The sequence below is a fragment of the Pseudonocardia sp. genome, assembly GCF_050246655.1.
Classification (GTDB): Bacteria; Actinomycetota; Actinomycetes; order Mycobacteriales; family Pseudonocardiaceae; genus Pseudonocardia.
The window spans coordinates 1-45351 of sequence record NZ_JBFWVQ010000046.1 but is presented as its reverse complement, the minus strand read 5'-3'; the positions used below and the strand labels follow the sequence as shown (position 1 = coordinate 45351).

The following is a 45351-nucleotide window of genomic DNA, read 5'->3' as shown; positions in this document are numbered from 1 at the left end:
AGGCCGGTGCCCGCGTCCGCTCCGTCCAGGGCCGGTGGGGCCGCGAGCTGCGGGCCCGCACGGGCGAGGCCGTCTCCGTGTTCGTCGGGGTGGACGGGCCCCGGTGGATGGTCTACGGCGTCGCCACCGGGCCGGCCCAGAACGCCCGGATGCTCGACCGCGAGCTGCGCCGCCTGCTGACGGCCACGGTGGTCGTCCGGGGTCCGGCGCCGTATCCGGTGCGGACGGTGCTGCCGCTCGAACTGCCCGATCAGATGCAGGCCGAGCGGGACGCCCGCGCGGAGCGCGAGCGGATCGCCGCGGAGGCACTGGAGGCGCAGGAAGCCCAGCAGGCGCAGGCCGCCGAGCACGCCGCGGTCGAGGCTGCTGTTCGCGAGGCTGCGGCAGAACGTGCGGCGGCCGAGCGGGCTGCGGCGGAGCGGGCTGCGGCGAAGCGGGCTGCGGCGGAGCGGGCTGCGGCGGAGCGGGCCGCAGCGCAGGAGCGGGTCCTGGCCGAGCGGGCGGCGGCCGAGCGTGCGGCGCGGCGGCGGGCCGCGGCGGAGCGGGCCGCCACTCGACGTGCCGCCGCCGAGCACGCGTACGCCGAGGCCGGGCGCAACCTCGGCCGCCGTGCCGGCGACGCGGGGCCCGCCGCGGCGCTGCCGGGCCCGGGCGACCGCTTCGGTGTCCCGGACCAGCCGGCCGTCCCGCCCCGCAGTCCCGTCCCGCCCCACAGTCTCGCAGTGTCGCAGGATCCCGGTCCCGGCAGCGCCGGGGAGCTCGCGGCGACGACCTTCCTGCCCGCGGTCGTCGGTCCCGCCCCCGACGCCCCGACCGAGCGGTTCCCCGCGCTCCCGCCCGCCCGGCCGGTCGCGTGGCCGCGCACCGGCTCGGCAGGCACCGGCACGCCAGGCACCGGCACGGCACGCAACGGCACGGCATCGGTCGACGCCCGCGCGGGCGAGGTCGGCCGGAGCCGGTTCGCGGCGGTCGGGTGGCCAGAGCCCGAGGACGGTTCCGACCGCTCGGCGGCGGGTCGCGACCCGTTCGATCCCCGGCCGGGAGATCGGTTCGGCGACATCGGCGGAGGGCAGGTCCCGCAGCGCGGCGGTCCGGTCGACGATCTCGATCCGCGTTCCTCGTGGGCCACGGCGTCGGCCACGGACGGCCCGGACCGGGCCTCGGAGCACCACGGGTACGCCGATCCCGACCCGGACCCCACCGAGGAGGTCCGGTACGCGCAGGAGAACCGTGCCGCGGACGGGCCGTCGCGCCCGGTGGGGCGCGCGGGTCAGCGTGCGGCGAGCCGGTCGCACGAGCACGCGGACGGCGGCGTCCCGCTCGAGGACCTCCTGCCCGGCGACGGGACCGCGGAGCGTGGCAGCACCGACGGGACGGCCGACCCGCTCCACCGCCGCGAGGCACCGCAGGCCCGGACCGGCCGACGGGCGGCGCGGCGGGCCGCCGAGCTCGCCGAGTTCGCCGAGCGCGCCGAACTCGCCGCCGAGAATGCGTGGTCGGCCGCGCGGCCGACATTCTCACCCCCCTCCTCGCCCTCCGCCCCGTCCACGACGCCCGCCGGTGACCTCTCCGCGACGAACGACCGTCCACAGGCGGGTGCGCCAGCCACGGGCCGCCGAGCGGCGCGCCGGGCGACCGAGCGCCGCGCGGAGTACGCCGACGACACGGGTCTCCGGTCGGAGGCCGCCGTCGCGTACCCGTCGACGTCCGGCGAGGAGGCCCCGGGGCGGCGCGAGCGCCGGGCGGCACATCGGCGCCCGGCGACGGGGGACGCGCCGCTCGGCGCGGACGAGGGCCGCGACCGGGCAGCCGGATGGGCCGAGGAAGCCCATGGCGACGACTTCGGCGGTCCGGGCGAACCCGCGACATCGCGGTTCGTGGCCGTCCCCCGAAGCGACGGGAACGGTTCGTCGTCCGGACGGCACCGGGACCCCCTCGGTGGCGCGAACGGCGGGCCGCACGCGGAGCACCGGGCCCCCCACCGGGTCGACCGCTGGGCCCACGGCGATGCCGACCCGCACGGCGGGGGGAACGGGACCCACCGCGCCCGCCACGACGGCCTCCGCGCCCCGGCGAACGGCACCCGGCGGGCGGGTGTCGCCCTGCCCCGCCCCGAGGCCTCCTACGCGGACACCGCGAGCCCGGGCATCCCCGATGGCGGCAGCGGCAACAACGGCGGCAACAACGGCGGCGACAGCGGCGTCCACAACGACGAGGACGCCTGGCCGGACGCGCCGCCGCGCCGCCCCGGGGAGCCGGCTCTCGCGTTCCTCGACAGCCCGCTGGGCCGCGCCGCGAACCCGAAGGGGCGCCACCGCCGTCCGGAGTGACGCGGCCGGCGTCAGCCGGCCGGGACCGGTGTCGGATCGACCGTCCGCCCGCCGCTGGGCAGCCCGGGCGGGCACGCGCTGCGGGCGCGCAGCCAGCCGAGGACGGCGGCCCGCCCGAGAACCGCGGGATCGGCGCCCACCGCGGCCAGCCGGGTGGTGACCAGCCGGGCGCGGGGCAGCTGCCCGCACCACGTTTCGGCGACGGCGAGCGGGTGCACCGGGTCGTCGGCCGCCGCAACGACGCCCGCGGGTACCCCGATCCGGGCGAGCTCCGTGCCATCCGGCCCGGGTTCGGCGGCAGCGACGTCGAGCGCGTCCGCGAGCCCGGTGCCGTGGCCGGACCAGGCGCGGGCCAGCTCGTCGGCGAGCCAGGCCGGGGCGCCTGCGCGGGCCACGCTGATCGCCCCGTCGAGACCCGACGCCCGTACCTGCGCGGCCGTCGCTCGGGCCGCCAGCGCGGCCGGTGCGTCCCCGGGCTCCCCGGTCCAAGCGGGCAGCGCGAGCAGCAGCCCCGCGACCGGGCCGGTGGCACCGGACCACCCCGACCCCTCCCGATGATCCGAAGCTGCGCCCACCCGCTGCGCCGCCCACCGGGCGGCCACGAGCGCCCCGAGCGACACCCCTCCGACGAGCAGCGCCTCCCCCCGTGCGGTGGCCCGCGCCGCGGCGGCGTCGAGCGCCGCGCGGTAGCCCACCACCACCTCGTGCCCGGGCCGGGGTGCCGGGGCGACGAGCCGGATGCCGACTGCGTGCAGAGGTCCGGCGAAGGCGCGGCGGACGAAGTCGCCGTCCGACCCGGACCCGGGCAGGACGACGGCGCTCACGGCCGCGGAGAGCACGCTCCCGGGATCCCCGCCGACACCACCCCCGGTGCCGCCCACCGGCTTCGGCATGGACGAGTTCCTCGCTCGACACGTGCGAACGTTTCGCTGAGGTTACCCTGATGTACGGCGATGCCGACGACGGCGACGCCCGGGACGAAGTGCCGGAGAGAGCGATGGGCAAGGACGGCGTCTTCCGACGCATGGTGCGCAGGTTGACCAGCGACGTCGAGGCCCTCGACGCCGACGATCTCACCTCCGACGCCGAGGCGTCCGGGGCTCGGCGGGCGAGCGAGTGCACCTGCGGTGAGGAGGTCACGTTCTTCGGTAGGCTCCGCAGCGTCGAGTTCTGCGCGCAGGCGGCCGACGAGGACGGCAAGGCATCGCTGGAGGCCGAGCTGTTCGACGGCACCGAGGGGGTCACGCTCATTTGGCTGGGACGCCGCCGGATCCCGGGTATCGAGCCCGGACGGACGTTGCGGGTGCGCGGCCGCCTGGCGCTCCGGGACGGCCGGAAGGTCCTCTACAACCCGTACTACGAGATCCTGCAGGCCCAGATCTGAACGCGGACGCCGCGGGGGAGACGCCGACCACGCGCTTCCCCGTGACAGCGCCGCAGGAGCACGTACGCGAGCGTGCGTTCCCGCCGCTCATCGAGCAGATGGGCGGCGTGCCGGGCATCATCGCCTCGACGATCCCGGTGCTGGTCTTCGTGGTCACCAACGTGGCGTTCGACCTCCGGGCCGCCATCATCGCCGCGCTGGCGTCGGGTGTCCTCGTCGCGGTCTGGCGGCTGGCGCGCCGCGAAGCGCTGCAGCCCGCCGTCTCGGGCCTGCTGGGGGTGGGGCTGTGCGCCTTCATCGCCTACCGCACCGGTGAGGCGCGGGGGTTCTACCTCCCCGGCCTGATCTACAGCGCGGTGGTCGGCGCGGCGTTCCTGGCGTCGACCGTCGTGCGCTGGCCGCTCGCGGGCGTGATCTGGCATGCGATCAACGGCGACGGGCAGGGCTGGCGGCGCGATCCGCGCCTGCTGCGCGCGTACACGTTCGCGACGCTGCTCTGGGCGCTGGTGTTCGTCGCCCGCGTCGTCGTGCAGGGCTGGCTCTACAACGCCCAGGAGGACGACTGGCTGGGCGTGGCCCGCCTGGCGATGGGGTTCCCGCTCGTGGCGATTGCCCTGCTCGGCACCGTCTGGGCGGTACGGCGCGCTCAGCGGACGTCGCAGACGGCCTGAGTCGCTGCCGGGGCCTCAGTGGCCTCAGTGCCCGAGGGCTGCCCGGATGTCCTCCTCCACGGCCGTCGTGGCCACGAACAGCAGCTCGTCGGCCGGCTCGAAGGCGTCGTCCGGGCTGGGCACGATGACGCGTCCGCCGCGCAGGATCGTGACCAGCGCGGAGTCCGCCGGGAGCTTCAGGGTGCGGACGGGCCGCCCGGCGAGCGGGGTGTCCTCGGGCAGGGTGACCTCGACGAGGTTGGCCTGACCCTGCCGCAGGGTGAGCAGCCGGACGAGGTCGCCGACGGCCACCGCCTCCTCGACGAGCGCGGCGAGCAGCCGCGGCGTGGAGACGGCGACGTCGACGCCCCAGTTGTCGGTGAACAGCCACTCGTTGCGGGGATCGTTGACCCGCGCGACGACGCGGCGCACCGCGAACTCCGTCTTGGCGAGCAGCGACACCACGAGGTTGACCTTGTCGTCACCGGTGGCGGCGATGACGACGTCGCAGCTCTCGAGGTCGGCGTCCTCCAGCGAGCTGAGCTCGCAGGCGTCCGCGTGCACCCACTCGGCGGCCTCGACGGTCTCGGGGGCGATCTGCGACAGCTCCCGTTCGATCAGCATGACCTGGTGTTTCGGTACGAGCTCCAGGGCGATCGAGCGCCCCACGGCGCCCGCTCCGGCGATGGCGACCCGCATCTGCTCAGCTCTCCTGGGGTGGGGCGGCCGCGGCCGCCGTGACATCGCTGACCGTGCCGGACAGGGCGGCCACGTAGACGGTGTCCTCAGCCTGGACGGCGGTGTCGGGTCGGGGGAGCACGCCGGTGCCGAACCGGACGATGAACGCGACGCGGCTGCCGGTGGCGGCCTCCAGCTCGCGGACGGGGCGGCCGACCCAGTCCTCGTGCACGGGCAGCGGCAGGATCGCGACGGTGCCGGAGGGCTCGCGCCACGCCGTCGCGACCCCGTCGGGCAGCAGCATCCGCAGGAAGCGGTCCGTGCTCCAGGGCACGGTGGCGACGGTGGGGATGCCGAGACGCTCATAGACGGCGGCGCGCTTGGCGTCGTAGATACGGGCGACCACCCGTTCGACGCCGTAGCTCTCGCGGGCCACCCGGGCGGCGATGATGTTGGAGTTGTCGCCGCTGGAGACGGCCGCGAACGCGTGCGCCCGCTCCACGCCCGCCTCGGCGAGGACGTCGCGGTGGTAGCCCTCGCCGACGACCTGCCGCCCGCGGAACTCCGGGCCGAGCCTGCGGAACGCCTGCGCGTTGCGGTCGATGACGGCCACCTCGTGCCCGAGCCGTTCGAGCCCGGACGCGAGCGAGGAGCCGACCCGTCCGCACCCCATGATCACGACGTACACTCGCGATCCTCCCTCTGTCGTCCGCACGCTATCCCGGGATCGGTCACACCTCGAACCGGTACCCCATCCCGGGTTCGGTGACCAGATGCCGCGGGTGTGACGGCTCGGGTTCCAGCTTGCGGCGCAGCTGGGCGAGGTAGACGCGCAGGTAGTGGGTCTCGGTGGAGTAGGCGGGGCCCCAGACCTCGCGCAGCAGGTCCCGGCGGCTGACGAGCCTGCCGCGGCGGCGGACGAGGGCCTCGAGGACCTGCCACTCGGTCGGGGTGAGGTGCACGTCGTGCCCGCCGCGGCGGACCTGCTTGGCCGCGAGGTCGACGACGAAGTCGCCCGCGTCGACCACCGCGTCGCCCTCGACCGTGGCGGTGGCGGCCCGCCGGACCGCTGCGCGCAGCCGGGCGAGCAGCTCGGCGGTGCCGAACGGCTTGGTGACGTAGTCGTCGGCGCCCGCGTCGAGGGCCGCGACCTTGTCGGGGGAGTCGGTGCGCGCGGACAGCACGATCACCGGCACCGTCGACCAGCCCCGCAGCCGCCGGATGACCTCGGCGCCGTCGAGGTCGGGCAGCCCGAGGTCGAGCACCACGACGTCGGGATGCCGCTCGGCGGCGGCCTGCAGCGCACCCGCGCCGCTCGCGGCCGTGTCGACGCGGTAGCCGCCCGCGCGCAGCGTGATCCGCAGCGCCCGCAGGATCTGCGGGTCGTCGTCGACGACGAGGACGGACGTCGGATCGGGCAGGCTCACGGCCGCACCCCCGCGTGCGCCGCGGGGAGCGACACCACCACCGTGAGCCCGCCGCCCGGCGTGTCCTCGGCCCGCAGGGTGCCGCCCATCGCCTCGGTGAAGCCGCGGGCGACGGAGAGCCCCAGCCCGACCCCCGCCGTCGGATTGCGGTCGCCGACGCCTCCGAGCTGCTGGAACGGGGCGAAGAGCCGGTCGACGGCGTCCGGTGGCACGCCGGGCCCGCGGTCGACGACCCGCAGCTCGACGCGGTCGGCGTGCGCGCTGGCCCGCACCGCGACCGGCGCGCCGCCACCGTGGTGCAGCGCGTTGCCGACGAGGTTCGCGACCACCCGTTCCAGCAGTCCCGGATCGGCGAGCACGTCGTGGGCGGGGACGTCGTCCAGCTCCAGCGCGACGCGCCCGGCCCCCTCGGTGGCGGTCAGGGCACGTGCGACCACCTCGTCGTAGCCGACGGCGCGCAGCCGCGGCTGCACCGCCCCCGCGGCGAGGCGGGAGGAGTCGAGGAGGTTGTCGACGAGCGCGGTGAGCCGGTCCGCGGACTCCTCGACGGTGGCGGCCAGGTCGACCCGGTCGGCGTCCGACAGCGGGAGGTCCGGATCCCGCAGGCTCCCTGCAGCGGTCTTGATGGAGGTCAGCGGGGTGCGCAGGTCGTGGCCCACCGCGGAGAGCAGCGAGCTGCGCAGCGCGCTCGCCTCGGCCTGGCGCCGCGCGGCCGCGGCCTCGGCGGCGGCGCGCTGGCTGCGCAGGGCGAGCAGGGCCTGCCCGGCGATGGCGTCGAGCAGCCGCCGGTCCGCGGCCGGCAGCGTCCGCCCGCGGCCGACGAGGTGCACGTCCGGCTCGATCTCGACGTCGACGTCGGCGTCCTCGGGCCGGTCGCACGCGTTCGGCCCGGTGCCCGCGACCCGGATCCAGCGGCCGTCGACGCGTTCCAGCAGGGCGACGCCGCCCAGGGCGAAGGCCTCGCGGACCCGTTCCAGCAGCCGGGGGAGCGGGTCCGCGCTCGCGAGCACGATGCGCGACACGGACGCGAGCAGCGCCGCCTCCGTGCCTGCGCGGGCGGCCTGCTCCGCGCGCCGCGCCGCGCCGTCCACCACCAGCGCCACCAGCACCGCGACCAGGACCATCACGACCAGCGTGACGAGGTTCTCCCGCTCGGAGATCGTGAACGTGTACCGCGGCGGAGTGAGGAAGAAGTTGAGCAGCACCCCGCCCGCCACGGCGCCGAGCAGGGCGGGGCCGAGCCCCCCGACCAACGCGACGATCACGATCGCCAGCAGGACCAGCACGACGTCCGTGGACAGGCCGAACCAGCTCCCGGCGACGGCACCGACCGCGGTGGCGAGCCCCGGCAGCACGACGGCCAGCACCCAGCCCAGACCCACCCGCAGCCGGGAGAGCCCCGGGCGGCGCCCCGGCCGGTAGCCGCGCCGGGCCTCGCCGTGGGTGACGAGGTGGACGTCGATCGTGCCCGAGTCCTGCACCACCCGCGAGCCGATGCCCTCGACGAGCAGCCGTGCCGGCCGCGAGCGCCGCGACGTGCCGAGGACGAGCTGGGTGGCGTTGGTGCCGCGGGCGAAGTCCAGCAGCGCCGCCGGCACGTCGTCGCCGACGACGGTGTGGAACGACGCCCCGACGTCGTCGGCGAGCCTGCGCAGCCGCGACAGCGCCGCGGGCGGGGCCCCGGCCACGCCGTCGCCGCGCAGCACGTGCACGCACAGCAGGTCCGCCGAGCCGAAGCGCTGGGCGATGCGCGCCGCGCGGCGCAGGACGGTCTCGCTCTCCGGGCCGCCCGTCACGGCCACGACGACACGTTCCCGGGTCTCCCACACGTCCGTGATCCGCCGGTCCGCCCGGTAGCGCTGCAGCGCCACGTCGACCTGGTCGGCCACCCACAGCAGCGCCAGCTCGCGCAGGGCCACGAGGTTCTCCGGGCGGAAGTAGTGCGCGAGCGCGGCGTCGACCTTCTCGGGGCGGTAGATGTTGCCGTGCGCCATCCGTCGCCGCAGCGCCTCCGGGGTGATGTCCACCAGCTCGACCTGCTCGGCCCTGCGCACCACCTCGTCGGGGACCGTCTCGCGCTGGCGCACACCGGTGATCCGCTCGATGACGTCGTTGAGCGACTCCAGGTGCTGCACGTTGACCGTCGACAGCACGTGGATGCCGGCGTCGAGCAGCTCCTCGACGTCCTGCCAGCGCTTGGGATTGCGCGAGCCCGGGGCGTTGGTGTGGGCGAGCTCGTCGACGAGGACGACCTGGGGGTGCCGGGCGAGCACCGCGTCGACGTCCATCTCGCTCAGCTCGGTGCCGCGGTGGACGACCGTGCGGCGCGGGACGACCTCGAGACCGTCGAGCATCTCGGCGGTCCGTGCGCGGCCGTGGGTCTCGACGACGCCCACGACCACGTCCGTGCCGCGCCCGGCACGGCGCCTGCCCTCGCCGAGCATGGCGAACGTCTTGCCGACGCCCGGTGCGGCGCCGAGGTAGATGCGCAGCTCGCCGCGCCTGGTCATGGATGCATCATCGCCCCGTCCCTCCCCGTCCGCCCCCGCGAACGGCCGCGGCCGCCCCCGTCCCTCCCCGCGAACGGCACGGACGGGACATAGGTCTTCCCGTTCGTGCCGTTCGCTCACCGCCGGGCGTCATCGCAGCGCCGCCGCGAGCGCCAGGTTCAGCTCGGTGACGTTCACCCCGGGCTCGCCGAGCACCCCGAGCGAGCGGCCGTCGGTGTGCGCGGCCACCAGGGCCCGCACCTCGTCGGGCGACAGGCCCGTCACCCGGGCCACCCGGGCGACCTGCAGCCGCGCGTAGGCGGGGCTGATGTCGGGATCCACCCCCGACGCCGACGCCGTCACGGCGTCCGGGGGGACGGCGGCGGGATCCACGCCCTCGCGGGCGGCGATCGCGGCCCGGCGCTGCTCGACCGCGTCGAGCAGGTCGGGGTTGAAGCCGCTCCTGTTGCTCGCGCCGGACGTCGACGGGTCGCCGGGGCCGAGGACGCCGCTCGCGGTGGCCGACGGTCGGGTGTGGAACCACGGGTCGGGCGCGCCGTCCGGCGCGACCGGATCGATCCCGATCAGCGACGATCCGGCGGACGTGCCGTCCGGGCCCGTCACGACCGAGCCCTCCGCGGAGGCGGACAGCCCCGGGAGGTGCGCGACGGCCCACACCGCGAGCGGGTAGCCGACGCCGAGCAGCAGCGTCATGACGAGGAGCACGCGGGCTGCGACGCCCGCCTGGCGGGAGAGGAGCTCGACCATGATCAGATCCCTGGGACGAGGCGGACGAGCAGGTCGATGAGCGCGATGCCGACGAACGGCGTCACGATCCCGCCCAGCCCATAGACGAGCAGGTTGCGCCGCAGCAGGGCGGCCGCGCTGGAGGGCCGGTACCGCACCCCGCGCAGCGCGAGGGGGACGAGCGCCACGATGACCAGCGCGTTGAAGACGACCGCGGAGAGGATCGCCGACTCCGGCGTGGCCAGCCCCATGACGTTCAGGGCGCCGAGCTGCGGATAGACGAGCATGAACATCGCCGGGACGATCGCGAAGTACTTGGCGACGTCGTTGGCCACCGAGAACGTGGTGAGCGCCCCGCGCGTGATGAGCAGCTGCTTGCCGATCTCGACGATCTCGATGAGCTTCGTCGGGTCGGAGTCGAGGTCGACCATGTTGCCGGCCTCCTTGGCCGCGGCCGTCCCCGTGTTCATCGTGACCCCGACGTCGGCCTGGGCGAGCGCGGGTGCGTCGTTGGTGCCGTCGCCCGTCATGGCGACCAGGCGGCCCCCGTCCTGCTCGCGACGTATCAGCACCATCTTGTCCTCGGGGGTGGCCTCGGCGAGGAAGTCGTCGACGCCCGCCTCGGCGGCGATGGCCTTCGCCGTCCTCGGGTTGTCCCCGGTGATCATGACGGTGCGGATGCCCATGGCGCGCAGCTCGGCGAACCGCTGCGCCATGAGCGGCTTGACGACGTCGGACAGGCGCACGACGCCGAGCACCTCCGCGGGTTCCCCGTCGCGGCGCTCGGCGACGACGAGCGGGGTGCCGCCCTGCTCGCCGATGTCGTCGCACACCGCCTGCACCGTCGAGAACGACGTTGTGCTGATGGAATCGCCCTGTTGATCTGCAGAAGGTCGTTCTCGACGGGAGGCCCAGGCGAGTACGGCGCCCGCCGCGCCCTTGCGGATCTCGCGTCCGCCGATGTCGAGCCCGGACATCCGGGTCTGCGCGCTGAACGGGACGAACTGCGCGACCGCCTCGTCCGCGGTGGCGCCGGCGGGCAGGCTGTGCTCGGCCGCGCACAGCTCGACGATGCTGCGCCCCTCCGGGGTCTGGTCGGCCAGGCTGGACAGCCGCGCGGCCTCGGCCAGCCTCCTCGCGTCGACGCCGCCCACGGGCAGCAGCTCCGTGGCGCGGCGGTTGCCGAAGGTGATCGTGCCGGTCTTGTCGAGCAGCAGCGTGTCGACGTCGCCCGCGGCCTCGACGGCGCGGCCGGACTTCGCGAGCACGTTGCGCTGCACCAGCCGGTCCATGCCGGCGATGCCGATCGCCGAGAGCAGCGCTCCGATCGTGGTCGGGATGAGGCACACCAGCAGTGCCGTGAGCACGATCAGGGACTGCTCGGCCCCGGAGTAGGCGGCCATCGGCTGCAGCGCCACGACCGCCAGCAGGAAGATGATCGTCAGCGTCGCGAGCAGGATCGTCAGGGCGATCTCGTTGGGCGTCTTCTGCCGCTCCGCGCCCTCGACCAGGGCGATCATCCGGTCGACGAACGACTCGCCCGGTTTCGTCGTGATCTCGACGACGATCCGGTCCGACAGCACCGTGGTGCCGCCGGTGACGGCGGAGCGGTCGCCGCCGGACTCGCGCACCACCGGCGCCGACTCGCCGGTGATGGCCGACTCGTCCACCGTCGCGATGCCCTCGACGATCTCGCCGTCGCCCGGGATCACCTCGCCGGCCTCGACGACCACCCGGTCGCCGATCCGCAGGTCGGTGCCGGGGACCTCCTCGGTCCGGTCGCCGACGAGCCGGTGGGCGACCGCCTCCTTGCGGGAGCGGCGCAGCGTGTCGGCCTGGGCCTTGCCGCGACCCTCCGCGACGGCCTCGGCGAGGTTCGCGAAGAGCACCGTGAGCCACAGCCACACCGCGATCGACACCGCGAAGACGCTGGGGTCGACGATCGCGAGCACGGTGACCAGCACCGACCCGACCCAGACGACGAACATGACGGGGTTGCGCGCCTGCGTGCGCGGGTCGAGCTTGCGCAGCGCCTCGGGGAACGACATCACGAGCTGGCCGGGGCTGAACGCACCGGCCGCGACGCTGCGGCCCGTGCGCTCGGCGTGCAGGCGCTGTGCCTCGTCCGGCGTGCGCCCCTGGCGGGGGGTGGTGACGGTCATGCCAGTGCCTCCGTGATGGGCCCCAGCCCGAGGGCCGGGAAGAAGGTGAGGGCGGCGACCAGGAGTACGGTGCCGCCGACGAGGACCCCGAAGAGCACGCCGTCGGTCGGCAGCGTCCCCGCGCCGGGCTCGACGCGCTTCTGTGCGGCCAGGGAGCCCGCCAGCGCCAGCACCGCGAGGATCGGGACGAACCGGCCGAGGAGCATCGCCAGGCCCAGGGCGGACTGGAAGAAGGGACTGGTGACGGTCAGGCCGCCGAACGCGCTGCCGTTGTTGTTGGCCGCCGACGCGAAGGCGTACATGACCTCCGAGAGCCCGTGCGGGCCGTCGTTGGTCAGGGCCGCGTCCAGCTCGCCGGGCAGGGCCATCGCCGCACCGGTGCCCAGCAGCACCAGCGTGGGCATCGCGAGGATGGCGATCGCCGCGGCCGTGACCTGCACCCGGCCGAGCTTCTTGCCCAGGTACTCCGGTGTGCGCCCGACCATCAACCCGGCGAGGAACACGGCGACGACCGCCAGCACGAGGATCCCGTAGAGGCCCGCGCCGACCCCGCCGGGCGCGACCTCGCCGAGCAGGATGTTCAGCAGCGTGACGCCGCCCCCGAGGCCGGTGTAGCTGTCGTGCATCGAGTTCACCGCACCGGTCGAGGTGCCCGTGGTCGACACCGCGAACAGCGTGGAGCCGGGGATGCCGAACCGGACCTCCTTGCCCTCCATCGCGGCCCCCGCCGCGATCGCGGCCGGACCGTTGGGATGGCTCTCGGCCCACCAGGCCACGGCCAGCAGGCCGGCCCAGATGGCGCCCATGACGGCGACGAGCACGTGCCCCTGCCGCGGGTTGCCGACCATCGTGCCGAACGTGCGGGTGAGGCACACCGGGATGACGAGCAGCAGGAAGATCTCCAGCAGGTTCGTCCAGGCCGTGGGGTTCTCGAACGGGTGCGCCGAGTTGGCGTTGTAGATCCCGCCGCCGTTGGTGCCGAGCTCCTTGATCGCCTCCTGGGACGCCGTGGGCGCCAGGGCGATCGTGTAGCCGTTGCCGTCGACGGTCGTGACGTCGACCCCGGCGCGCAGGCTCATCACGACCCCGCCGGCGACCAGTACGATCGCGGCGACGAACGAGATCGGCAGCAGGATCCGCACGACGCTGCGGGTGAGGTCCACCCAGAGGTTGCCGATCCGGTCCGTCGACGTCCGGACGAAACCGCGGACGAGCGCCACCGCCACCGCCATGCCGACGGCGGCCGAGACGAAGTTCTGCACGGTCAGCCCGGCCATGGCGACTGCGTGCCCCATGGTCTTCTCCGGCACGTACGACTGCCAGTTCGTGTTGGTCACGAAGGAGATCGCCGTGTTGAACGCGATTCCCGGGTCGACCGCGCCCCGGTCCAGCGAGAACGGCAGCAGGAACTGCAGGCGCTGCAGCAGGTAGAGCAGCACGATCGACAGGAACGAGAAGGCGAGCACGCCCGCCGCGTAGACGGTCCAGCGCTGCTCGGCGTCGGGATCGACGCGGAACACGCGGTAGAGGACCCGCTCGGCGCGCCAGTGGCTGCGGTCGCTGTAGACGCGGGCCATGTAGTCGCCGAACGGCACGTAGACGGCCCCGAGCAGCAGCACGAGGACGCCGACCTGGAGCAGGCCGGCCAGGATCGTGGACATGGTCGCCTCAGAACTTCTCGGGCCGGATCAGCGCGATGAACAGGTAGACGATGAGCGCGGCGGCGATCACGCCGCCCACGATGTTCGCGATGGTCACAGCCGCGCCAGCCCGCGCAGGACGCCGAGGAGGGCGAGGAAGCCGCCCACCACCAGCAGGACGTAACCGATGTCCGCCACCCGTGCCTCCCGGGATCCGAGCGAGCGCCACCGGGTCGGTGGCCGCCGCCGAGGGTGCGTCGCGGCGGGGCGCGAGCGAAGGGGTCTTGACGGATCCTTGACGGGTGTGTGCCCCGCCTCACCGTCTGGTGGGAGCCGGGTGCCGGGGCCCGCCGTGGCGGGTCCACCAGGAATACGCTCTGCGACGTGTCCACGCTCGGCACCGTCGTGAAGCGGATCCTGGTCGGCAGACCTCAGCGCAGCGACCGGATCTCCCACGCACTCCTGCCGAAGCGGATCGCGCTGCCGGTCTTCGCCTCGGACGCCATGTCCTCGGTCGCGTACGCGCCCCAGGAGATCTTCCTGACGCTGTCCGCCGCCGGGGTCGCCTACTACACGTTCGCTCCGTGGGTCGGCGCGATGGTGGCGCTGGTGCTGGTCACGGTCGTGGTGAGCTACCGGCAGAACGTGCAGGCCTACCCGTCGGGCGGCGGCGACTACGAGGTCGCCACCGTCAACCTCGGCCGCCGCGCCGGGCTCGCGGTGGGCAGCGCGCTGCTCGTGGACTACACGCTCACCGTCGCCGTCTCGATCTCGGCGGCGGCGGACAACCTCGGGGCGCTCGTGCCGTTCGTGGCCGAGCACAAGGTCGGGTTCTCGATCGCCGCGATCGTGCTGCTCACGGCCGTCAACCTGCGCGGGATCCGCGAGTCGGGGCTCGCGTTCGCGATCCCCACCTACGCGTTCATGGTCGGCATCGGTGCCATGCTCATCTGGGGCTTCACCCGCATCCTGATCCTCGGCGACGACGTCCGGGTCGCCAGTGCCGAGCTGGAGATGGTCGCGCGCCACGACGCGTTCACCGGGCTCGCGCTCGCCCTGCTGCTGCTGCGCTCCTTCACGCAGGGCTGCGCGGCGCTCACGGGCGTGGAGGCGATCAGCAACGGGGTGCCCGCGTTCCGCAAGCCGAAGTCCCGCAACGCCGCCCGGACGCTGGCGCTGCTCGGTCTCATCGCCGTGTCGATGTTCATGGGCCTGATCCTGCTCGCCGGGCTCACCGGGGCGAAGCTGGCGCTGAACCCTGCAGAGCAGTTCGTCGGCGTCCCCGCGGGCTACGTCCAGCAGACGCTCGTGGCCCAGCTCGCGGACGCGGTGTTCGGCGACTTCCGCGTCGGGTTCTTCTTCGTCGTCGTGTTCACCGCCCTGATCCTCGTGCTCGCCGCGAACACCGCGTTCAACGGCTTCCCCGTCCTCGGCTCGATCCTCGCCCAGGACCGCTACCTGCCCCGCCAGTTGCACACCCGGGGGGACCGGCTCGCGTTCTCCAACGGCATCCTGTTCCTCGCCGGGTTCGCGATCCTGCTCGTCATCGGCTTCCAGGCCGAGGTGAGCCGGCTCATCGCGCTCTACACCGTCGGCGTGTTCGTGTCGTTCACCCTCAGCCAGACCGGCATGGTGCGGCACTGGAACCGGCTGCTCGCGGGCGACGCGACGGCCGAGGAGAAGGCGCGGATGCGCCGCTACCGGGCGGTGAGCGCGTTCGGCGCGACGATGACGGGCGTCGTGCTGGTCACGGTGCTCGTCACCAAGTTCGTCGCGGGCGCCTGGATCGCCGTCGCCGCGATGGGCTGCTTCTACATGATCATGACGGCGATCCGCAAGCACTACGACCGGGTCTCCGAGGAGCTCGTCGCCGGCGAGGCGGACACCGTGCTGCCCTCGCGCAACCACGCGATCGTGCTGATCTCGCGGCTGCACAAGCCCACGCTGCGGGCCCTGTCCTACGCCCGCGCCACGCGCCCCGCCGTGCTCGAGGCGATCACCGTCAACGTCGACGACGCCGACACCCGCCGCCTGGTGCGGGAGTGGTCGCAGCGCAAGCTTCCGGTGCCGCTCAAGGTGATCGAGTCGCCGTACCGGGAGATCACCCGGCCCGTGCTGGACTACGTGAAGCGCATCCGCACGGACAACCCGCGCGACGTCGTCACCGTGTTCATCCCCGAGTACGTCGTCGGGCACTGGTGGGAGCAGATCCTGCACAACCAGAGCGCCCTGCGGCTCAAGGGCCGCCTGCTGTTCCAGCCTGGCGTCATGGTCACGAGCGTGCCGTGGCAGCTCGCGTCGTCGGAGCGGGCGAAGGTCCGTGCCCGGCGGGCCGAGGACCGCACCCGCGGGGCGTCGCTGCGCGGGCGCGCCACCCTCACCGGCGAGGACGGGTCCGTGCTGCCGGACCCGGCCGCGACCCCGCGCCGCAAGGACCCGGTGCGCCGGTGAGGTCGCGCCGCGCGACCTCCGCGCGCGGCCCCGTCTCCCCGGGCCGCCGCCCCGTCCCTCCGCGCGAACGGCACGAACGGGAAGACCTAGCTCCCGAACGGGCCGTTCGCGAGGCTCGGGCGGACGGCCACCCGGCACCCGGTGACTGGACCGACCGCGTCCTGGACCTGCACGTCGGCGCTGTCGCCCACGGCGGGCACTGCGTCGCGCGCGCGGGCGACGACCCCGCGGGCCGCGTCGTGTTCGTCCGCCACGCCCTGCCCGGCGAACGGGTCCACGCCGTCGTCACCGAGGACCTCGGCGGGCGCTTCTGCCGGGCCGACGCGATCGCCGTGCTCAGCCCGTCCCCGGACCGGGTGGAGCCGCCGTGCGCGTGGGCCCGGGCGGGCGGCTGCGGGGGCTGCGACTTCCAGCACGCGACGCACGCGGCCCAGCGCGCGCTCAAGGCCGCCGTCCTCGCCGAGCAGCTGCGGCGGATCGCCGGGATCGAGCGCGACGTCGTCGTGGAGGAGCTGCCCGGCGGCCCGCTGGGGTGGCGGCACCGGGTGCGGCTGGCGGTCGACGGCGAGGGCCGCGGCGGGCTGCGCGCGCACCGCAGCCACGACGTGCTGCCGATCGCGGACTGCCCGCTCGCGCCGCCCGGATTGCTGCCGCCGGTGCTCGCGGGGCGCCTGCCGCCGCGCTCCGAGGTGGAGGTCGTCCGCGACGCGGACGGCGCCACGCACGTCGTCCCCGGCGGACCGGGCGGGCCGGTGCTGCAGCGCGCCGCCGGGCGGGAGTGGCACCTGAGCCCCGGCACGTTCTGGCAGGTCCATCCCGAGCTCGCCGCCACGCTGGCGGGCGTCGTCGCCGAGTGGGCGGATGCGCCCCCGGGCGGCACCACGTGGGACCTCTACGGCGGGGTGGGCCTCTTCGCAGCCGTCCTGGCTGGCCAGGTGGGGCCCGACGGTGCCGTGCACGTCGTCGAGGCGGGCACGCGCGCGGTGCTCGACGGGGCCGCAGCGCTCGCGGACCTGCCGCAGGTGACGTGGACGGAAGGCCGGGTCGAGCGGATGCTCGGGCGGCTGCCCGGGGCCACCGCGCTGACCGGGCCGGACGTCGTGGTCGCGGACCCCCCGCGGCGCGGCCTGGGCGAGGCGCTCGTCGGCGCGCTCTGCGCGCGCCGGCCCGCCCGGGTGGTGCACGTGGCGTGCGATCCCGCGGCGCTGGCCCGGGACGTCGCCGCGTTCGCCCGGCACGGCTACGCGCTGGCGCGGCTGCGGGCGTTCGACGCCTTCCCGATGACCCATCACATGGAGTGCGTGGCGCTCGTGGAACGGGTGTGAACGGACGCGCGGGATCGGTCGGACCGGATGGTGGGTGCGGGGTGAACCCGGGTCGCTTCCTCTCCGACCGCAGGGCCGGAAGTGTGGACCGGACGGTCCGTGGGATGCGTGGTGAGGGGGTGCGGAGCGGGAGCGGCGGGGGTCTACCGGGCGGGGGTCGGCGGGGTGGCGAGCGATTCGAGCAGCTCGGCGAGCTGCGCGCGGCGCGGGGGATGGGCCGAGCCGAGGGCGACGCCGACGCGCCTCTCCACGCGCAGGCAGACTCGCTCGACGACCGTGCGGCCCTCGCTCGCGAGATGGACGAGGACCCGGCGGCGGTCCACGGGGTCGTGGCGCCGGTAGGCGAGGCGGGCGGCCACGAGCCGGTCGACGACCCGGGTGGCCGTGGGCGCGGGAAGCGCGGTGTGCGACGCGATCTCACCCATGCTGCGCCCGCCCCCGCGGGCGAGCAGCAGGAGGACACGCCAGCCGTCGCGGCTCACTCCTTCGGCCTCCGTAGAGGGCACGATGGCGGTCGCTACGGCGCGGTCGACACGGTCGAGAAGGTCGACCATTCCGGTCACACGAGGCGCCGGTCCGCGGGGGTATACCGGCGCCGATCTACTCGATGAATCGGACACGCTGACTGACTGTACCGACTCGGAAGAATTTCTCGCGCTGTGTGACGATCGCCACTCGCTTGGCGTAGCTCATCTCACAGAGACTTCACACGGAAGTTGGAGTCGAACGTCACAATGTCACTAAGCCGATCGAGTGAACACGATTTTCCCAGCGGTATCACCCGCCAGCATGGCGCGAAAACCCTCCGCGGCCTGCTCCATGGGCAGCTCCAGGCCGATCTCCGGGTTGATCCCCGCCGTCGCGACGAACTTCATGAGATCGGCCAGCTCCTCGCGGGTCCCCATCGTCGAGCCGATCACCTGCAGCTGGAGGAAGAACACCCGCTGCAGCTCGGCGGACGGGTTCGGGCCGCTCGTCGAACCCGACACGACCAGGGTGCCACCGGGCTTGAGCGACTTCAGGGAGTGCGACCACGTGGCCTCGCCCACGGTCTCGAACACCGCATCCACGCGCTCCGGCAGCCGCTCCCCGGAGGCGAAGGTCGCGTGCGCACCGAGCTTCTCCGCGAGCGCCCGCTTCTGCTCCGAGCGGCCCGTCACCCACACCCGCATCCCGGCCGCGCGGCCGAGCTGCACGAGCGCCGTCGACACGCCGCCGGACGCGCCCTGGACCAGCATCGTCTGGCCCGGCCGCAGCCCGGACTTCGTGAACAGCATCCGGTAGGCGGTGAGCCACGCCGTCCCGAGCACGGCGGCGTGGTTGAGCGGCAGGCCCTCCGGGCGCGGGATCGCGTTGCGCGCCGGGACGATCACCTTGTCCGCGAACGTCCCCTGGTGCAGCTCGGTGAGCAGCGTGCGCTTCGGGTCGATCGTCTCGTCGCCGCGCCAGTCCGGATCACCGATGATCGAGTGCAGGACCACCTCCGTGCCGTCGGCCAGCCGTCCCGCGCCGTCGCAACCGAGGATCATCGGGAAGCGGTCCGGCTTGATGCCGATCCCGCGCAGCGTCGCGATGTCGTGCATGTTCAGGCTCGCCGCAGTGACGTCGACCGTCACCCAGCCGTCGGGGGCGACCGGGTCCGGTCGCTCGCCGACGGTGAGCCCGTCGAGCGGGGAGTCGGGGTTCGGGGCGGCGGCGTAGACGGCGAACATGACCTCGAACCTAGTGCCTCGACCGCGCCCGGACGGTCGGTCGGCACCGACCCGGCTATCGTGGCCGCGTGCTGCGCGATCTCGCGAACTGGTGGGACGCGGTCGAGCTGTGGCTCACGCAGCTCGCGTTCCCGTTCCAGGTCGTACTCGCCGCCGCCGTCCTGCTGCCGCTGTGCTGGGCGGCCGCGGCGGGGCTGGACCGCGGGGTGGACGTCGTCGTGGCGCGGTGGGCGCGCCGCCGGTGAGCGCTCGACCGTGGGCCGCACGGTTCGCCGATGTCGAGTGGGCAGGCAGTCCGCCGCCGGCCTGCCCGGGTGCATGCTCGGTGGGCCGTGGCAGCCGGAGCTCGGGCTCCGGAGAGCCACTTCAGTGCAGGGCGGCTGCCAGGGCCGTCAGCGTCTCGGAGCAGCCCCCGTCCAGCCGCGCGGTGGCGAGCGTGTCGCCCCGCGTCGCTCCGCGGTTGACGATCACGACCGGCAGCCCGAGCCGGTGCGCGTGGCGGACGAACCGGAGCCCCGACATCACGTGCAGTGACGAGCCGGCGACCAGCAGCGCGCCGTTCAGCACAGCGATGGTGTCGACGAGGTCGTAGCAGCGGGCCACCCGCTCCCGCGGCACGTTCTCGCCGAAGAACACGACGTCCGGCTTCAGCACGCCACCGCACGCGTCGCAGGGCGCGACGCGGAAGCCGGCCACGTCGACGAGGTCGGCGTCGCCGTCCGGCCGGGCGGTGGGGGTGCCGGTGTGGAGGTCCGCGAAGCCGGGGTTCAGCGCATCGAGGCGGCGCTGCAGCTCCGCCCGGGACGTGACGGCCCGGCAGCCCAGGCACGTGACATCCGCGATCCGCCCGTGCAGCTCGACGACCGCGCCGCTGCCCGCCCGCGTGTGCAGCCCGTCCACGTTCTGCGTGATCAGGCCGGCGAGCACGCCCGCGCGTTCCAGGGCGGCCAGGGCGGCGTGGCCTGCGTTCGGGACCGCGCGCGAGACGCGCGCCCAGCCGACGTGGCTGCGTGCCCAGTACCGCCGCCGCGGATCCTCCCCGGAGACGAACTCCTGGAAGGTCATCGGGCTGTGCCGCGGCGCGCCGGGGCCGCGGTAGTCCGGGATCCCGGAGTCGGTGGAGAGCCCTGCCCCGGTGAGCGCCACCAGCGGCCGGCCCCGAAGCAGGTGGCGGACCCGGTCCAGGTCGGGGGCGGCGAGCACGTCCACGCGACCACCGTACGGCGCCGCGGGGGCAGTGGTGGAATGCTCGCGTCGTGGCCGACGGACCGAAGGCGTACTGGATCAACGTGTTCACGAGCATCGGCGACGCGGACAAGCTCGCCGAGTACGCGCGGCTCGCGACTCCCGCGATCGCCGAGAGCGGCGGCCGGTTCCTCGCCCGCGGACCCGCCGCCGCGGTGCTGGAGGGCGCGGGGGACGCGGACCGCACGACGCTCATCGAGTTCGACAGCGTCGACGCGGCGGTGGCGTGCTACCACTCCGAGGGCTACCAGCACGCGTTGAAGGCGCTCGGCGACAGCGCGACCCGCGAGCTGCGGATCGTTCGCGGCGCGTAGCTACCCCACCCAGGACGGCGGGCGCTTCTCCGCGAACGCCCGCATCCCCTCCTGTCCCTCCGCGCCGGCGAAGAACTGCGCCGAGAGATCCAGCATCCGGGCGAAGCGCTCCTCGAGCGTGCCCTCCGGCGGGGCCTGGAGCAGCTGCTTCGTCGCGGCGAGCGCGCCCGGCGCGCCGAGGCGCAGCATCCCGACGTAGCGGGCCACCTCGGCGTCCAGCCCCTCCGCGGGGACGGCGGCGTTGATCAGGCCGATCTCAGCGGCACGACGGGCGTCGAACGTCTCGCCGGTGAGGTACAGCTCCTGCGCGGCCCGGGGCAGGAGCCGCGGCAGCACCGTCACCGAGATCACCGCCGGCACCACGCCGATCCGCACCTCGCTGAACGCGAACGTGGCGTTCTCCGCGGCCACCGCGATGTCGCAGGCCGCGACGATCCCCACCCCGCCCGCCCGGGCAGGGCCCGACAGCCGCGCGATCACCGGCTTCGACGAGGTCAGGAGGGTCTGCAGGATCCGGGGCACCTCGTTGACGCCCTGGTCCTGCGCGGCCGCCCCACGGGACTCCTTGAGGTCCATGCCCGCGCAGAACACCGTGCCGGTGTGGGTCAGCACCACGACCCGGACGGCGTCGTCGGCGAGCACGGCGTCGAGGTGGGCGAGCAGCTCGCCGCGTAACTGCCGGGAGAGCGCATTGCGGTTCGCGGGGGAGTCCAGGGTGACCGTCGCGACCCCGTCGGTGATGTCGAGACGGACCAGCTCGGTGCTCATGTGCCGGACCGTATCGCGCGTGATCAGCCCATCGGCACCCCCACGTAGGCCCGGGCCTGCAGACCGAACAGCTCCGCGTAGAGCCCCGGCCGGGCCATCAGCTCGTCGTGCGTGCTCGTCCGCGACGACGACGGGGCGTCGCGGTAAAGCCCGCGGGCGACGCCGACGCGCTGCCACTGACCGCCGGAGAGGTCGCGGCCGTTCTGGAAGTGCCGCGACAGCAGGGTCTCCCAGCCGGCCGGGAGATCGGCCGCCACCTCCGCTGCCACGGAGCGCGCGGCGGCGTCGGCGAGCAGCTCGCCGGACGTCGGCTTGCCCGAGCCGTTCTCCCCGACGAGGGCGACGATCTCGCCGCGGCGCAGCGTGAGGTCGACACCGTCGAGGGCGGCCTCGACCTGGCCGGGGCAGCGGAAGCGCACGTCCCGCAGCGTGATCGTCGCGGGCGAGCGCGGCGCCTCGGCGGTGGCGGGCTGCGGCGGCGGGTGGCGCAGTCCGCGACGCAGCGAAGGTAGAGCTCCAGGTAGAAACCCTGCTCGAAGAGCTGGTTCGTGGCGTAGACCGTGGTGCGCAGCGCCGTCGCGGTGGTGCGCATCGCGAGGACGGCTGCCCCGGCGAGGGCGAGCGGCAGCGAGCCCGTCACCACGAGAGCCCCGAGAAGCACGTACACCAGCCCGGTCGCGACGCCGCCGACGGCGCGCCCCGCCAGCACGACGCGGTTCTTGCGGTGTTCGACGGCGACGTGACGAAGCCCTCTGCCCAGGACGGCGTGTGCAGGTCGTCGGCGCCGACGAGCGCCGGTGCGGACGACGGGCCGGGAACGTGGCCGTGGTGGCGGTGGTGCTTGGCGGTGCGGACTCGCGACCCAACGGGCCCCCTCGGCGGATCGGCGCGACCGTGTGATCGTCCTCTCCGGACGCCCGTCGGGCGAGTGGATGACGCAAAGCTGGGAGGCTTCCCACAACCACGCGAGATCCAGTGTCCGCCCTCGTAGAATGGTTGCGGTGACCGGTGCATCGACGATCGTGATCGTCGGGGCCGGCCCCCGCGGCGCGGGGATCCTGGAGCGGATGGCGGCGAGCCTGCCGGAGCTCGGACCCGAGCGGCTCGACGTCCACCTGGTGGACCCTTATCCCGCGGGTGCGGGACGGATCTGGCGGCGGGAGCAGTCGCCGCTGCTGGCGATGAACTCGATGGCCGCGGACGTCACGATGTTCACCGACGACACCGTCGTCTGCGAGGGGCCGATCCGGCCGGGACCGTCGTTCTGGGAGTGGGCGCGGGACCGGCTCGATCCCGAGCTCGACCCCGAGCTGGAGCAGGAGCGCGACGCCGTCACGCCGTCGACGTTCCCGTCCAGGCGCCTCCAGTGCGCCTACCTGTCGTGGGTGCTGCGCCGGGTGATCGGCGACGCGCCGCCGGGCCTGCGCGTGCACGTGCACCGGTGCCGGGCGCTGGGGCTCGGCGAGGAGGGCGGACGCCAGGTCGTCACCCTCGACGGCGGGGTGGTGCTGCGCGCGGACGCCGTCGTGCTCGCGTCGGGGCACCTCGACGCCGCTCCCACCCCGGACGAGCGCGCGCTGGCCGCCACGGCGGTCCGGCGGGGCCTGCGCTACCTGCCGCCAGAGCAGACCACGGACTCCGACCTCTCCGGGCTCGCGCCGGGGGAGCGGGTGCTGGTGCGGGGGATGGGCCTGGCGTTCATCGACCTGCTGGTGCTGCTGTTCGAGGGTCGCGGCGGGCGCTACGTGCCGGACGGGGACGGGCTGCGCTACGTCGCGTCCGGCGCGGAGCCGCGCCTGGTCGTGGGCTCGCCCCGCGGGATGCCCTACCACTCCAAGACCCACTACGACCTGCGCGCGGGTCGCCCGCCGCTGCCCCGCTTCTTCGGACAGCAGGCCGTGGACCCGCTGATCGCGCGGGGCGGGATCGACCTGCGCCGCGACGCCTGGCCGCTGATGGCCAAGGAGATCGCCTGGGGCTGGTACCACGAGCTCGTCGTCGGCCATCCCGGCCGCGTTCGTCTGCCGTGGGCGGACTTCGCGGCCCGCTTCGCCGCGGCGGCGTGGGACTCCCCGGAGATGTTCGCGCTGCTGGCCGAGGCCGTCCCCGACCCGGTCGACCGCATCGATCTCGCCGCCCTGGACCGCCCACTCGACGGCGTCCACGCCCGCACGCTGCGCGACTTGCAGCCGCTCGTGCGGGGGCGCATCGCCGAGGACCTGCGCCAGCACGTCGATCCCGCGCACACCCCGCACCTCGGCGCGTTCGTCGCGATGCTGTCCGTGTACGGCGAGACCACGCGACTGGCCACCTCGGGTGCGCTCACCGCGCGTTCGCAGGCGTTCGACGTGGCGTGGTGGCAGGGGTTCTTCAACGGCGTCGCCTCGGGCCCACCCGGGTTCCGGGTGCGGGAGCTGCTGGCGCTGGCGCACGCCGGGTACGTGACGTTCCTCGGCGCCGGGATGCAGGTCGACGTCGGTGACGACGGGTTCCGGGCGACGTCCGCGTCGCTCGCGGGCGCCGAGCCGGTGACGGCGCGCGTGCTCGTCGACGCCCGGTTGCCCGACGCCAGCGCGTCCCGCTCGCTGGACCCGCTGCTCGCCGCGCTCGTCGCCCGCGGCGAGGCCGTCGAGGAGGTCCTGTACGAGGACGGCGAGGTGCTGCGCAACACCGGCCTCGTCCGGGTACGGGCGGCGGACGGGGCGCTGGTCGACGCCGCGGGGCGGGCGCATCAGCGCCGGTTCGCGGTCGGGCCGCACACCACGGTGAAGGTGGCGGGGGCGTTCACGCGGCCCGGGATGAACGCGCAGAGCCTGCGCTACAACGATGCCGTCGCCCGTGCGGTGCTGCGGGCCGTCGGGGGCGCCGGGGCCCGCCTGGCCGCCTGATCCGTACCGGCTCGCCGGCCCGCGCTGAGCGGCACCCTCGTACGCACGGTGCGTACGAGGGTGCCGTCGGTATCGGCCCTCAGCTCCCGAACCCGCTGAACAGCAGCACCGCGAGCCCGAGCCCGACCACCAGGTTCACGCCGGTGGCCGCCCCGAACACCGCGACGGGCCGCCAGCCCGCCTCGCGCAGCGGCGCGACGCGGAACTCCAGCCCGATCGAGACGAACGCGAGGATGAGGAAGAGCGTCCGCAGGTCGTTCACGGTGGCGATCGCGGACTTCGACGCGTCCGCTCCGACCGCGCCGATGTAGAGCGTGGCGATCACGGAGGCGGCGAGGAACCCGAGCACGAACTTCGGGAACCGCTCCCAGAACTCGCCGAGGCGCGGCCGCGCGTCCGCGACCTTCTCGATCTTGAGGGCGAAGTACGCCGTCAGGGCCACCGCGACGACGCCGAGCAGCGCGTTCTGGGTGGTCTTGACGATCGTGGCGATCTGCAGCGCCTCCTCGCCCGCGATCGCCCCGGCGGCGCTCACGGCGGCGGTGGTGTCGATGTTGCCGCCGATCCACGCCCCGCCGACGGGCTGGGAGAGACCGAGGAGGTCCACCAGCGCGGGCAGGATGAAGATCGACGGCAGCGCGAAGACGATGACGAGGCTCGCCGTGTAGGCCAGCTGCTCCTTCTTCGCCTGCACGGCGCCCGCGGCCGCGATGGCCGCGCTCACCCCGCAGATCGAGACGGCCGAGGACAGCAGCGCCCGCAGCTTCGCGTCCACGCCGAGCACGCCGCCGAGCCACCAGGTGAACCCGAAGACGACGCTGATCAGCAGCAGCGCCTGCAGGATCGCCGGCCCGGCGGCGCTGACGATCACCGCGAAGTTGATCGACGCACCGAGCAGCACCAGCCCGGTCTTGATGAAGAACTCGGTGCGGAAGCCGCCGGCGAGCCGGTCCCGCAGCCCGAGCTGGGTGAGCACGACGTTGCCGAGCAACCCGAGGATGATCGCGTACACGGGGTACTCGATCGCCTTGGCGATGCTGCCGAAACCGGTGCCCTTCGTCGCGGCGGGCACCCAGCCCTCCAGGAACCGGGTGACCGCTGCGAGCGCGACGACGACGGCCACGCCGCCGAGCGCCCAGGCGAGACCGTCGCGGCGGGAGTCGCGGGTGGAGGTCTGCGTGCTGTCCAGGCTCACGGGACCACCCACCCCGGGAGCGCGCCGAGCAGGACGAGCGCGAGCAGGACGAGGCCGACGATCGTGGCGAGCCAGTCCTCGTTCAGCGCGAGCCGCCGCTGTGCCGCCACGGTGCCGTCACGGGTGCCGTCGGAGCTCTCTTCGGAGCTGTCCTCCGAGCTGTCTTCTGAGCTGTCGTCCGAGCCGCCGTCCGCGGGTGCGTCGGCGGCGTCCGTGGGCGCACCGTCACCCCCTGGGCGGGTCTCGGGGGCGCTCACCGGGCTTCCCCGTCGATCCCGCGCAGCGACGGGTCGGGGATGCGCGGGTGGCGGCGCAGCGCGTCGCGGGCGACGGCGAGCTCGTGCGCCACCTCGGCGGTGATCAGCTCGGCGTGCAGCGCACCGTGGGGTTCGGGTGGGGTCAGCGACCGGTGGCGGCGCACCAGGTCGTCGAGGGAGTCGAGCAGGCGGGCGGCGACCCGCTCACGGGCCACCTCCCAGGAACGTACGGACATGGTTGGGCTCCAGGGTTCGAGGTGACGGGGGACGGCGGGTCCCGCGACACAGCGCACTGGAGGTCCGGAGGTGGTCGACGGTGAGCCGCCGGGTGAGCAGGGGGATCACGACGTCAGGGCCAGTCCCCGGGCGCGCAGCACCCGGCGCTCGATCGGCCGGAACACGAGCAGCTCGATCCCGATGCCGACGATGAGGATCAGGATGATCGCGGCGAACACCTCGGAGATGTTGTTGAAGTCGCTGCCCTGCTTGAGGTAGGCGCCCAGGCCGAACCCGAGCTGCGGCGACGTCGCGATGATCTCCGCCGCCATGAGCGAACGCCACGAGAACGCCCAGCCCTGCTTGCAGCCCGCGACGTAGCCGGGCAGCGCGGCGGGCAGCGCGATGAGCCGGGCGGCCGCGATCCGCGAGGCGCCCATGACCCGGCCGACACGGGGCAGGATGGGCGGGATCTGGTCGATGCCGGCCACCAGGCCGTTCGCGATGGACGGGATGGAGCCCGCGAGCACGACGAAGTAGATCGTGGCGTCGGTGAGGCCGAACCAGAGCACGGCCGCGGGCACCCACGCCACCGACGGCAGGCTCTGCAGGCCCTGCAGCAGCGGCCCGATCGCGGCACGCACGAACGGGACGTTCGCCACGAGCAGACCCAGCGGGGTGGCGATCACTACGGCGGCGGCAAAGCCGATGAGCGCGCGGCTGACCGACGTCCAGACGATGTCGAACAGCCTGCCCTCGGCGACGGTCTCCTGGAACTGGTCCCAGACGTCCGCCGGCGCGGGCAGCTGGTACTCCGGCCAGATCGCCGCCGCCCACAGCAGCTGCCAGATGACGAGGAACGCCGCCAGCGCGAGCAGCGGTGGCACCACGTTGTGCACGATGCGGTGCCACCACGGCTCGTGGCTGACCGTAGGGGTGTCGAGGGCGTCGAGCCCGGACGCGAGATCGCGCTCGCGGTCGGACTCGACGACGTCAGGTGCGGGCATGGCCGGCGATGACCTGGCGCAGGTCCGAGGTGATCTCGGCGGTGAGGAGCTCACGGTCCGCCTGGTCCGCGTCGGGGCGGATGTTCCACTCCCGCACCACGGTGCCGGGCCGTGACGACAGGAGCACCACGCGCTGCCCGAGCCGGACCGCCTCGCGCACGTCGTGCGTGACGAACAGGACGGCGGTACCGGTGGTCGCCCACACGCGGGTGAGCTCGCCCTGCAGGTGGTCGCGGTTGATCGCGTCCAGCGCGGCGAACGGCTCGTCCATGAGCAGCAGGCCGCCCTGGGAGCCCTCCTCGGGCTGCGCCGCGGCCAGCGCGCGGGCGAGCGCCACGCGCTGACGCATGCCGCCGGACAGCTCGTGGGGCCGCTTGCCCGACTGTCCCCCGAGGCGTACCAGCTCCAGCAGCTCCCCGGCGCGGTGGCGCCGCCGAGCCCGCGAGACACCGGTGAGCCGCAGCGGCAGCTCGACGTTGCGGCCCGCGGTGAGCCAGGGCAGCAGCGCGGGCTCCTGGAACATCACGGCCGGGCGCCGGACGGCGACGTCGACCTCGCCCGTGGTCGGCCGGTCCAGCCCGGCGACGAGGTTGAGCAGCGTGGTCTTGCCGCAGCCGGACGCGCCGAGCAGGACCACGAACTCGCCCTGGCCGACCTCGAGGTCGATGCCGGTGAGCGCGGTGACGGCGTCCTGGCCGCGACCGAACACCTTGTCGACGCCGCGCAGATGCGCGACCAGCGACGAGGTGTCCCGGGTCGGGCGGTCGAGGGCGAGGGTCATCCGGTGCCTCCGGGCTTGTCGAGACCTGCGGCGTCCACGGGCGGCTTGCCTGCTGCGGCGAGTTCGGCGTTGAGCAGGGTGAGATCGGCGAACCCGGCGAGGTTCGTCGGCTCCTTGGTGATGCCCGCGGTGACGGAGTCCTGCGCGAGCTGCGGGAACGTGGAGGCGATCGGGTCCGGGCCGATGCTGATGTTGCTGAACGCGCGGTCGATGACCGGTCCGGGCAGCTCGTTGCCCGTGAGCTTCTTCAGGCCCTGGTTGACCAGCGTCTTCGCCCGCGCCGGGTCGGAGTTGATCTCGTCGATCGCGGCGAGGTGTGCGCGGAGCAGGGCAGTGACGGTGCCGGGGTACTGCTTGAGGAACTCGGTGCGGACGATCACCACGGTGGTGGGGAACTTCCCGTCCGGCCACAGGGTCTTCTCGTCGACGAGCACCGTGGCGCCCGCGTCCAGCACCAGGCGCGAGCTCCACGGCTCGGGCAGCCAGCCGCCGTCCACGTCGCCGGACCGGAACGCGTCGAAGGTCCGCGGGTTGTCCAGGTTCGCGATCGTGACGGCGTCCGGGCCCTCACCGGCCGCGAGCCCGTTCTCGGGCAGCCACTTCTTCAGCGCGATGTCCTGGGTGTTGCCCTTCTGCGGCGTCGCGATCGTGCGGCCCTTGAGCTGTTCCGGTGACGTGATCTCGGGCTTCACGACGAGCTGCGCGCCCTCGCCGACCGCGCCCGCGATCAGCCGGACCGCCTCGCCGTTGGACTTCGCGAACGCGTTGATCGCCGGGCCGGAGCCGATGAAGGTGGCGTCCAGCGATCCGCCGAGCAGCGCGTTGACCGCCTCGCCGCCCGCGTTGAAGTTCTGCGTGGTGAGCGTGGTGGCGCCGAGCTCCTTCGTGTAGAGCCCGTCCTCGACGGCGACGATCGCCGGCGCGTGGGTGACGTTGGGGAAGTAGCCCAGCCGCAGCTCGGGGGCGGTGGCACCCGCGTCGCCGGCGGGGGCCGAGGAGGAGCCCTCGTCGGCGCGCGAGCAGGCGCCGAGCGCGAGGGTGGCGACGAGGGCGAGTGCGGCTGCGGCGAGCCGACGGGTCGGGGTGCGCATGGGTGGTCCTTCCGGGCGTGGCGGGGTGCGCGCTGACGGGGGCGCAGCAGGCCACCGGCCCGTTCAGGACGGGCGAGGGTGCGGTGGGGCGGCGCGGGCGAAGCGTCAGGCGGTGCGACAGCAGGCCACGGTGGACAGGCGCATCAGGTCGACGTGCAGCCGACGGACCAGCGCAGGCTGATCCAGGCGCAGCGTCGTAGGCACGGTGTCGATCCTGACAAAGTCGCCCGGGAGGGTCAACAATTCTCCCACCTGACAGGATGATGTGGTGCAGATCTCGGCCCGCGCCGACTACGCGCTGCGCGCGCTGTGCGTCCTCGCCTGTGCCCCCGACGGGGTATCCGTGAAGGCGGACGAGATCGCGGTGCGGCAGTCGGTCCCGCGCACGTTCCTCGACGCGATCCTCGTCGAGCTGCGCCGCGCGGGGATCGTGGAGAGCCGTCGCGGTCCCGACGGCGGGCACCGCCTGGCCCGGCCCGCCTCGGACATCACCGTCGCCGAGGTCATGCGGGTGCTCGACGGGCCGCTCGCGATGGTGCGCGGCCAGCGGCCCGAGCTGCACACCTACGACGGCTGCGCCGAGCACCTGCGCGACGTGTGGGTGGCGGTGCGCGCGAGCTTGCGCGCGCTGCTGGAACACACCACCGTCGAGCAGGTGGCGACGGGGACGCTGCCCGAGATCGTCACCCGCTTCACCGCGGAGGAACGCTCCTGGCGATCGGTGTGGCCGCCGCCCCAGAGCTGATCTTCCGGCCGCCGCGGCTACCCTTCGGAGCCGTCCCAGCCGAGGGGGATCGGATCCGATGCAGTCCCGAGCGCAGGCCCGTGCCCTGCTCGCCGCGGTGCTCGCGATCGTCGCCGCCGCCGGGGTGGTGGTGGGCTGTTCGAGCACCGGCACCGTCGACGGGCCCACCGTCCGGCTCGCGCCGCAGGCCGTACCGGTCGACGCGCCGGAGCTCGCGAACCCGTTGCGTGGCCAGTACCAGTGGTTGAAGAACGGGCCGGCCCCGGAGGACTGGCCCGCCCCGGACGTCTACCACCGCGACCAGATCCGCTGGGCGGGCGGGTTGGAGCGGGTCCGCGGGCGCTACGACCTCGCCGCGATCGACCGCGGCCTCGCAGCGGCGGAGGCCGGGAAGGGCCTGTTCAGCTTCCGGGTCATGGCGTACTGCCCGGACTGCGGCGGCAACCTCGCCCCGGACTACGTCCCCCGACAGCCGGACGGGCAGCCGGACTGGAACAGCGAGGAGTTCCTCTCCGGCTACGCCGCGCTCATGAAGGCGATCGGCGCGCGCTACGACGCCGATCCGCGGCTCGGGTTCGTCGACGTCGGCGGCTACGGCTCCTTCGGCGAGTACCACCTGTCCAGCGACGACTCCGGCCCCATCGGCACCCCGATCACGCCCGAGAACTCGCGGCGGCTCGTGCAGTCCGTGCTCGACGCGTTCCCGTCGAAGTACGTGCTGATGATGACCCCGGACGCGGGGCTCCTGCGGGACGCGCTCGCGCTCTCGCCCCGCGTCGGGATCCGGGTGGACTGCGTCGGCAACGAGGGCTTCAAGGGCTCGAAGATCGACGAGGTGCCGGAGGCGCTGGAGCGGTGGCGGACCGCGCCGTGGATCGGCGAGTGGTGCGGGGACACCGACGTCCCGGACCAGTTCCAGCTCGGCCTGCAGCAGGTGCGCGACTACCACGTGGCCGCACTCTCCAGCGCGAACTTCCCGGGCGACTACGAGGACCTGTCGCCAGGGCAGCAGCAGACGTTCCAGCTGGTCAACAAGACCACCGGGTACCGGTTCGTGCTGGACGCCCTCACCGTGCCGCAGACCGTCGACCCGGGTTCCTCGATGACCGTGACGGCGGACTGGTCCAACGTCGGTGTCACCCCGGCCTACCTGCCGTGGGACGTCATGATCGAGCTGCGCGACCCCGCGGGCCGGACGGCCTGGTCGGGGCGCTCCACGGCCGATCTCGCGACGATGCCGCCCACGGCCGCCCCCGTGAGCGTCACCGACACCTTCGAGCTGCCCGATCTCGCTCCCGGGAGCTACTCCGTCGCCGTGCGCGTCGTGAGCCCCGCCGGGTACCTCGCGCCGATGCAGCTGGCCGTCGCCGGGCGGGCCGGTGACGGCTCCTACCCGCTGGGGACGCTGCAGGTCGAGGACTGACCGGTCCAGCCGCTCGTCGCGGGGGAGGTGCAGCTCGGCGCGCCGCGGACGGGTACGCCCGTCCCCCCGTTCACGGCGTCCGTCCTCCCGGCGAGCACCTTCCCGGGGGCACGAGAGCGGAGGAAACCATGACGACGGTCGGCATGCTGATCGCCTGCTTCTGCGCGGGCGTCGGCGGCGGTCTCGCGGGCTGGCGGGCGATGGACTGGGGTCTTGGCAGGCTGGCCGAGGCGCGCGGTCGCCGCTGAGCACCCGGGCGGCGCTGCCGGTCAGGCGCCCACCGGCAGCAGCCGGTCCAGCAGGTCGCGCATCGTGACGAACCCGCGCAGGGCGTCGCCGTCCTCGATGAGGGCGACGTGGGTGCGGCTGTCCCGCATCCGCCGCAGCGCCTCGTGGATCGGGGTGGTGGCGGCGAGGGTGAGCACCGGCTTGAGCAGGTCGGCGGCCGTCGTGTCCTCGGAGCGGGTGAGCGCGTCGCGGACGTGCACGATCCCGACGGGCTCGCCGTCGCGCTCGACGAGCAGTCGCAGGTGGCCGCTGTCGCGGGCGGCCGCGCGGATCCGGGAGGCCGCAGCGTCGGCGGGCACGCGGACGATGCGGTCGATCGGGAGCAGCACCTCGCGCAGCGGGGCCGAGTCCACCTCCAGCGCCGTGACGATCTGGTCGCGCCGCTGCCGGTCCAGCGCACCCGCGGTGGCGGAGTGGTCCACCAGCTCGCGCAGGTCCGCCGGGTTGCGGCCTTCCCCGACCTCGTCCACCGGCTCGACGCCTGCGGCCCGCAGACAGCGGTTGGCCAGCCCGTTCAGCAGGACGAGCAGCGGGCGGGTGGCCCACATGAACCCCCGCATCGGCAGGGCCAGGAGGATCGCCGAACGCTCCGGGTGTGCGATCGCCCAGGACTTCGGCGCCATCTCGCCCACGACCAGGTGCAGGAACGTCACCACGATCAGCGACAGCAGGAACGCGAGGACCCCCGCGGTGGCCGTGGGCAGGCCCCAGCTCGTGAGCAGCGGCTCCAGGGCCGCGTCCAGCGCGGGCTTCGCCACCGCGCCGAGGCCGAGCGTGCACAGCGTGATGCCGAGCTGGGAGCCCGCGAGCAGCAGGGACAGGTCGCGGGCGCTGCGCAGCGCGGCCCGTGCCGCGGCGCTGTGCTGCGCCTGCTCCTCCAGCCGGTAGCGGCGGGCCGCCACCAGCGCGAACTCGACGGCGACGAAGAACGCGCTCAGCGCGATCAGCCCGACCGACACGAGCACCGCCGTCAGGCTCACCGCGGCACCGCCCGGTCCTCGGTGGCCCCCTCGGTGGCGCCCTCGGCGGCGTCCTCGGTGGCATCCAGCCAGCGCAGCCGCACCTCGCGCGCGACGTGGCGGTCCACCGTGTGCACCCGGACCTCCAGGACGCGCTCCTCGTCCTCCTCGCCCGGCACCCGCACCGCCACGACGTCGCCCGGCTCGGGCAGCCTGCCCAGCTCCTTGACGGCCAGTCCGCCGATGGTCTGGTACGGCCCGTGCGGCAGGTCCGCGTCGACGAGCCGCTCCACCTCGTCGACGTGCATGCCGCCGGACACGAGCCACTCACCGTCCCCGGCGAAGGGCTCGTCCGCGCGGGGCCGGTCGTGCTCGTCGGTGATCTCGCCGACCAGCTCCTCCGCGATGTCCTCCATCGTGACCACGCCCGCGAGGTCGCCGTACTCGTCGACGACGCAGGCCAGCTCCTCACCGCTGTCGCGCAGCCGGGCCAGCACGGTGGGCAGCGGCAGCGAGTCCGGCACCATGACCGGCTCGCGCGCGACCTCCTCCACGCGGATGCCGTGCAGGTCCCGGCCCTCCAGGGCCAGGACGTCGCGCAGGCAGATCACGCCGACGACGTCGTCCGGGCCCGCACCCAGCACGGGGTAGCGGGAGTGGCCGGAGTTCATCCGCTCGACGACGGCGGCCACGGTGGTGCCGGCGCGCATCGACGCCACCTGCGGGCGGGGGATCATCGCGGCGCGGGCGGTGCGGTCGGTGAAGTCCAGGACGCGGTCCAGGAGCCACGAGAGCTCCTCGTCGAGATCGCCGCTCTCGCGGGACTCGTCGATGATCGCCTCCAGGTCGCGCGGCGTGGCGGCGTGCTCGACGTCGTGTACGGGCTCGATCCGCACGGCGCGCAGCAAGACGTTCGAGGCCGTGTCGAACAGGTGGATCAGCCAGCCGAAGATCCGCAGGTAGACGGCGGTGGACAGGGCCAGCGCGCGGGCGACCGGCTCCGGGCGGGCGATGGCGAGGTTCTTCGGGAACAGCTCGCCGAAGACCATCTGCACCACCGTGGCGATCAGCAGCGCGAGCACGGTGCCGATCCCGATGCCCACCGCCTGCGGGACGCCGATGCCGCCGAGCAGCTCGCCGACCCCCTCGCCGATCATCGGCTCGGCGACGTACCCGACGAGGAGCCCGGTGACGGTGATGCCGAGCTGGGCGCCGGAGAGCATGAACGAGGTGCGGCGCGTGATGGCCAGCGCCCGCCGCGCGCCGGTGTCACCGGCGTTCGCCGCCGCCTTGAGCCGCGACCGGTCCACGGCCATGTAGCCGAACTCCTGGGCCACGAAGTAGCCGGTGAAGGCGGTGATCGCCAGGACGATCGTGATGCCGAGCAGGATCTCGAGAGCGAGCGTCATCGCGACGCCCCGCGACGTCGACACCGCATACACCGACCGCGCAGGGCGGTGCCGGTATCACAGGACGGGGCCATGATCCTCTCGCAGGGGGCAGTCTGCTGCCGGTGCAACGTCGGGGGAGCGACTCTGGTTCCCGGGGCAGGACGAGCGTAGACCGCGGCGGGCCCCACCGCCGGGTGATCCGCGCGTCAGCGCGGCGTGCTGCCCGCGACGCGCCGGGATCGCGGTGTGCGCGGCGCGGCCGTTCCCGGCCCGGCGTCGACGACGACCTGCTGCAGCCGCTCCAGCGCGAGCGCGACCAGCAGGACGAGCACGGGCGTGCCCACGAACCAGACGAACGTCCACATGGCGAAGGCCTCCTCGGCGACCGCCCGGCGCGGCGGTCGTCCGTCCAGGCTGCTCGCACCGGGTGCCCGGCGGGATCCCCCTCCGGGCGAGGATTCCGGGACCGATCGGTGAGAGCCGCCTTACCGGACGGACAGGCTCGGCTGGAGACCCACCGCGGCCAGGGGCGTGCCCACCAGCCCCGCCGCCAGCGTGTTGCCGGTGGGCGGGTCGATGAGCAGGAAGCTGCCGGTGGCGCGCACGCGCTCGTACGCGTCGACGGGCAGCGGGTCGGCCGTGCGCAGCGACACGTGGGCGATGTCGTTGATCTGCAGCTGCGCTGGCGGCTCGGTGAACGTGTACGTCTCGGTGTCCAGCCGCTCGGTCACCGCGCCCACGATCACCTGCGTGGTGCGGGTGCCGTGCTTGAGCAGCAGCCGTGCGCCGGGCCGCAGCGGCTTCTCGGCGAGCCAGCACAGCGTCGCGTCGATCTCGTCGGTGACCCGCGGGGCGGCGTCGGCCGCGGCGAGGACGTCGCCGCGGGAGATGTCGATGTCGTCCTCGAGCAGGATCGTGACGCTGCGGCCCGCGCCCGCCGACGCCAGCGGGCCGTCCGCGGTCTCGACGGCGGCGACGCGGGTGCGCCTGCCGCCGGGCAGCACGACCACCTCGTCGCCGGGGGCGACGGTGCCCGCCGCGACCTGGCCCGCGTAGCCGCGGTAGTCGTGCAGGTCGCGCCCGTCCCAGGCGGAGCCTGCGGTCGCGGTGTCCGCGCCGGGGCGGATCACGTACTGCACCGCCATCCGGAACGGGGCGTCCTCCTCGGGGCCGGTGACGGGCACCGACTCCAGGTGCCCGAGCAGCGTCGGCCCGTCGTACCAGGGGGTGCGCTCCGAACGCTCGACGACGTTGTCGCCGACCAGCGCAGACACCGGGATCGTGACGACGGCGTCGTCCGTGTAGCCCAGCGTGCGGGCGAGCCCGGCGAACTCCTTCGCGATGGCCCGCAGCACACCCTCGTCGTAGTCGACGAGGTCGATCTTGTTGATCGCGAGGACCAGCCGCGGCACCCGCAGCAGGGCGAGGACGGCGGCGTGGCGGCGCGTCTGCTCGACCACGCCGTTGCGCGCGTCCACGAGCAGGACCGCGAGCTCGGCGGTCGACGCGCCGGTGACGGTGTTGCGGGTGTACTGCACGTGCCCCGGGGTGTCGGCGAGCACGAACTCGCGCGTCGGCGTGCCGAAGTAGCGGTAGGCGACGTCGATCGTGATGCCCTGTTCGCGCTCGGCGCGCAGGCCGTCCACCAGGAGCGACAGGTCCGGCGTCGCGAGGCCCTTGTCCACCGACGCCCGGGTGACGGCCTCGATCTGGTCGGCGAGCACGGACTTGGTGTCGAAGAGCAGCCTGCCGACCAGCGTGGACTTGCCGTCGTCCACCGAACCCGCCGTCGCGAAACGTAGGAGATCGCGCGGCGCCGTGGTGTCCATCAGAAGTAGCCTTCCCGCTTGCGGTCCTCCATCGCCGCCTCCGACAGGCGGTCGTCGGCGCGCGTCGCGCCACGCTCGGTGAGCCTCGAGGCCGTGACCTCGGCGATCACCTCGTCCAGCGTCGTCGCCGTCGACTCCACCGCTCCGGTGCAGGAACCGTCCCCGACGGTCCGATAGCGCACCGTCCTGCGTTCCACCGTCTCGCCGCCCCGCGGGCCGCCCCACGGTCCCTCCGCCAGCCACATCCCGTCCCGGTGGAAGACCTCGCGCTCGTGGGCGTAGTAGATGCTCGGCAGCTCGACCTGCTCGCGCTGGATGTAGCGCCACACGTCCAGCTCGGTCCAGTTGGAGATCGGGAACACCCGCACGTGCTCGCCGGCGGCGTGGCGGCCGTTGTAGAGGTTCCACAGCTCGGGGCGCTGCGTGCGCGGATCCCAGCGGCCGAACCCGTCGCGCAGGCTGAGGATGCGCTCCTTGGCCCGCGCGCGCTCCTCGTCGCGGCGACCGCCGCCGAACACCGCGTCGAACCTGTGGGAGTTGATCGAGTCCAGCAGCGGGACGGTCTGCAGCGGGTTGCGGGTGCCGTCCGGGCGTTCGGTGAGGCTGCCGTCGTCGATCCAGTCCTGCACGTGGGCGACGTGCAGGCGCAGGCCGAGGCGCTCGACGAGGGCGTCGCGGAAGTCGATGACCTCCGGATAGTTGTGGCCGGTGTCGACGTGCAGCAGCGGGAACGGCACCCGCGCGGGCGCGAACGCCTTGACGGCGAGGTGCACCAGCAGCGTCGAGTCCTTGCCACCGGAGAAGAGGATCACGGGGCGGTCGAACTCGCCCGCCACCTCGCGGAAGATGTGGATCGCCTCGGACTCGAGCGCGTCCAGGGCGTCCATCGTGGTGGCCGTCGCCGTGGTCACCGGGTCCCCCTGCGCGTCGAGAACGACGTTCTGCTGATCAACAAGGCCTCCGGAGCTGCGTAACGTCGTTCTCGACGGTGTCCCTGGCTCATCCGTGCAGCCCGCACTCGGTCTTCTCCCGCCCCGCCCAGCGGCCCGAGCGCTTGTCCTCGCCCGGCAGCGGCTTGCGCGTGCACGGGGCGCACCCGATCGACGGATAGCCGGCCGACACCAGCGGGTTGACCAGCACGCCGTGCTCGTCCACGTAGGCGTCCATGTCGTCGTCGGACCACGCGGCCAGCGGGTTCACCTTCACCAGGCCGAACTTGTCGTCCCAGGTGACGAGCGGGGTGTTCGCCCGCGTCGGTGCCTCGACGCGGCGCACGCCGGTGACCCACGCGTCGTAGCCGGCGAGGGTGCGCTCCAGCGGCACGACCTTGCGCAGGAAGCAGCAGCGGTCCGGCTCGCGGGCGAACAGGTCGCGGCCCAGCAGCGCGTCCTGCTCGGCGACGGTGTGCTCGGGCAGCGCGTCCACGACGTTCACGTCGTAGACCGTGGCGACGGCGTCGCGGGTGCCGATCGTCTCCGGGAAGTGGTAGCCGGTCTCCAGGAACAGCACGTCCACACCCGGCATCGCCTTCGCCGCGAGGTCGATGAGCACGGCGTCCTGCATGTTCGACGCCACGATGACGCGGTCGCCGAACGTCCGCGCGGTCCAGGCGAGCACCTGTTCGGCGGTCGCGTCCGGCCCGAGCTCCTCGATGCCGCGGCGTGCGAGCTCCGGGCCGTCGGTGGTGGTCGGGATCACTGCCTCACCTCGGGTACTCCGATTCCGATCATGGTCAGGGCGAACGTGCGCAGGCACGACGCGCAGTACCACGCCCCCCGCGGGACCCGCTCGGTCTGCTCGGCCGGACGGAGGTCCTCCTCCCCGCAGTACGGGCAGTAGAAGGGCACGGCGCGCTCAGACACGTGCCCTCCTCGCCGGCGCTCGTCGGTCAGTGTCTGGCGACACTGCGTGGGTTGATGACCTCGCAGGCTCGGTCATGTGCACCGTCACTTGAGGTCGTCCTCGGCGGCCCGGGTGACCCACTGCGCGAACCGCTCGCCCGGCTCGCGCTGCGCGGCGAAGCGGCGCACCACCCGGTCCACGTAGTCGCCCAGATCCGCGCTCGTGACCTTCAGCCCGCGCAGCTTGCGTCCGAACCCGGAGTCCAGGCCCAGCCCGCCACCGAGGTGGACCTGGAAGCCCTCGACCTGGTTGCCCTCGGCGTCGGTGACGATCTGGCCCTTGAGCCCGATGTCGGCCACCTGGGTGCGGGCGCACGAGTTCGGGCAGCCGTTGAGGTGGATGGAGATCGGGACGTCCGGCACCACGTCGGCCAGCCGCTTCTCCAGCTCGTCCACCAGCCGGATCGCCCGCTCCTTGGTCTCGACGATCGCGAGCTTGCAGTACTCGATCCCCGTGCACGCCATCGTCGCGCGCCGCCACGGCGACGGGTTGCTCTGCAGGCCCAGCCCGTCCAGCTCGTCCACGAGCGCGGCGACGTTCTCCTCGGGCACGTCCAGCACGACGATCTTCTGCTGGGCGGTGAGCCGCACCCGGCGCGACCCGGCCGTCTCCGCGGCCTTGGCCAGCGCGATCAGCGTGGTGCCCGACACCCGCCCCGACGCCGGTGCGACGCCGACGTAGCGCAGGCCGTCGGTCTGCGTGTGGACACCGACGTGGTCGATCGGCCGCTCCGGGACCTCGGGTGCCGGCCCATCGACGAGCGTGCGGCCCAGGTACTCCTCCTCCAGCACGCGGCGGAACTCCGCCGCACCCCAGTCCGCGACGAGGAACTTGATCCGGGCGCGGTGGCGCAGGCGCCGGTAGCCGTAGTCCCGGAACACCGAGACGATGCCGCACCACACGTCCGGGATCTCGTCCAGCGGCACCCATGCGCCCAGCCGCTGCGCGATCTTCGGGTTCGTCGAAAGGCCCCCGCCGACCCAGACGTCGAAACCCGGTCCGTGCTCGGGGTGCACGACGCCGACGAACGACACGTCGTTGACCTCGTGCGCGACGTCCTGCTGCCAGGAGATCGCGGTCTTGAACTTGCGGGGCAGGTTCGAGTACGCCAGGTCGCCGACGTACCGGCGGACGATCTCGTCGATCGCGGGCGTCGGGTCGAGCTCCTCGTCGCGCGAGATCCCCGCGACGGGGGAGCCGAGCACCACGCGCGGGGTGTCGCCGCACGCCTCGGTGGTCTGCATCCCGAGGCTCTCCAGCCGCTGCCAGATCGCCGGCATGTCCTCGACCCGGATCCAGTGGTACTGGATGTTCTGGCGGTCCGTGACGTCCGCGGTGTCGCGGGCGTAGGTCTGCGAGATCTCGCCGAGGGCGAGCAGCTGCTCCGTGGTGAGCGCCCCGCCGTCGAGCCGCACGCGCAGCATGAAGTAGCTGTCGTCGAGCTCCTCGGGCTCCAGCGCCGCCGTCCGGCCGCCGTCGATGCCGGGCTTGCGCTGGGTGTAGAGCCCCCACCAGCGGAAACGGCCGCGCAGATCGGCCGGGTCGATCGAGTCGAAGCCGCGCTTGGCGTAGACGTTCTCGATCCGGGCCCGGACGTTGAGGCCGTTGTCGTCCTTCTTCGTGCGCTCGTTCGGGTTGAGGGGCTCGCGGTGGCCGAGTTTCCACTGGCCTTCGCCGCGCTTGCGCTTGACAGGGGTGGATGGGGGCACGTCGGAGCCTCCGGATCGCAGCCGGGCACGCGCCGGCCGGGTGGTGGGGGAGAAGGGGGCGTGGACGGGCGTCAGCGACAGAGCGCGCTGTCGACGCGCTGGAAGTCCACCCAGCGGCGCGCCACGAAGACCGGACGCAGCGCCGCGCACGTGGCAGGGCGTCCGAGGGCGCGCGTCGTCGTCACCTGCACAGGGTGCCACCCGTCCCGCCGTCCGGCCAAGACGGTCCAGATGGTGGGAGCCGGGTCACACCCATCGGTCGAACGACCGATGTCGTCCCCCGGCCGCGCACCCACACTCGGCCTCCCACCCACCGGACCGGAGGCCGTCATGACCAGCGCCACCCTCGCCCGCAACGAGGCCGCCCTGCACGCCGCGATCGAGCGCTGGAACGCCGGCGACCTGGAGGGCTACCTCGGGATCTACGACGACGGCGTCCTCCTGCACGGCTACACCCCCGAGCCGATGCCCAAGCCCGCCGTCCGGGAGTTCTACGCCGGCGTCATGGCGGCGTTCCCCGGCTGCCGGATCGCCGTCCACGAGACGTTCTCCGACGGCGACCGGCTCGTCTGCCGGTTCACCCTCACCGGCCGCCACGAGGGCCCGTTCCTCGGCGTCGCGGGCACCGGCACGGAGATCGCGCTGCCGGGGATCACGATCCTGCACTTCCGCGACGGCCGCTGCGTCGAACGCTGGTCGCATGCGGACATGCTCGGCGTGCTCGTCCAGGTCGGGGCGGTCCCCCCGCCCGCGTGACGATCACGGCCACCCGGCTGCGGCCGGGGTGGCTAGGGTGCGGTGCATGCACCACCACCGCAGCGGCAGCGGGGCGCCGCTCGTGCTGATCCACGGCGTCGGGCACCACTGGCAGGCGTGGGAGCCGGTGATCGACCGGCTGGGCGGCCGGTTCGACGTCCTCGCCTGCGACTCCCCGGGCTTCGGCCAGTCGCCGCCGCTGCCCGCGGGGACGGAGCCCACGCTGTGGGCCTACGTCGACGCCTTCGAGAGGTTCCTCTCCGAGCACGGTCTGGACGCACCCCACGTGGCCGGCAACTCCATGGGCGGGGCGATCGCCCTGGAGCTGGCCCGCCGCGGTCGTGTCGCGTCGGCCACGGCGTTCTCACCCGCCGGGTTCTGGACGGCCGCCGAGCGCCGCTACGCGCTGCTGTCGCTGGCGGCGTTCGCGCGGATGCCGATGGGGCTCCAGCCGGGGGTGCGGCGGCTGGCCCGCACCCCTGCGGGGCGGGCCGCGCTGCTCGCGCAGCTGGTGAAGCGGCCGTCGGCGGTGCCGTTCGACGTGGTCGACGCCACGCTCGTGGACGCGTTCGCCGCGCCCGCCTTCGCGGGGACGCTGGCGGCGTTCGAGCAGTACACGTTCACCGGCGGCGGTCAGCTGGACGGCGCCCGCGTCACGGTCGCCTGGGGTGACTGCGACCGGCTCCTGCCCTACGGTCGCCAGGCCCCGCGGGCCCGCAACGTGCTGCCCCACGCCCGGCACGTCACCCTCGACGCGGGGCACCTGCCGTTCTACGACGCACCGGACGCGGTCGCCTCGGTCATCCGGGCCACGGCGGCCGCCGCCTGACGTCTAGGGTCGCCCGCAGTCCGGGAGGGGTGGGCGATGTCAGGCGGGTTCGGACGACGGGTCGCGGCGCTGGTGGTCGCGGCGCTGGCCCTGCTCCCGGCGGGACAGGCCGCGCCCGGTCCGGACGCGGCTCGCGCGGTGTCGAGCGCTCCGGCTCCTCCGCCCGCACCCGCGGCGGGCGCATACCGCACGGTCGCGTGCAGCGAGCTGGACGTCGTCGTCCCGGACCTGCCCGCGCAGGTCGAGTGCGGGCGGCTCACCGTGCCCGAGCACCGCGGCGCGCCCGGTACCCGGGCGATCACCCTCGGCGTGCTCGTCGCCCGCGCCACCGGCCCGCAGCGGCAGCCGGACCCGCTGTTCTACGCGCAGGGCGGCCCGGGCGGCGCGACGATCTCCACCTTCCTCGCCGACCCGGGCCTGCTCGCCCGCGTCCCGCTCGCCCAGGGCCGCGACGTCGTGCTGTTCGACCAGCGTGGCACCGGTACCTCGCAACCGACGCTGTTCTGCCCGGAGCTGGACCAGCTGACGCTGCGCACCGTCGAGCAGGACATCCCCGACGAGGAGGCGACCCGCCAGGCGGTCGAGGCGACGGCGGCGTGCCGGGCGCGGCTCGTCGCCGAGGGGGTGGACCTCACCGGCTACACCACCGCCGAGAACGCCGCCGACGTGGACGCGCTGCGCCAGGCGCTCGGCTACGACCAGGTGAACCTCTACGGCGTCTCCTACGGTTCCGAGCTGGTCCTGGAGGTGCTGCGCCGCTTCCCCGGCAGCGTGCGCAGCGCCGTCCTGGACGGCGTCGTGCCCCCGCAGGTGAACTTCGTCGAGACCGTCGGTCCGAGCCTCGACGGCGCCCTCAGCGCGCTCGACGCTGCGTGCGCCGCCGATCCACCCTGCGCCGCCGCGTACCCGGACCTCGGCGCCACCCTCGCCGCCGAGATGGCGCGGCTGGACGCCACGCCCGCCCGCGTCCCGCTCACCGACCCGGACTCGGGCATCACCTACCTCGCCCCGATGCGCGGCGAGGACCTGCTCGGGGTGGTGTTCCAGGCGCTGTACCCGGCGTCGCTGGTGCGGGCGCTGCCGCTCCTGCTGGGCGCGGTGCAGCGCGACGACTACACCGCGCTGGGCGAGGTCGCGAGCCTGTTCCTGTTCGACCGGTCCACCGCCCAGGGCATGTACCTGTCGGTGCTCTGCGCCGAGGACGGCGACCTCGACCCGGACGCCGCACCGACGGCCGGGCTGCGCCCCGAGGTCGCCGCGTTCGGGCGCGAGGGCGTGACGAACCAGGCCGCCGGCTGCGCCGCATGGGACGTCCCCGCCGCGCGCGGTGCGGACGACCCCGTGACCAGCGACGTCCCGACGCTGCTGCTGTCCGGCCGGTTCGACCCGATCACCCCGGCGGGCAACGCCGCCCTCGCGGCGGGGACGCTGGAGAGGTCGCGCTCCTACACCTTCCCGACCACGGGGCACGGCGCGTTCGGCAGCGACCCCTGCGCCGAGGAGATCGTCGCCTCGTTCCTCGAGGACCCGGCCGGGCAACCCCGCGACGCCTGCCTCGAAGCCCTCGGCGGTCCGGACTTCTACACCGCCGACGACGTCGTCGAGCTGCCCGCGCTGCCGAAGGTGCTCGCGGCGAGCGGGACGACGCTGGTGCAGGTGGGCGTGTTCGCGGGCGCGCTGCTGGTGTTGCTCTCGGCGTGGTTCCTGCTGCCGCTCGCGTGGCTCCTTGGCCAGCTGCGGGGCGAGCGGCGGCCGGGCCCCCGCGCATGGCTCGCGCGCGCCGTCCCGTGGCTGGTGCTGGCGGACGGGCTGGTGATCGTCACGTTCGCCGTCGCGCTGGGTGTGGCGGTCTACTCCGCGTTCGGCACCGACGAGGCGCTCCTGCTGCTCGGGCTGCCCTCGGGATGGGCGTGGGTCCTGGTGCTCCCCGTGGTGGCGATGGTGCTGGGGGTGCTCGTGGCGCTCGGGGTGATCCTCGGGTTGCGCGGCGGCTGGCGGCTGTGGCGGCGGATCTACCTGGGCCTGCTCGGGGTCGCGGCGCTGAGCTGCTCGGTGCTGCTCGGGGTGTGGGCGCTGGCCTGACCCCGCGAGTTCCGCATTCCGCGGCCGCGAGTTGCGCATTCCATCAGCCCGTGTGCGGGTCGTGCTCCCGCGAGTTGCGCATTCCGTCAGGCTGTGTGCGTGTTCCGGTCGGATGAGAGGTGCAAGACGGCCTGACAGGATGCGGAACTCGCGGCCGTGGGATGCGGAACTCGCGGCCGTCGAATGCGGAACTCGCGGCCGTCAGATGCGCAACTCGCGGCCGTCGGATGCGGAACTCGCGGGGGTCAGGGGGCGCTGGCCTGGCCACGTCGAATGATCAGCTGAGGCTAAGCTCGCTCAGTGTCTCTGGGGTTCCGCTACGGCATCGAGCACGAGTGCGCCCTGCTGCGCACCGACGGGTCCCTCGCGGACTTCGCGAGCGCCACGTTCGAGGAGCTGCAGGGCGTCGTCGACGCCCTGCCCGAGACCGACGACCCGGACCTGCGCACCGGCGACCAGGGCATCAAGCGCAAGCGCTGGTACGTCGAGGGCTACGAGCGATTCGACCTCGACGGCGAGCTGGTGCGCTGCGACCCCAAGGGTCTGGAGATCCGCACCGCGATCCACGGCTCGGTGGAGGACACGACCGCCGCGCTCGCCTCGGACGCGGCGCTGCTCGACGGGGCCGCCCGCGCGCGCGGGCTGGTGCCGGTGACGGTCGGCTTCAACCCGCTGCGCTCCGCCTACACCGTGGACCCGCCGCTCAACGCCTGGGAACGTCGGCACCGGCAGGGTTCGCCGGAGGAGCGGACGGCCGACCTGCACATGGTCACCTACGGCCCGGACCTCAACCTCTCTCGCGCGGGCCTCGGCGGTGCCGCACTGGTCGACGTCGGCCGCAAGCTCACCTACTACAGCCCGTGGCTGGTGCCGCTGTCGTTCTCCTCGCCGTTCCGGGACGGGGCGCCGTGGGGCGGGCTGTCCGCGCGCACTGCGCTGCGGACGGGAGCGCGGCCCGCTGCGCTCGTCTTCCTCGGCCCGGGCGACGAGCAGATCCCGTCGGATCCGTCGCTCACCCAGCCGGCCCGGCTACCCGCCGAGATCGGGCGGATCGAGTTCAAGGCGTTCGACGCCTGCCCCGGCACGGATCTCTACGGCGAGCTGCTCAGCCTGCTCACCGGGCTGATCTGCGACGAGACGCTGCCCGGCCGCGCCACCGTCCCGGACGCCGCGGCGCACCGCCGGGTCGCGGGCCCGGGGCTCGCCGACGACGACGTCCACCGCTGCACCGGGGCGCTCCTCGACGCCGCCGAGCGGGCGCTCCCGGGTGCGGAGGCGCACGTCGCGCGGCTGGCGTCGCTGCGCGAGCGGTGGGCGCGCCGCGAGTGCCCGGCGACCGAGCTCCTGCGCCGCCACGCCGAGGGCGGGTCGCTGCCCGCGCTGCTCGCAGGCTGAGCCGTGGGCGGCCCGGTGAGCCCGGGCGGCCCCCCGGCGCCCGCTCCTGCCGTCCCTCTCCGAGCGAACCGGGGAGGCGGGCCATCGGCCGCTGAAACCCGTGGGGCGGCAGGGCGCGCGGACAGGGCGCTGACCGGGTCCGGAGGTGGTGTGAAGTCCGTCGCTCCACGGCGCGGCACCCCGGCCCGGGTGCAAGGCTTGTCGCGTCACAACCTGACGACCCGGGGACCCGGCGCACCGGGCCTCGAGGGAGGACGGACAACGATGTCTCAGCCCGATTCCCGCCTGCCCGCCGGCGAGGTCCAGGCCCCGTACCGCACCGGCCCGCCAGCCTCTGCGACGACGGCGACCGGTGCGACCGGCACCCTCAAGCCGAAGCGCACCCGCGTCCACCACCTCCGCGAGATGAAGGAACGCGGCGAGCGGTGGCCGATGCTCACCGCCTACGACGTGTACTCCGCGGAGATCTTCGACGAGGCCGGTATCCCGGTCCTGCTGGTCGGGGACTCGGCGGCGAACAACGTCTACGGCTACGAGAACACCCTTCCGGTGACGGTCGACGAGCTGCTGCCGCTGGTCAAGGCCGTGACCCGGGGGACCCGGCGCGCGATGGTGGTCGCCGACCTCCCGTTCGGCAGCTACCAGCTGAGCCCCGAGCAGGCGCTGGCCACGGCGTTCCGCTTCATGAAGGAGGCCGGGGCGCACGCGGTGAAGCTGGAGGGCGGGGCGCGGTTCGCGCCGCAGGTGGAGGCGCTGTCCGCCTCCGGCATCCCGGTCATGGCGCACCTCGGGTTCACCCCGCAGAGCGAGCACGCCCTCGGCGGGTTCCGGATCCAGGGCCGGGGCCACAGCGCGGAGCGCAGGCTCGTCGAGGACGCCCTGGCGCTGCAGGAGGCCGGCGCGTTCTCGGTGGTCCTGGAGATGGTGCCAGCGCACGTCGCGAAGCGGGTGACGGCCGAGCTCGTCATCCCGACGATCGGGATCGGCGCGGGCCCCGACACCGACGCGCAGGTGCTGGTGTGGTCGGACATGGCGGGCATGAACCGGGGCCGCAAGCCACGGTTCGTCAAGCCCTACGCCGACCTCGGCGGCCAGCTCCTCGACGCCGCCCGCCGGTTCGGCGACGAGGTGCGCGGCGGCGTCTACCCGGACGCGGAGCACTCGTACTCGTGAGCGGGTGAGGGCGGTCACCCCGGCAGGTGACCGCCCTCACCGCCACCCCACGTGCCGCTGGCATGCTGGCCCGCGTGCCTCCCCGCCGCAGGACCCTGCAGGCCGCCACCGTC

General features: G+C 74.0%; 43 protein-coding genes. 15 read left to right on the top strand and 28 right to left on the bottom strand.

Annotation, left to right across the window (positions count from 1 at the left end; translation table 11 throughout):
- A partial coding sequence (locus AB7J25_RS16435; RefSeq protein ID WP_428509897.1) for a DUF3710 domain-containing protein occupies positions 1-2330 on the top strand: 2330 nt, incomplete at its 5' end.
- A gap of 11 nt (positions 2331-2341) precedes the next feature.
- Here AB7J25_RS16435 and AB7J25_RS16430 read toward each other — a convergent pair.
- Positions 2342-3223 (bottom strand): alpha/beta hydrolase, encoded by an 882-nt coding sequence (locus AB7J25_RS16430; RefSeq protein ID WP_428509895.1) that lies wholly within the window; start codon positions 3221-3223, stop codon positions 2342-2344.
- 104 nt (positions 3224-3327) lie between these two features.
- Between AB7J25_RS16430 and AB7J25_RS16425 the strand changes: the two genes are divergently transcribed.
- Complete coding sequence (locus AB7J25_RS16425) at positions 3328-3714, top strand: OB-fold nucleic acid binding domain-containing protein (RefSeq protein WP_428509902.1); 387 nt, start codon at positions 3328-3330, stop codon at positions 3712-3714.
- A gap of 41 nt (positions 3715-3755) precedes the next feature.
- Positions 3756-4385 (top strand): DUF3159 domain-containing protein, encoded by a 630-nt coding sequence (locus tag AB7J25_RS16420; protein ID WP_428509893.1) that lies wholly within the window; start codon positions 3756-3758, stop codon positions 4383-4385.
- 24 nt (positions 4386-4409) lie between these two features.
- Here the strand turns inward: AB7J25_RS16420 and AB7J25_RS16415 are convergent, their stop codons facing one another.
- The 8 genes from AB7J25_RS16415 to kdpF all read right to left on the bottom strand — a co-directional run bounded on the left by AB7J25_RS16415 (position 4410) and on the right by kdpF (position 13625).
- Entirely contained in the window at positions 4410-5063 is a 654-nt protein-coding gene (locus AB7J25_RS16415; RefSeq protein ID WP_428509891.1) for a potassium channel family protein, read from the bottom strand.
- Between the two features lie 4 nt (positions 5064-5067).
- Positions 5068-5730 carry a potassium channel family protein gene (locus AB7J25_RS16410; RefSeq protein WP_428509889.1) on the bottom strand — a complete coding sequence of 221 codons (663 nt, stop codon included), beginning with the start codon at positions 5728-5730 and terminating at the stop codon, positions 5068-5070.
- Between the two features lie 43 nt (positions 5731-5773).
- Positions 5774-6469, bottom strand: coding sequence for a response regulator (locus AB7J25_RS16405; RefSeq protein WP_428509887.1), 696 nt, complete (start codon positions 6467-6469; stop codon positions 5774-5776).
- A complete protein-coding gene (locus AB7J25_RS16400; RefSeq protein WP_428509885.1) occupies positions 6466-8979 on the bottom strand; it encodes a DUF4118 domain-containing protein in 2514 nt (837 codons plus the stop codon). Before AB7J25_RS16400 ends, AB7J25_RS16405 begins: the two co-directional genes overlap by 4 nt.
- Positions 8980-9108: 129 nt before the next feature.
- A complete protein-coding gene (locus tag AB7J25_RS16395; RefSeq protein WP_428509883.1) occupies positions 9109-9726 on the bottom strand; it encodes a potassium-transporting ATPase subunit C in 618 nt (205 codons plus the stop codon).
- A 2-nt stretch (positions 9727-9728) separates the two neighbouring features.
- A complete protein-coding gene (gene kdpB, locus AB7J25_RS16390) occupies positions 9729-11867 on the bottom strand; it encodes a potassium-transporting ATPase subunit KdpB (protein WP_428509881.1) in 2139 nt (712 codons plus the stop codon).
- The gene (gene kdpA / locus AB7J25_RS16385; protein WP_428509879.1) at positions 11864-13528 is read right to left on the bottom strand and encodes a potassium-transporting ATPase subunit KdpA; all 1665 of its coding nucleotides are present in this window, start codon (positions 13526-13528) and stop codon (positions 11864-11866) included. Before kdpA ends, kdpB begins: the two co-directional genes overlap by 4 nt.
- Positions 13529-13535: 7 nt before the next feature.
- Complete coding sequence (kdpF, locus tag AB7J25_RS16380; protein ID WP_428509877.1) at positions 13536-13625, bottom strand: K(+)-transporting ATPase subunit F; 90 nt, start codon at positions 13623-13625, stop codon at positions 13536-13538.
- 266 nt (positions 13626-13891) lie between these two features.
- Here kdpF and AB7J25_RS16375 point away from each other — a divergent pair, with 266 nt between their 5' ends.
- Both AB7J25_RS16375 and AB7J25_RS16370 read left to right on the top strand, forming a co-directional pair.
- Positions 13892-15958 (top strand): APC family permease, encoded by a 2067-nt coding sequence (locus tag AB7J25_RS16375; RefSeq protein ID WP_428509875.1) that lies wholly within the window; start codon positions 13892-13894, stop codon positions 15956-15958.
- A 161-nt stretch (positions 15959-16119) separates the two neighbouring features.
- On the top strand, positions 16120-17283 hold the full coding sequence (locus AB7J25_RS16370) for a class I SAM-dependent RNA methyltransferase (RefSeq protein WP_428509901.1): 1164 nt from the start codon (positions 16120-16122) through the stop codon (positions 17281-17283).
- A 143-nt stretch (positions 17284-17426) separates the two neighbouring features.
- On the opposite strand, the gene AB7J25_RS16365 is transcribed toward AB7J25_RS16370, so the two are convergent.
- Together AB7J25_RS16365 and AB7J25_RS16360 are read right to left on the bottom strand one after the other, a co-directional pair.
- Positions 17427-17765 carry a MarR family winged helix-turn-helix transcriptional regulator gene (locus AB7J25_RS16365; protein ID WP_428509873.1) on the bottom strand — a complete coding sequence of 113 codons (339 nt, stop codon included), beginning with the start codon at positions 17763-17765 and terminating at the stop codon, positions 17427-17429.
- A gap of 258 nt (positions 17766-18023) precedes the next feature.
- Positions 18024-18995, bottom strand: a complete 972-nt coding sequence (locus AB7J25_RS16360; RefSeq protein WP_428509871.1) for a zinc-binding dehydrogenase — start codon at positions 18993-18995, stop codon at positions 18024-18026.
- A 68-nt stretch (positions 18996-19063) separates the two neighbouring features.
- On the opposite strand from AB7J25_RS16360, the gene AB7J25_RS16355 reads away from it, so the two are divergent.
- Positions 19064-19240 carry a hypothetical protein gene (locus tag AB7J25_RS16355; RefSeq protein WP_428509869.1) on the top strand — a complete coding sequence of 59 codons (177 nt, stop codon included), beginning with the start codon at positions 19064-19066 and terminating at the stop codon, positions 19238-19240.
- A gap of 121 nt (positions 19241-19361) precedes the next feature.
- Here AB7J25_RS16355 and AB7J25_RS16350 read toward each other — a convergent pair whose 3' ends face one another.
- Positions 19362-20204, bottom strand: a complete 843-nt coding sequence (locus AB7J25_RS16350; RefSeq protein WP_428509867.1) for an NAD-dependent protein deacetylase — start codon at positions 20202-20204, stop codon at positions 19362-19364.
- A 47-nt stretch (positions 20205-20251) separates the two neighbouring features.
- Here AB7J25_RS16350 and AB7J25_RS16345 point away from each other — a divergent pair, with 47 nt between their 5' ends.
- Positions 20252-20554, top strand: a complete 303-nt coding sequence (locus AB7J25_RS16345) for a DUF1330 domain-containing protein (protein WP_428509865.1) — start codon at positions 20252-20254, stop codon at positions 20552-20554.
- Here AB7J25_RS16345 and AB7J25_RS16340 read toward each other — a convergent pair whose 3' ends face one another.
- Together AB7J25_RS16340 and AB7J25_RS16335 are read right to left on the bottom strand one after the other, a co-directional pair.
- Positions 20555-21322, bottom strand: coding sequence for an enoyl-CoA hydratase-related protein (locus AB7J25_RS16340; protein ID WP_428509863.1), 768 nt, complete (start codon positions 21320-21322; stop codon positions 20555-20557).
- A 23-nt stretch (positions 21323-21345) separates the two neighbouring features.
- Positions 21346-21741: an ATP-binding cassette domain-containing protein gene (locus AB7J25_RS16335; RefSeq protein WP_428509861.1), complete on the bottom strand. Its 396-nt coding sequence runs from the start codon at positions 21739-21741 to the stop codon at positions 21346-21348.
- A 582-nt stretch (positions 21742-22323) separates the two neighbouring features.
- On the opposite strand from AB7J25_RS16335, the gene AB7J25_RS16330 reads away from it, so the two are divergent.
- Entirely contained in the window at positions 22324-24210 is a 1887-nt protein-coding gene (locus tag AB7J25_RS16330) for an FAD/NAD(P)-binding protein (protein WP_428509859.1), read from the top strand.
- Between the two features lie 79 nt (positions 24211-24289).
- On the opposite strand, the gene AB7J25_RS16325 is transcribed toward AB7J25_RS16330, so the two are convergent.
- The 6 genes from AB7J25_RS16325 to AB7J25_RS16300 form a co-directional block, all read right to left on the bottom strand.
- Entirely contained in the window at positions 24290-25405 is a 1116-nt protein-coding gene (locus tag AB7J25_RS16325) for a YeiH family protein (protein WP_428509857.1), read from the bottom strand.
- A complete protein-coding gene (locus AB7J25_RS16320) occupies positions 25402-25662 on the bottom strand; it encodes a hypothetical protein (RefSeq protein WP_428509855.1) in 261 nt (86 codons plus the stop codon). Before AB7J25_RS16320 ends, AB7J25_RS16325 begins: the two co-directional genes overlap by 4 nt.
- Complete coding sequence (locus AB7J25_RS16315; RefSeq protein ID WP_428509853.1) at positions 25659-25898, bottom strand: hypothetical protein; 240 nt, start codon at positions 25896-25898, stop codon at positions 25659-25661. Before AB7J25_RS16315 ends, AB7J25_RS16320 begins: the two co-directional genes overlap by 4 nt.
- 105 nt (positions 25899-26003) lie before the next feature.
- Positions 26004-26885, bottom strand: coding sequence for an ABC transporter permease (locus AB7J25_RS16310; protein ID WP_428509851.1), 882 nt, complete (start codon positions 26883-26885; stop codon positions 26004-26006).
- On the bottom strand, positions 26872-27666 hold the full coding sequence (locus tag AB7J25_RS16305) for an ABC transporter ATP-binding protein (protein ID WP_428509849.1): 795 nt from the start codon (positions 27664-27666) through the stop codon (positions 26872-26874). The genes AB7J25_RS16310 and AB7J25_RS16305 overlap by 14 nt, the downstream gene beginning before the upstream one ends.
- Complete coding sequence (locus AB7J25_RS16300; protein ID WP_428509848.1) at positions 27663-28757, bottom strand: ABC transporter substrate-binding protein; 1095 nt, start codon at positions 28755-28757, stop codon at positions 27663-27665. The genes AB7J25_RS16305 and AB7J25_RS16300 overlap by 4 nt, the downstream gene beginning before the upstream one ends.
- Positions 28758-29025: 268 nt before the next feature.
- Here AB7J25_RS16300 and AB7J25_RS16295 point away from each other — a divergent pair, with 268 nt between their 5' ends.
- Together AB7J25_RS16295 and AB7J25_RS16290 are read left to right on the top strand one after the other, a co-directional pair.
- Positions 29026-29502, top strand: a complete 477-nt coding sequence (locus AB7J25_RS16295) for an RrF2 family transcriptional regulator (protein WP_428509846.1) — start codon at positions 29026-29028, stop codon at positions 29500-29502.
- A gap of 58 nt (positions 29503-29560) precedes the next feature.
- Entirely contained in the window at positions 29561-30925 is a 1365-nt protein-coding gene (locus AB7J25_RS16290) for a DUF4832 domain-containing protein (protein WP_428509844.1), read from the top strand.
- A 269-nt stretch (positions 30926-31194) separates the two neighbouring features.
- On the opposite strand, the gene AB7J25_RS16285 is transcribed toward AB7J25_RS16290, so the two are convergent.
- The 8 genes from AB7J25_RS16285 to AB7J25_RS16250 form a co-directional block, all read right to left on the bottom strand.
- Positions 31195-32193: a hemolysin family protein gene (locus AB7J25_RS16285; protein WP_428509842.1), complete on the bottom strand. Its 999-nt coding sequence runs from the start codon at positions 32191-32193 to the stop codon at positions 31195-31197.
- Positions 32190-33581, bottom strand: a complete 1392-nt coding sequence (locus tag AB7J25_RS16280; protein ID WP_428509840.1) for a hemolysin family protein — start codon at positions 33579-33581, stop codon at positions 32190-32192. The genes AB7J25_RS16285 and AB7J25_RS16280 overlap by 4 nt, the downstream gene beginning before the upstream one ends.
- A gap of 188 nt (positions 33582-33769) precedes the next feature.
- On the bottom strand, positions 33770-33928 hold the full coding sequence (locus AB7J25_RS16275; RefSeq protein WP_428509838.1) for a hypothetical protein: 159 nt from the start codon (positions 33926-33928) through the stop codon (positions 33770-33772).
- A gap of 120 nt (positions 33929-34048) precedes the next feature.
- Positions 34049-35392, bottom strand: coding sequence for a sulfate adenylyltransferase subunit 1 (locus AB7J25_RS16270; RefSeq protein WP_428509836.1), 1344 nt, complete (start codon positions 35390-35392; stop codon positions 34049-34051).
- Positions 35392-36303, bottom strand: coding sequence for a sulfate adenylyltransferase subunit CysD (cysD, locus tag AB7J25_RS16265; RefSeq protein WP_428509834.1), 912 nt, complete (start codon positions 36301-36303; stop codon positions 35392-35394). Before cysD ends, AB7J25_RS16270 begins: the two co-directional genes overlap by 1 nt.
- An 88-nt stretch (positions 36304-36391) precedes the next feature.
- Positions 36392-37087, bottom strand: a complete 696-nt coding sequence (locus AB7J25_RS16260; protein ID WP_428509899.1) for a phosphoadenylyl-sulfate reductase — start codon at positions 37085-37087, stop codon at positions 36392-36394.
- Positions 37087-37254, bottom strand: coding sequence for an Insertion element protein (locus tag AB7J25_RS16255; RefSeq protein WP_428509832.1), 168 nt, complete (start codon positions 37252-37254; stop codon positions 37087-37089). The genes AB7J25_RS16260 and AB7J25_RS16255 overlap by 1 nt, the downstream gene beginning before the upstream one ends.
- 84 nt (positions 37255-37338) lie before the next feature.
- Positions 37339-39003, bottom strand: a complete 1665-nt coding sequence (locus AB7J25_RS16250) for a nitrite/sulfite reductase (RefSeq protein ID WP_428509830.1) — start codon at positions 39001-39003, stop codon at positions 37339-37341.
- 330 nt (positions 39004-39333) lie between these two features.
- Between AB7J25_RS16250 and AB7J25_RS16245 the strand changes: the two genes are divergently transcribed.
- The 5 genes from AB7J25_RS16245 to panB all read left to right on the top strand — a co-directional run bounded on the left by AB7J25_RS16245 (position 39334) and on the right by panB (position 45238).
- Positions 39334-39759 carry an ester cyclase gene (locus AB7J25_RS16245; protein WP_428509828.1) on the top strand — a complete coding sequence of 142 codons (426 nt, stop codon included), beginning with the start codon at positions 39334-39336 and terminating at the stop codon, positions 39757-39759.
- 46 nt (positions 39760-39805) lie between these two features.
- Positions 39806-40588 (top strand): alpha/beta fold hydrolase, encoded by a 783-nt coding sequence (locus tag AB7J25_RS16240; RefSeq protein ID WP_428509826.1) that lies wholly within the window; start codon positions 39806-39808, stop codon positions 40586-40588.
- A 36-nt stretch (positions 40589-40624) separates the two neighbouring features.
- The gene (locus AB7J25_RS16235) at positions 40625-42670 is read left to right on the top strand and encodes an alpha/beta fold hydrolase (RefSeq protein ID WP_428509824.1); all 2046 of its coding nucleotides are present in this window, start codon (positions 40625-40627) and stop codon (positions 42668-42670) included.
- 300 nt (positions 42671-42970) lie between these two features.
- Positions 42971-44065 carry a glutamate--cysteine ligase gene (locus AB7J25_RS16230; protein ID WP_428509822.1) on the top strand — a complete coding sequence of 365 codons (1095 nt, stop codon included), beginning with the start codon at positions 42971-42973 and terminating at the stop codon, positions 44063-44065.
- Between the two features lie 264 nt (positions 44066-44329).
- Positions 44330-45238, top strand: coding sequence for a 3-methyl-2-oxobutanoate hydroxymethyltransferase (gene panB / locus AB7J25_RS16225; protein ID WP_428509820.1), 909 nt, complete (start codon positions 44330-44332; stop codon positions 45236-45238).
- Positions 45239-45351: the final 113 nt, after the last annotated feature.

Excerpts from the sequence above, each read along its gene's own strand:
- AB7J25_RS16395 (WP_428509883.1), bottom strand. The coding sequence starts at position 9,726 with ATGGTCGAGCTCCTCTCCCGCCAGGCGGGCGTCGCAGCCCGCGTGCTC.
- AB7J25_RS16300 (WP_428509848.1), bottom strand. The coding sequence starts at position 28,757 with ATGCGCACCCCGACCCGTCGGCTCGCCGCAGCCGCACTCGCCCTCGTC.
- AB7J25_RS16290 (WP_428509844.1), top strand. The coding sequence starts at position 29,561 with ATGCAGTCCCGAGCGCAGGCCCGTGCCCTGCTCGCCGCGGTGCTCGCG.
- AB7J25_RS16310 (WP_428509851.1), bottom strand. The coding sequence starts at position 26,885 with ATGCCCGCACCTGACGTCGTCGAGTCCGACCGCGAGCGCGATCTCGCG.
- AB7J25_RS16425 (WP_428509902.1), top strand. The coding sequence starts at position 3,328 with ATGGGCAAGGACGGCGTCTTCCGACGCATGGTGCGCAGGTTGACCAGC.
- AB7J25_RS16270 (WP_428509836.1), bottom strand. The coding sequence starts at position 35,392 with ATGGACACCACGGCGCCGCGCGATCTCCTACGTTTCGCGACGGCGGGT.
- AB7J25_RS16360 (WP_428509871.1), bottom strand. The coding sequence starts at position 18,995 with ATGTTCGCCGTCTACGCCGCCGCCCCGAACCCCGACTCCCCGCTCGAC.
- AB7J25_RS16305 (WP_428509849.1), bottom strand. The coding sequence starts at position 27,666 with ATGACCCTCGCCCTCGACCGCCCGACCCGGGACACCTCGTCGCTGGTC.
- panB (WP_428509820.1), top strand. The coding sequence starts at position 44,330 with ATGTCTCAGCCCGATTCCCGCCTGCCCGCCGGCGAGGTCCAGGCCCCG.
- AB7J25_RS16340 (WP_428509863.1), bottom strand. The coding sequence starts at position 21,322 with ATGAGCACCGAGCTGGTCCGTCTCGACATCACCGACGGGGTCGCGACG.
- AB7J25_RS16415 (WP_428509891.1), bottom strand. The coding sequence starts at position 5,063 with ATGCGGGTCGCCATCGCCGGAGCGGGCGCCGTGGGGCGCTCGATCGCC.
- AB7J25_RS16275 (WP_428509838.1), bottom strand. The coding sequence starts at position 33,928 with ATGTGGACGTTCGTCTGGTTCGTGGGCACGCCCGTGCTCGTCCTGCTG.
- AB7J25_RS16430 (WP_428509895.1), bottom strand. The coding sequence starts at position 3,223 with ATGCCGAAGCCGGTGGGCGGCACCGGGGGTGGTGTCGGCGGGGATCCC.
- AB7J25_RS16235 (WP_428509824.1), top strand. The coding sequence starts at position 40,625 with ATGTCAGGCGGGTTCGGACGACGGGTCGCGGCGCTGGTGGTCGCGGCG.
- AB7J25_RS16280 (WP_428509840.1), bottom strand. The coding sequence starts at position 33,581 with ATGACGCTCGCTCTCGAGATCCTGCTCGGCATCACGATCGTCCTGGCG.
- AB7J25_RS16245 (WP_428509828.1), top strand. The coding sequence starts at position 39,334 with ATGACCAGCGCCACCCTCGCCCGCAACGAGGCCGCCCTGCACGCCGCG.
- kdpA (WP_428509879.1), bottom strand. The coding sequence starts at position 13,528 with ATGTCCACGATCCTGGCCGGCCTGCTCCAGGTCGGCGTCCTCGTGCTG.
- kdpB (WP_428509881.1), bottom strand. The coding sequence starts at position 11,867 with ATGACCGTCACCACCCCCCGCCAGGGGCGCACGCCGGACGAGGCACAG.
- AB7J25_RS16400 (WP_428509885.1), bottom strand. The coding sequence starts at position 8,979 with ATGACCAGGCGCGGCGAGCTGCGCATCTACCTCGGCGCCGCACCGGGC.
- AB7J25_RS16315 (WP_428509853.1), bottom strand. The coding sequence starts at position 25,898 with ATGTCCGTACGTTCCTGGGAGGTGGCCCGTGAGCGGGTCGCCGCCCGC.
- AB7J25_RS16240 (WP_428509826.1), top strand. The coding sequence starts at position 39,806 with ATGCACCACCACCGCAGCGGCAGCGGGGCGCCGCTCGTGCTGATCCAC.